This is a genomic window from Flavobacterium sp. NPDC079362 (genome assembly GCF_050267765.1).
GTDB lineage: Bacteria > Bacteroidota > Bacteroidia > Flavobacteriales > Flavobacteriaceae > Flavobacterium > Flavobacterium azizsancarii.
Map to the genome: position 1 here is coordinate 57,672 of NZ_JBNNFM010000019.1, position 46,425 is coordinate 104,096.

Annotated in this window: 34 protein-coding genes (1 of these 34 cut by a window edge); 18 read left to right on the forward strand and 16 right to left on the reverse strand. The window is 34.5% G+C overall.

All coding sequences use genetic code 11. The annotated features are described in order from the left end of the window. On the reverse strand, positions 1–1,673 hold the 5' portion of the coding sequence (gene gldJ / locus ACQKCJ_RS16065) for a gliding motility lipoprotein GldJ (protein ID WP_271337057.1). 13 nt of this gene lie to the left of the window's left edge; only the first 1,673 of its 1,686 coding nucleotides appear in the window; its start codon is at positions 1,671–1,673; its stop codon lies off the left edge, out of view. A 1,468-nt stretch (positions 1,674–3,141) separates the two neighbouring features. Here gldJ and porV point away from each other — a divergent pair. From porV to ACQKCJ_RS16090, 5 genes are all read left to right on the forward strand, one after another. Further along, positions 3,142–4,347 carry a type IX secretion system outer membrane channel protein PorV gene (porV, locus tag ACQKCJ_RS16070; RefSeq protein ID WP_271337052.1) on the forward strand — a complete coding sequence of 402 codons (1,206 nt, stop codon included), beginning with the start codon at positions 3,142–3,144 and terminating at the stop codon, positions 4,345–4,347. Positions 4,348–4,424: 77 nt separating this feature from the next. Then, positions 4,425–4,907 carry a cytidine deaminase gene (gene cdd, locus ACQKCJ_RS16075; protein ID WP_271337053.1) on the forward strand — a complete coding sequence of 161 codons (483 nt, stop codon included), beginning with the start codon at positions 4,425–4,427 and terminating at the stop codon, positions 4,905–4,907. Between the two features lie 158 nt (positions 4,908–5,065). Further along, on the forward strand, positions 5,066–6,064 hold the full coding sequence (gene pdhA / locus ACQKCJ_RS16080; RefSeq protein WP_072954568.1) for a pyruvate dehydrogenase (acetyl-transferring) E1 component subunit alpha: 999 nt from the start codon (positions 5,066–5,068) through the stop codon (positions 6,062–6,064). Between the two features lie 7 nt (positions 6,065–6,071). Further along, complete coding sequence (locus tag ACQKCJ_RS16085; protein ID WP_271337054.1) at positions 6,072–7,733, forward strand: pyruvate dehydrogenase complex dihydrolipoamide acetyltransferase; 1,662 nt, start codon at positions 6,072–6,074, stop codon at positions 7,731–7,733. Positions 7,734–7,859: 126 nt separating this feature from the next. Continuing rightward, positions 7,860–9,707, forward strand: a complete 1,848-nt coding sequence (locus tag ACQKCJ_RS16090; RefSeq protein ID WP_271337055.1) for a hydrolase/aminopeptidase — start codon at positions 7,860–7,862, stop codon at positions 9,705–9,707. A 122-nt stretch (positions 9,708–9,829) separates the two neighbouring features. Here ACQKCJ_RS16090 and ACQKCJ_RS16095 read toward each other — a convergent pair whose 3' ends face one another. Then, on the reverse strand, positions 9,830–11,074 hold the full coding sequence (locus ACQKCJ_RS16095; protein ID WP_271338111.1) for a glycosyltransferase: 1,245 nt from the start codon (positions 11,072–11,074) through the stop codon (positions 9,830–9,832). 114 nt (positions 11,075–11,188) lie between these two features. On the opposite strand from ACQKCJ_RS16095, the gene ACQKCJ_RS16100 reads away from it, so the two are divergent. After that, entirely contained in the window at positions 11,189–11,770 is a 582-nt protein-coding gene (locus ACQKCJ_RS16100) for a tRNA-(ms[2]io[6]A)-hydroxylase (RefSeq protein WP_035685975.1), read from the forward strand. Positions 11,771–11,820: 50 nt separating this feature from the next. Continuing rightward, a complete protein-coding gene (locus ACQKCJ_RS16105) occupies positions 11,821–14,580 on the forward strand; it encodes an AsmA-like C-terminal region-containing protein (protein WP_427402414.1) in 2,760 nt (919 codons plus the stop codon). A 146-nt stretch (positions 14,581–14,726) separates the two neighbouring features. On the opposite strand, the gene ACQKCJ_RS16110 is transcribed toward ACQKCJ_RS16105, so the two are convergent. The 3 genes from ACQKCJ_RS16110 to rplU all read right to left on the reverse strand — a co-directional run bounded on the left by ACQKCJ_RS16110 (position 14,727) and on the right by rplU (position 16,890). Continuing rightward, positions 14,727–16,010 (reverse strand): hypothetical protein, encoded by a 1,284-nt coding sequence (locus tag ACQKCJ_RS16110; RefSeq protein ID WP_271338115.1) that lies wholly within the window; start codon positions 16,008–16,010, stop codon positions 14,727–14,729. 154 nt (positions 16,011–16,164) lie between these two features. Further along, entirely contained in the window at positions 16,165–16,425 is a 261-nt protein-coding gene (rpmA, locus tag ACQKCJ_RS16115) for a 50S ribosomal protein L27 (protein ID WP_035685981.1), read from the reverse strand. Between the two features lie 24 nt (positions 16,426–16,449). Further along, entirely contained in the window at positions 16,450–16,890 is a 441-nt protein-coding gene (gene rplU, locus ACQKCJ_RS16120; protein ID WP_271338116.1) for a 50S ribosomal protein L21, read from the reverse strand. Positions 16,891–17,164: 274 nt separating this feature from the next. Here rplU and ACQKCJ_RS16125 point away from each other — a divergent pair, with 274 nt between their 5' ends. Together ACQKCJ_RS16125 and ACQKCJ_RS16130 are read left to right on the forward strand one after the other, a co-directional pair. Beyond that, complete coding sequence (locus ACQKCJ_RS16125) at positions 17,165–18,487, forward strand: M16 family metallopeptidase (RefSeq protein WP_271338118.1); 1,323 nt, start codon at positions 17,165–17,167, stop codon at positions 18,485–18,487. A 12-nt stretch (positions 18,488–18,499) separates the two neighbouring features. Then, positions 18,500–20,548 (forward strand): M16 family metallopeptidase, encoded by a 2,049-nt coding sequence (locus ACQKCJ_RS16130; protein WP_271338120.1) that lies wholly within the window; start codon positions 18,500–18,502, stop codon positions 20,546–20,548. A 651-nt stretch (positions 20,549–21,199) separates the two neighbouring features. Here ACQKCJ_RS16130 and ACQKCJ_RS16135 read toward each other — a convergent pair. Then, positions 21,200–22,066 carry a DMT family transporter gene (locus tag ACQKCJ_RS16135; RefSeq protein WP_271338122.1) on the reverse strand — a complete coding sequence of 289 codons (867 nt, stop codon included), beginning with the start codon at positions 22,064–22,066 and terminating at the stop codon, positions 21,200–21,202. Positions 22,067–22,170: 104 nt separating this feature from the next. Here ACQKCJ_RS16135 and ACQKCJ_RS16140 point away from each other — a divergent pair, with 104 nt between their 5' ends. Then, on the forward strand, positions 22,171–22,548 hold the full coding sequence (locus ACQKCJ_RS16140) for a heavy-metal-associated domain-containing protein (protein WP_271338124.1): 378 nt from the start codon (positions 22,171–22,173) through the stop codon (positions 22,546–22,548). Positions 22,549–22,729: 181 nt separating this feature from the next. Here the strand turns inward: ACQKCJ_RS16140 and gldD are convergent, their stop codons facing one another. The 3 genes from gldD to ACQKCJ_RS16155 are packed head-to-tail and all read right to left on the reverse strand — an operon-like array spanning position 22,730 to position 25,051. Next, positions 22,730–23,290, reverse strand: coding sequence for a gliding motility lipoprotein GldD (gene gldD, locus ACQKCJ_RS16145; RefSeq protein ID WP_427402415.1), 561 nt, complete (start codon positions 23,288–23,290; stop codon positions 22,730–22,732). 1 nt (position 23,291) lies between these two features. Beyond that, the gene (locus ACQKCJ_RS16150; protein ID WP_427402416.1) at positions 23,292–24,587 is read right to left on the reverse strand and encodes a gliding motility-associated protein GldE; all 1,296 of its coding nucleotides are present in this window, start codon (positions 24,585–24,587) and stop codon (positions 23,292–23,294) included. 23 nt (positions 24,588–24,610) lie between these two features. Further along, a complete protein-coding gene (locus tag ACQKCJ_RS16155) occupies positions 24,611–25,051 on the reverse strand; it encodes a single-stranded DNA-binding protein (RefSeq protein ID WP_271338129.1) in 441 nt (146 codons plus the stop codon). 270 nt (positions 25,052–25,321) lie between these two features. Between ACQKCJ_RS16155 and ACQKCJ_RS16160 the strand changes: the two genes are divergently transcribed. Next, positions 25,322–25,540, forward strand: coding sequence for a hypothetical protein (locus tag ACQKCJ_RS16160; RefSeq protein ID WP_271338130.1), 219 nt, complete (start codon positions 25,322–25,324; stop codon positions 25,538–25,540). A 3-nt stretch (positions 25,541–25,543) separates the two neighbouring features. Here ACQKCJ_RS16160 and mutY read toward each other — a convergent pair whose 3' ends face one another. After that, the gene (gene mutY, locus ACQKCJ_RS16165) at positions 25,544–26,593 is read right to left on the reverse strand and encodes an A/G-specific adenine glycosylase (RefSeq protein WP_271338131.1); all 1,050 of its coding nucleotides are present in this window, start codon (positions 26,591–26,593) and stop codon (positions 25,544–25,546) included. Positions 26,594–26,733: 140 nt separating this feature from the next. Here mutY and ACQKCJ_RS16170 point away from each other — a divergent pair, with 140 nt between their 5' ends. From ACQKCJ_RS16170 to ACQKCJ_RS16180, 3 genes are all read left to right on the forward strand, one after another. Beyond that, on the forward strand, positions 26,734–27,024 hold the full coding sequence (locus ACQKCJ_RS16170; protein ID WP_007805026.1) for an HU family DNA-binding protein: 291 nt from the start codon (positions 26,734–26,736) through the stop codon (positions 27,022–27,024). A 393-nt stretch (positions 27,025–27,417) separates the two neighbouring features. Beyond that, positions 27,418–28,962 (forward strand): ribonuclease E/G, encoded by a 1,545-nt coding sequence (locus tag ACQKCJ_RS16175; RefSeq protein WP_271338132.1) that lies wholly within the window; start codon positions 27,418–27,420, stop codon positions 28,960–28,962. Between the two features lie 165 nt (positions 28,963–29,127). Next, positions 29,128–29,922, forward strand: a complete 795-nt coding sequence (locus tag ACQKCJ_RS16180; RefSeq protein WP_271338133.1) for a hypothetical protein — start codon at positions 29,128–29,130, stop codon at positions 29,920–29,922. A 6-nt stretch (positions 29,923–29,928) separates the two neighbouring features. On the opposite strand, the gene pbpC is transcribed toward ACQKCJ_RS16180, so the two are convergent. The 4 genes from pbpC to ACQKCJ_RS16200 all read right to left on the reverse strand — a co-directional run bounded on the left by pbpC (position 29,929) and on the right by ACQKCJ_RS16200 (position 39,525). After that, positions 29,929–32,304: a penicillin-binding protein 1C gene (gene pbpC, locus ACQKCJ_RS16185; RefSeq protein ID WP_427402417.1), complete on the reverse strand. Its 2,376-nt coding sequence runs from the start codon at positions 32,302–32,304 to the stop codon at positions 29,929–29,931. A 142-nt stretch (positions 32,305–32,446) separates the two neighbouring features. Beyond that, entirely contained in the window at positions 32,447–33,037 is a 591-nt protein-coding gene (locus ACQKCJ_RS16190) for a transposase (protein WP_271338134.1), read from the reverse strand. A 163-nt stretch (positions 33,038–33,200) separates the two neighbouring features. Further along, positions 33,201–38,879: an alpha-2-macroglobulin family protein gene (locus ACQKCJ_RS16195; protein ID WP_427402418.1), complete on the reverse strand. Its 5,679-nt coding sequence runs from the start codon at positions 38,877–38,879 to the stop codon at positions 33,201–33,203. A gap of 202 nt (positions 38,880–39,081) precedes the next feature. Continuing rightward, positions 39,082–39,525, reverse strand: coding sequence for a nucleoside deaminase (locus ACQKCJ_RS16200; protein ID WP_271338136.1), 444 nt, complete (start codon positions 39,523–39,525; stop codon positions 39,082–39,084). A gap of 132 nt (positions 39,526–39,657) precedes the next feature. Here ACQKCJ_RS16200 and ACQKCJ_RS16205 point away from each other — a divergent pair, with 132 nt between their 5' ends. The 3 genes from ACQKCJ_RS16205 (at position 39,658) to ACQKCJ_RS16215 (ending at position 43,384) form a co-directional block, all read left to right on the forward strand. Further along, a complete protein-coding gene (locus ACQKCJ_RS16205; protein WP_271338137.1) occupies positions 39,658–40,494 on the forward strand; it encodes an energy transducer TonB in 837 nt (278 codons plus the stop codon). 66 nt (positions 40,495–40,560) lie between these two features. Then, the gene (locus ACQKCJ_RS16210) at positions 40,561–42,348 is read left to right on the forward strand and encodes a 1-deoxy-D-xylulose-5-phosphate synthase (protein ID WP_271338138.1); all 1,788 of its coding nucleotides are present in this window, start codon (positions 40,561–40,563) and stop codon (positions 42,346–42,348) included. Positions 42,349–42,382: 34 nt separating this feature from the next. Next, complete coding sequence (locus ACQKCJ_RS16215) at positions 42,383–43,384, forward strand: DUF3078 domain-containing protein (protein ID WP_271338140.1); 1,002 nt, start codon at positions 42,383–42,385, stop codon at positions 43,382–43,384. Positions 43,385–43,472: 88 nt separating this feature from the next. Here ACQKCJ_RS16215 and ACQKCJ_RS16220 read toward each other — a convergent pair whose 3' ends face one another. Together ACQKCJ_RS16220 and pflA are read right to left on the reverse strand one after the other, a co-directional pair. Next, on the reverse strand, positions 43,473–44,819 hold the full coding sequence (locus tag ACQKCJ_RS16220; RefSeq protein WP_271338142.1) for a deoxyguanosinetriphosphate triphosphohydrolase: 1,347 nt from the start codon (positions 44,817–44,819) through the stop codon (positions 43,473–43,475). A 158-nt stretch (positions 44,820–44,977) separates the two neighbouring features. Continuing rightward, positions 44,978–45,760 carry a pyruvate formate-lyase-activating protein gene (gene pflA, locus ACQKCJ_RS16225; RefSeq protein WP_427402419.1) on the reverse strand — a complete coding sequence of 261 codons (783 nt, stop codon included), beginning with the start codon at positions 45,758–45,760 and terminating at the stop codon, positions 44,978–44,980. A 265-nt stretch (positions 45,761–46,025) separates the two neighbouring features. Here pflA and ACQKCJ_RS16230 point away from each other — a divergent pair, with 265 nt between their 5' ends. Beyond that, on the forward strand, positions 46,026–46,211 hold the full coding sequence (locus tag ACQKCJ_RS16230; RefSeq protein ID WP_271338146.1) for a hypothetical protein: 186 nt from the start codon (positions 46,026–46,028) through the stop codon (positions 46,209–46,211). The last annotated feature ends 214 nt before the right edge of the window (positions 46,212–46,425 follow it).

Sequence of the window (46,425 nt, forward strand, 5' to 3'; positions counted from 1 at the left end):
GATCTTCTTTTTTCAGTTTTAGCACCTACTCTAGACATCGCACATCTAAATCCGATGTAGTCTGTTGCCATATCCTGAGGGAAATATCTTCTTTGAGCCGGATCTAACCAATATGCTCTGTCTCTCCAAGAACCACCTTTGTAAACTCTTACGTTATCATCGATAAGTGTCGTACGTTTACTAGTGTTGTCATATTTTCTTACCATCTGACCTAAACTGTCTGTTGTTACATTATGCTTAGGAGAGTTATACATTGACTGATCTGCTTTAGCTCCTGCTTCAGCATCTCCAAAATCAAAATATTTAGATGATTGTTTGTCACCATCTCTATAGTTGATATTATCACTTGTACTAAAATTTTGCCTCAAATAAGTTTCATTTTCATCAACTGGTACCTGAGCAATTTCTCCTGGTAAATTTGTTGCAACTTTTTTACCGTTACTTAACGTTTTGTATTGAATATTATCTTTAGTGATAATTTCAATTTTACCGTCTTTACCAATTTTATTTTTAGCGTATTGATTTCCTCTAAAGTAGTTAAAATCATTTGCTTCATTATCAATAATAGGTCTGTAAACATCGGCAACCCATTCGGCTACGTTCCCAGCCATATCGTATAATCCAAAATCATTAGGAGCATAGCTTTTTACTGCATTAGTAATATCTGCACCATCATCAGACCAACCTGCAATTCCACCGTAATCACCGTTTCCTTGTTTAAAGTTAGCCAATTGATCTCCTCTGTTTTTACGTTTAGATGAACGTGTATAATCTCCGGACCAAGGATATTTCTTTTGTCCTTTTATTATATTGTATTCTCTTTGCCCAACATCTGCTGCTGCTGCATATTCCCATTCTGCTTCTGTAGGAAGTCTGTATTCCGGCAAGATAACTCCTGAAGAACGTTGTGCGTAAACATTCTTTTCTTCTGGAACCACACCGTCTTTTCCTGCTTTTGGTCTTTTTCCGTTAGGGTTTTTCTTTAATACCAGTTCTTCATTACCACCATAAGTAGTAGAAGGTGAAGCCAGGTAAGCTTCTGTATTAAAAATACTTTCTGCAGTAACATCTTGTGTTTTTGCACCTTTTTTAAGATAACCATTTTTCTCTAAAACTGCTTCGTTTACACGATCAGTTCTCCATTTACTAAATTCAACAGCCTGAATCCAGTTAACACCTACTACAGGATAGTTAGCATATGAAGGATGTCTTAAATAGTTATTAGTCATCGTTTCATTATATCCTAAACGATTTCTCCATACTAAAGTATCCGGAGATGCTCCTTCATAGATATTTTTATAGTTTTCTTCTGTTGGAGGAAAAACTTTCTTTAACCATTCCAGGTATTCTAAGTACATACCATTGGTAACTTCTGTTTCATCCATATAAAATGACTGAACGTGCTGTTGGGTCGCTGTGTTATTCCAATCATGCATAACATCATCTTGTACTTTACCCATTGTAAATGTACCCCCTTCAACAAAAACCAAACCAGGACCAGCCTGTTGTTTTTTTCCTGCATTTCTGGCAGCAGTTCCATTCTGACTATCTACATCCCAACCAGTAGCTCTGGAAGCACGACTGGAACTCGATTTTTTGCTACAACTAGCCGTGCCTAACATCAATATCATTGACATCATTAATTGCAAGACTACAATTTTGTTTACTTTCATACTCATTCTTAGGTGATAAATTTAGGTGCTGCAATATAATAATTAACGTTTAATTAGCAACATCTGTTCTAATAATTTTATTTAACTGTTTTTTACCAGAAAATAACCTATAATTACGAACGCAAAAATATACTTTTTATTATTTACTATAACATGAAACACTATATTTTTACTTACTAATTTTTTTTTAATCCAAAACCCTCTGATTCACCTCTGAAACAATCCATAATCCTCCTTTTTTTCTTAGCACCACTTATCTAATTTCATCAGATAAACAGTAGCTTCGCACGAGATTAGCAAAATAAAAAAGAACTATTTTTTCGTTACTTAAAAATAATGATCTTTTACTTTTCAAGCAGTAGCTTTTGACGCGATACTACTAAAAAAAACATAACTTTACCGTTTAACCTGAACGAATCAACCTACATAAACGCCAGTTCCGCACAAATAACATCCATTTTACAAGAACCTATTTCAGCTCCTGAGTTAGATGATTTATTACCCGAAAACATCCTTCTAAAACTAAATAACAGATTAAAAACAACTGCTTCAGGAGACACAAGACAATCTTTCCTCTTACCGACACCTATAATAAGGAAGCAAACCGCTCTTTAGAGCCAAACACTTCTGGCGACTATCAATTTCATCAGACCAACAAAATGCACCTTATATATATATATATGTAGCGATTTTGGTTTTAAAAATTATTTTTATCGATCGACGGCAAGAATTTCGTCGACTTTACTCTTCAATAAATTAAAAACAATCTCTGCTCTAACCTAATAATTAGATATAGCCCTGCAATGTCATTTTAAATTCCTAAAAACGAATAAAGACGCAACACTGATTAAACAGGAGAAACGTATAAAAATAAGCCTCAGAACAATATTAGACCAAAAGTTAAGTTATATACTAACGACAAAACTTTTGTACCAGATAGAATGAAAACAAATTCCCCATTTTACTGGCACTTCCTGAAGATAAAACGGAATCAATACAAAAAGCGGAATCGAATAAAACAAGATCTGAAGTTTTACCGGCACATACAACATTAGCTTACAAGTCAGGATATTTACAACAATCCCGTTACAATTAAAACATTTTTTATCTTTACAGAATACAAACCATTTGCTCCCGTTCTTAATTATCTTAATCTATTTTCTACCTAAACTTCGATTCTGACTTTCACACAATCCCTGCAAACCTTTGGTTGTCCAGGCTCTGACCATGATAATTACAGAAAAATAGTCTGGACGAAAATCAAGATCATTACAATACAAAGCTTTTTATTCAGCAAAACAATCTGAGACACAAAAAGGCGATTTTACCCACTAAATCATAAAGAAGTTTATCTTTATAAACTTACGGTCAAATCTAATTTGAGAAATAAAAAGGCAGAAAAGTACGAAAAGCTTGTCATCTTATAATTATATATATATTTGTATCATAAATAAGTTAAGTTCCCTAAATGAAAAAAATATCACTACTTTTAATTTGTTCTTTTATTCTTTTTAAAGCACAGGCTCAGGAAAATCGACCTATTACGACTGGAGTCCCATTTTTGTTAGTTGCAGCAGATGCCAGAGCAGCCGGTTTAGCTGATCAGGGTGTAGCGACATCATCAGATGCTTTCTCTCAGCAATGGAACCCTGCAAAATATGCTTTTGCAGTCGACAAGCAGGGCTTCTCAATTAGCTATACCCCTTACCTAACGGATTTAGCCAATGACATTTCTCTTGGACAGGTCACGTACTACAACAAAATAAATGACAGAAGTGCCTTTGCCGGCAGTCTTCGTTATTTTGGTTTTGGAGATATTGAATTAAGAACAACAGGCGATCCTAATGAAGCCGCAAGAATAGTATCACCAAACGAGTTCGCATTAGACGGATCATATTCTTTGAAGTTAAGCGAAACATTCTCGATGGCAGTTGCCGCAAGATACATTCGTTCCAATTTAAAAATTGCCTCAGAAGATGTTGATGCTTCACCCGCCAGTACTTTTGCAGTAGACATTGCAGGGTTCTATCAATCTGAAGAAATTGCTTACTCAAATTTTAACGGAAGATGGAGAGCAGGTTTCAACATGCAAAATCTGGGTCAAAAAATAAGCTATGACAATGATGATTTAAGCTCAAACTTTTTACCGGCTAATCTTAGACTGGGCGGAGGTTTCGATTTTATTTTCGATGATTCTAATAAGGTAGCACTTAGTGTTGAGTTTACTAAACTTTTAGTGCCAACACCTCCAGGACCGGGAACTCCTGTTGACGCAAATGGAGATGGCGATTATGATGACCCGGGAGACATCTCTCAGGAGAAGGCAAATGCCACAAACTTCAAAAACTATAATGACATCGGTTGGGTTTCAGGGATTTTTAAATCATTTGGAGATGCACCGGGAGGTTTCAGCGAAGAATTAAAAGAAATTACCTACAGTGTAGCAGCAGAATACATGTATCAGGATGCATTTGCATTACGAGCAGGATATTTTCATGAAAGCCCACAAAAAGGAGCAAGACAATTCTTTTCTTTAGGAGCCGGATTTAAATACAATGTTGTTAAAGTCGATGTTTCCTACTTATTTTCGACATCAAAAATAAAAAATCCGTTAGAAAACACACTTCGTTTTTCTTTAACCTTTAACTTTGGTGACAAATACGAAGTTTATTAAACAGAAAAAATAAAAATTCAATAACAATCCAAATTTCTATTTCTTAGAAATTTGGATTTTTTTTCCCATAAAAACAAATGAAAAACATAAGCATTACATCATCATTTATAGTTTACGACACACTGCAAGAACTTTCAGCAGACATTCAGGATTTAATGAATCAGGCTGTCGAAGTTCGCAAAAAAGCATACGCACCCTATTCTCAATTTAGGGTTGGGGCAGCATTATTATTAGATAACGGAAAAATAGTTTTAGGATCAAATCAGGAAAATGCAGCTTATCCTTCCGGACTTTGCGCAGAACGTGTAGCCATTTTCCACGCAGGAGCCATTTACCCTGAAGCCAAAATTTTAAAAATTGCCATAACAGCAGCTTCAGACACCAATCAAACTACAGCACCAATCCCACCTTGCGGTTCATGCCGCCAATCTATTGCAGAATACGAAATCAGGCAAGAGACCCCTATAGAAATCTTTTTTATGGGAGAAATTGGCGAAGTTTACAAATCAGCATCCCTAAAAAATCTGCTCCCTTTTATGTTTGATAAAAAGTTCTTGTAAAAAAAAGCCAAAAAGTGACGTTTAAATTTTACTTCTTAATAGGAATGTCTTATTTTTGCATCCCGACCTTTCGGGCGCAAATTTGTGGGAGGAAACTATTTTGCGTTATAGGCAACAATTGATAACACAAACAAACTTTAGCAAAAGAAAGAATTCAGATGAAAGAAGTTACAAAAGAAGTATATTTAAAGTGGTACGAAGACATGCTACTTTGGAGAAAGTTTGAAGACAAACTTGCAGCATTATACATTCAACAAAAAGTTAGAGGTTTTTTACACCTATATAATGGTCAGGAAGCTGTACTAGCAGGTGCCTTGCACGCTATGGACCTGACTAAAGATAAAATGATTACTGCTTACAGAAATCACGTTCAGCCAATTGGTATGGGTGTTGATCCTAGACGAGTAATGGCTGAGCTTTTAGGAAAAGCAACAGGAACTTCTAAAGGTATGGGAGGTTCTATGCACATTTTCTCTAAAGAACACCGTTTTTACGGAGGACACGGAATCGTAGGTGGACAAATTCCGGTAGGAGCTGGTTTAGCTTTTGCTGATAAATATTTTGAAACTGGCGGAGTTACTATGACCTATTTTGGTGATGGTGCAGCAAGACAAGGTTCACTACACGAAGCTTTCAACATGGCTATGCTATGGAAATTGCCAGTTGTTTTTATCGTTGAAAACAACGGTTATGCAATGGGAACTTCTGTAGAAAGAACTGCAAACCATACTGATATCTGGAAACTTGGTTTAGGATATGAAATGCCTTGCGGACCTGTTGACGGAATGAATCCTGTAAAAGTTGCTGAAGCTATGACTGAAGCAATTGACAGAGCACGTCGCGGAGACGGACCAACTTTCCTTGAAATGAAAACGTACCGTTACAGAGGACACTCAATGTCTGATGCACAATTATACCGCTCTAAAGAAGAGGTTGAAGAGTACAAAAAAATTGACCCAATTACTCAGGTTTTAGATGTAATTAAGGATCAAAAATATGCTACAGAAGAGGAAATCGAAGCAATTGACCAAAGAGTTAAAGATTTGGTTGAAGAATGTGTGAAATTCGCTGAAGAATCTCCATATCCTGAATTACAGCAATTGTATGATGTAGTTTACGCACAAGAAGACTATCCATTTACACCTCATAAACTATAACAATATTATGGCGATAAAAGTAACAATGCCTCGTTTGAGCGATACTATGACGGAAGGAACGGTAGCGACTTGGTTAAAAAAAGTAGGCGACAAAATTAGCGAAGGTGATATCCTTGCTGAAATTGAAACAGATAAAGCAACAATGGAATTTGAGTCTTTCAACGAAGGAACTCTTTTACATATTGGAATTCAAGAAGGGCAAACTGCTCCGGTTGATTCATTATTAGCGATCATTGGTAAAGAAGGAGAAGATATTTCTGCTCTTTTAGCTGGTGGTGAAGCTCCTGCTGCCAGTTCCGAAGCTTCGGAACCAAAAGCTGACGCTGCTCCTGCTGCAGAAACAAAATCAGAAACTCCTGCTCCAGCTGCAAAAGCTGCAACTGAACTTCCTAAAGGTGTTGTAGTTGTAACTATGCCACGTTTGAGTGATACAATGACAGAAGGAACAGTAGCAACCTGGTTGAAAAAAGTAGGCGACGCTGTTGCAGAAGGTGATATTTTAGCCGAAATTGAAACTGACAAAGCAACTATGGAGTTTGAGTCTTTCAATGAAGGAACATTATTATACATAGGAATTCAAGAAGGAAACAGCGCCCCTGTTGATAGTTTACTAGCTATTATCGGGCCTGCAGGAACTGACATTTCAGGAATTGCTGATAATTATACTGCCGGAGGTACTGCAACTGCAAGTGCTCCTGCTGCTGAAGAAACAAAATCTGCTCCCGCTGCTGAAAAAGCAACTGAAGCTGCTGCTGAAACTTCAAACGGAGGAAGAATTTTAGCTTCGCCATTAGCGAAGAAAATCGCTTCTGACAAAGGAATCCAATTAAATCAGGTTAAAGGTTCCGGAGAAAACGGACGTATCGTAAAAAGCGATATCGAAAACTTCTCTCCAGCTGCGCAAGCACCAGCTGCAACAGCAACCGCTGCTGCACCAAAAGCTGACGCCGCTCCTGCTGCACCAAAAGTATTTGTTCCTGCCGGAGAAGTTTTCACAGAAGAGATCAAAAACTCTCAGATGCGAAAAATTATCGCAAAACGTCTTGCAGAATCATTGTTTACAGCTCCTCACTACAATTTAGTGATCGAAGTAACCATGGATGATGCAATGGCCGCAAGAGCAACAATCAATAGTGTTCCGGATACAAAAGTATCTTTTAACGATATGGTAATTAAAGCTTGTGCTTTGGCCTTGAAAAAACATCCAAAAATTAACTCTCAGTGGAAAGAAGATGTTATCATCATCAACCACCATGTTAATATTGGTGTTGCCGTAGCTGTTGAAGACGGATTAGTAGTTCCTGTATTGAAATTTACAGATGCTATGAGTTTATCTCAAATTGGAGCTTCGGTAAGAGATCTTGCAGGAAGAGCTAAAAACAAAAAACTTGGACCACAAGAAATGGAAGGAAGTACTTTTACAGTATCTAACCTTGGAATGTTTGGTATCACTGAATTCAATTCAATTATCAACCAACCAAACTCTGCAATTCTTTCTGTAGGTGCAATTGTTGAGAAACCAGTAGTTAAAAACGGTCAGATTGTAGTAGGAAACACAATGATGTTATCATTAGCGTGTGACCACAGAACAATTGACGGTGCAACAGGCGCTCAATTTTTACAAACATTAAAACAATATATCGAAAGCCCGGTTACAATGTTGGCATAATTTTTTCATGTCAACCCGAGCATCCCGAAGCTTCGGGAGAAGGTTATTTATAATAAAATCCCGTTTTGTTTATTCAAAACGGGATTTTTTGTTTAATTTTCATCCTCAAATTCAATACTTCGTAAAATGAAAAAACTAATCCTTGCCACTTTATTCCTGACCATAATTGCCTGTCAGAAAAAGGACCAAACAGAAAAGACAACTGCCGTTACAGATGAACACAGTTATTCTAAACCAGAACTTGCCGTTGTAAAACATCTTGATCTTGACATAAAAGTCGATTTTGATACACAAACTATTTCCGGAAAAGCTTCCTGGTTAATTGACAACATCAGTAAAGGAAATGAAATTATATTCGACGAAAACACACTTAATATTACCAAAGTAACTTTAGGCGACGACGAAAAAGAAACCAAATTTGAATTAGGAAAGGATGTAGAATTCCACGGAAAACCACTTCATATTACAATCGAACCTAATACTACGAAGGTCAACATTTACTACAGCACCACAAAAGAGGCTATTGCCTTGCAATGGTTAACACCAGAACAAACAGCAGATAAAAAGAAACCTTTCCTTTTCTCTCAAGGAGAAAGTGTATGGTCACGCACCTGGATTCCTTGCCAGGATTCGCCGGGAATCCGTTTTACTTACAATGCAAAAGTTACCGTTCCTAAAGATTTATTAGCTGTAATGAGTGCCGTAAATCCACAGAAGAAAAACGACACCGGAGTTTATACCTTCAAACAAGACAAAGCAATTCCGTCGTACTTAATGGCAATTGCCGTAGGAGATCTCGAATTTCAATCTATAGACAACAGAACCGGAGTCTATGCAGAACCATCATTAATCAAAAAAGCTGCCTGGGAATTTGCCGAACTTGGAAAAATGGTTGTGGCTGCCGAAAAATTGTACGGTCCTTATCGTTGGGGACGTTATGACGTATTAGTTCTACCTCCAAGTTTTCCTTATGGCGGAATGGAGAACCCTAATCTAACTTTCCTAACTCCGGGAGTTATTGCAGAAGATCGTTCTTTAACCAGTTTACTGGCACACGAATTAGGACACAGCTGGAGTGGAAACTTAGTAACCAATGCAACATGGGACGACATTTGGTTAAACGAAGGCTTCACTACTTATGTAGAACACAGAATTGGAGAAGCTATCTTTGGGGAAAAAGAATTTGAAATGCAAAATGTTATTGTTCGCAAAGAATTAGTTGACAATATCGCTGAGCTAGGAAATACAAATCCCGACACAAGACTGAAAGTATCTTTGACAGGAAGAAATCCTGACGACGGAATAAGCATGATTCCATATGTAAAAGGTTACGCATTTTTAAGAGTAATTGAAAATGCAGTTGGACGCGAAAAATTTGATGTTTTCATTAAAAATTATTTCGACGCACACGCTTTTCAGTCCATCACCACAGAAGATTTCATTAAATACTACAATGAAAACCTTATAAAAGGAGACAAAGCACTTGCAGATAAAATAAAAGCAGAAGACTGGATTTACAAACCGGGAATTCCATCTAATATTACTCCGGTAAATTCAGTAGATTTTGATGCTATTGACAAACTTCAAAAAAGCTGGAGAGAAACAGGCGTTAAAGGATTAAGTCAAAAAATAACTACCACTACAGAAAAACAGTATTTTATAGATCACCTTCCAACAGATATTACACCAAAAGAGATGGAAGCAATAGATACTGAATTTAACTTTACAAAAGGCGGTAATTTCATCATCAAACGTCAATGGTTTATTCCATCTATTCGTTATAAATATGCAGCAGCATATCCTGCAATTGAACAATTCTTAATTGCAACGAGCAGAACAGGATCAGTTATGATGCTTTATAAAGAAATGGCAAAAACACCGGAAGGAAAAGCCTGGGCGAAAAAGATTTTTGACAAAGCAAAATCTGGTTATCACGCTACAACTGTTCAGGCTGTTGAAGGCATTTTGAAATAGCTGTGTTCATTCTCCGTTTACAGCTTCAGCATTCAGTGGAGCGCAAGCCGAAAACTGAGACTGAAACTGAGACTGAAAAAAAAATCCCCGATTACAAGCTGTAATCGGGGATTTTTTTATGCTTAATTTTTATTTTTAGCTTCTATCCACTTTGCCATGTATTTGGTACTTTTTAGAGTATGATGTTGCAACAAACTCCCCATGAAATTATGCAGACGATGATTCTCAGAATCATTCAAAAGCGAATTAATTTTTGTCACCAAAGCCGTTGAATACTTACTCAATTGATAACATTCATTCACAATTGCAACTCCATTTTTTTGAGATTGTTTCCACAAGTTTTCATCATGATATAACTCAACTGCTTTTTTTGCAAACAGTTCGACATCATCCGTAATAAAACCATTCCACGGTAAATTTGCATGCATTGCTTCAGAACCAATAGCCGAAGTTATGCTTGGCGTTCCACATTGCATTGCTTCTAATAGCTTACCTTTTAAACCGGCACCAAACCGAATTGGCGCAAGAACAATACGTGATTTCTTAACAATCTCATTTGCATTTTCAGCTCTTCCCATGATAAAAAAACCGTTTTTAGGCTGATGCAATTGCAATACTTTTTGCGAAGGATAAGCACCAAAAACCTCCAAAATAGCTTCCGGAAATTGCTTTTTGATCAATGGCCAAATCGTTTCTTTCAAATACTGAACCGTATTCCAATTGGGCTCATGAAGGAAATTACCAATGAATACAAAATTTTTACGCTCCTCAAACAAAGGCAATTTCAGAAGATCCAATTCAGACATTTCATATACCAGAAATGGCAAGTAGTAAAGCAAATCAGAATTAATTTTAAAAACCTCATTTAAAATTTTCATTTCAAATTCAGAAATAATAAAAGACAGATCGCATCTTAAAATACTGGCAACTTCACGTTTAGCAACTTCCTCAGACAACAAATCCAGAAGTTCGAAAGCCCTGTTTTCCTTAAAAGCTTTTTGTCTTGCCGTTCTTAAACAATGTAAATCTTCGGTATCCAATAACCGAATTGCTTTTGGACAATTTTCAGAAACCCGCCATCCAAATTGTTCTTCGATCATAAAACGATCAAACAAAACAACATCCGGATTCAATTCGATAATGAAATCATCAAAACTGGAATTATTGAGTTCTATGGATACTTTCTTTACTCCAAATTCAGATAAATCGACCATAAAATCACTGTCTAAAGCAGGGCTCGCAAATGTAATCTCAAATCCGTTTTGTTTAAAAATAGAAATCAATTGCATCATTCTTCGGCCCGCTGCAGACGAATTGGGTTCAGGCCACACAAAGCCAATGATTAAAAGTTTTTTTATCTGATTCATTTTAAAATATTTCAAGCTACAAAATAATGCTTTTTTGAGCGTAATCATACAATATTTCCTGATTTTTAGTAATAAAAAACACTAATTTTGCAAGAACTAAAATGCCGGGAAATTATGTTAGGATTAAAATTAGCCACAGACCCTCGTTGGGTAAATATAGTAGAATCGAATATCGAAGAAATTTTGACAGACCATGCGTGGTGTGAACAAAAAGCAGCTTCGAATGCAATAAGTTTAGTTACTTACAATTCTGAATTAGAAGAATTAGTAACCGAAATGCTCGTGATTGCCAGAGAAGAATTAGAGCATTTGCAAATGGTTCATGACATTATTAAAAAAAGAGGCTTGACATTAGGGCGCGAAAGAAAGGATCATTATGTAAATGAACTTTTTAAATTCATGAAAAAAGATGGCAGCCGAAAAGATGCACTTTGCGATCGTTTATTATTTTCAGCAATGATCGAAGCCAGAAGCTGCGAGCGTTTTAAAGTACTTTCGGAAAATATAAAAGATGAAGAATTAGCTAAATTCTATCGCGATTTAATGATTTCTGAAGCCGGTCATTATACTACTTTTCTAGGATTTGCAAGAAAATATACAGACAACATAGATATTGATAAACGCTGGAAAGAATGGATTGAATATGAAGGTTCAATTATTACTAATTACGGAAAAAGCGAAACCGTACACGGATAATAATCTTCAACATTCGATTTTAATCTTACCTATAAATACCATAATTTGTTATGTCAACAAATAAAACGAAGTCTATTTTATTAAAAACGGCTAAATACCTGGGAATTACTTTTGTGGTAATTATAGGTTTGTTATTCTTAACCCCTATTATTTTTGCTGACAAAATCAAAGAGCAGATTAAAAAAACAGCTAACGAAAAATTGACTGCAGAATTGAATTATTCTGACGTTTCTGTTTCCTTTTTTCAGCATTTCCCTTCCCTAACCCTAACTTTAAGCGATTTAAGCCTTAACGGATCAGCGCCTTATACAAGCGAAAAATTCATCACAGCAAAAGAGGTTTCTTTTGGAATTGACGTAGCCAGCCTTGTATTTAGCAAAGAAGTAAAAATTGATCAGATTTATTTATCCGACTCATTTATTAATGTAAAAGTAAATGCAAAAGGAGAAGCAAACTACAATGTTTACAAATCATCTGCGAATGCAACCGATCCTAAAGACAGCACTGACGCCGATGCATCACTAAAACTCGAAAAAATTGAAATTCTAAACAGTAAAATAATTTACGACGACTTGTCAACTAAAATTCATTTTGATGCTTTTGGATTTAATTATTTAGGAAAAGGGGATTTAACCAAAGCTGTTTTCGATTTATACTCAAAAGCCAAAATCGAAAAACTAAATATCGTTTATGAAGGCGAACCTTATTTAATGAACAAAAAGATTGATGCCGATTTAATTACTAAAGTAAATGTAAACTCGTTATCTTTCTATTTTCAACAAAACAACCTTAAAATCAACCAGCTTTTGGTAGATTTCAAAGGGAAATTTGATTTCCTGAAAGACGGCTACAACATGGATTTTGTCATTAAATCAGATAATAGTAAGCTGTATGACGTTTTTACAGCTTTTCCTCCCAAATACATTACCTGGCTTTCTAAGACCGAATTAAAAGGGAATACCAATCTACTTTTAACTTTAAAAGGAAACTATATTGCATCACAAAATATCGCTCCTGATCTTGATCTGGACGTAAAAATAGACAGCGGATTTGTAAATTATAACAAAAGTGCATTTCCGGTTTCTAATCTTAATTTAGAGGTAAAAACCAAAGTGCCGTCCTTAAATCCGGATCTTGTTATCGTTGACGCTAAAAACTTATCTTTAAACATCAACAAGGATTATTTAAAATCGAAATTCTATGTTGAAGGTATAAATACCCCAAATATCAATGCTGATTTTAAAGCTAAGATAGATCTGGAAAAACTAACCAAAGCATTAGGAATTCCTGCCATAGTTCTAAAAGGAAACCTTGAAGGAGACGCAAAAGCAAATGGAAAGTTTGATCTGAAAAACAAACTTTTCCCGGTTACAAACGGAACTATTAATTTGGAAAATGGATATCTAAAAACACCATACTACCCAAATCCTATTACAAATATTATTATCAAATCTACAATCAACAATCAAAAAGGAACTTTTGATGATTTGAAAGTAAGCCTAAAACCAACTCAATTTACATTTGAAGGCAAACCTGTTTTTGTAGAAGCTGACCTGAGCAACTTTAATGATTTAACGTACGATATTAAAGCGAAAGGCGAACTTGACATTAATAAAATATATAAAGTTTTCTCTCAAAAAGGACTTGATCTGGATGGTTTCGTAAAAGCTGATTTAGTTTTGAAAGGAAAACAAAGCGATGCAGAAAAAGGGAGATACAGCAAACTTTACAACAAGGGAACTCTCGAACTTAGAAATATTGGCATTACATCAGAATATTTACCAAAAAAATTCATCATCAAAGAAGGAATTTTCAAAATCAATCAGGACAAAATGTCGTTCAATAACTTTTTGGCTGCTTATGGCGAATCAGATTTTAAAATGAATGGATACCTGCAAAACGTTTTCAATTATGTAACCACAAATACAGGCGTTTTAAGAGGCTCTTTTAAGGCCACATCCCGATACATCAACGTTGATGAATTTATGTCAAATACTCCGGCAAATACTTCTGTAACACAAACCAAAACTGAAACTCCGGCGCCACAAACCGCAGCAAAAACGGGAGTAATTATAATTCCGACTAATTTAAATTTACAATTTACAGCAAATGCGCAAAAAGTAAATTTCGACAAGTTAAACCTTCTTAATGCAGTTGGAAACTTAAACATGAACAAAGGCAAGCTAAGCATGCAAAATACCGGTTTTAACTTAATTGGCTGCAATGTTGGTATGAATGCCAATTATCAGGCAATAACTCCACAAAAAGCAAATTTTGATTTTAGCATTAAAGCAGAAGATTTTGACATTAAGAAAGCCTACAACGAAATTGAAGTATTTAGAAAAATGGCCAGTGCTGCTGAAAAAGCACAAGGAATTGTTTCTGTAGATTATCAGTTAAAAGGAAGACTAAACGGGAACATGGATCCGGTTTATCCATCGCTTACGGGTGGAGGAACACTTTCTGTAAAAGATGTAAAAGTAAGAGGATTAAAAATGTTTAATGCCGTAAGCAAAGCAACAAACTCTGAATCTATGCAAAATCCCGACCTTTCTAAAGTTGATATTAAAACTACAATCAAGAACAATATCATGACTGTAGAGCGCTTTAAATTTAAGTTTTCCGGCTTTAGACCAAGAATTGAAGGAACAACAAGCCTGGACGGAAAACTAAACTTAAAAATGCGCTTAGGCCTACCTCCTCTTGGCATATTCGGAATTCCCCTAACCGTTACCGGAACACAGGATAACCCGAAAATAAAGCTAGGAAGAAAAGGTGAAGACCTTGAAGAAACTAAAGATTCTGAGTAAAAACTAAATTCCAATTTTGGAAATTCCAATTTAACAATATCGGCCTTTGTCAAATTTTAAAACTTTGACAAAGGTTTTTTTTTGCAATCTTGCCATTTCGACCGAAATTAATACAGGGGTCACTTTGTATTAGCTCAACCTACAGCTTAAACATACAACATTGCGGAAACATACAAAATGCCCTTCGCCAATAACCACAACAAAACTGCCATTCCTAAAAATCCCCAAGTAGAATTTCTATCTCTTCTCCAGCTTATAAAAAAGGTTGGAATCTCCCAATATTTGATGACAATATAAATACTTGCCCCAATTAAAGAAGCCCAAATCATCTCGCCGGAATGAATATAAAAACTATAAAACAAAACTGACGAAAGAAAAAGAATTGTAACAAATTGCAAATAATAATAATTCTTATAATTATACCTAAAATTTTCTTTGAGCGATAAAAGCAAAAAGGAAACAATCAACAAACCAGTCAAAGCAGTTATAAAATACGAAAAAAGCGGATCAAATTTCTCTATAAGAATACCAGCAATAACTAAAGCCAACACAACACAAGCGGCGAGCGAATAAATACTTCTTTCGACAGCGTTATCCTTAAAAGGAATTAAGATTGGAGAAATGTATTTTTCTAAATTACGCCAAAATGGTAAAGCACAAATAAACGCCATACCAGAAACAACAATTTCATAATTATACAATGTATCTTCCGGAACTTTACTCAATACATAAAAAAGAGCCGCAGTAACAATAAGCGCAGGAAGACAGATCGTTTTTACTACTTCCCATCGACTAGCTTCCCAAAAATTATTTTTTACCACATAAACATACCTCTTGACTAAATATTGCTGCGTAAAAATAGCCGTTGACTGACTCCATAACAAAAACAAACCTATATGAATCACTACCGTTCGCAATGTCATTTCTTCTATGTAGCATCCAAAGAAAATACAAGCTGCACCAATTAATAACAATTCATATGTCAATAAAATCTGAGAAAACAAAACTTTGAACAAAGGCGCAAACTGCCTTATAAGCAGACCAATAATCAGACCCCAGTAATTGCGCATTAAACCTATAACTGCGCATACGCCAATAAATGCAGCAAGATATAACATCCAATTAGTCAGTGATTGCGTCTGCATCCATAACTGGACCGCAGAATTTTTTACCGGAGTATATAAAATACGCGAGTTGGCGTAAACTTCGCTTGCCAGTTGATTTCTTACCGTATCATTTATTATTGAAAACTGGTTTTTATGTTGCTGCCAATAAGCATTAGCATCATAACCACTTTTTTGTAAAACGGCAAATTCATACAAAATCTTTTTTTGATTATCGTTTAACGACACGATTTGCTCAGTAGAATCAATTTCTTTTGCAAATAGGCTTGTACAGAAAAGAAATAAAAGAAAAACTATTTTTTTCAAAATTCAAGTAGATTAATTCCTCCAAAAATACAAATAATATAACTCAATGTACACCTCAATAAATTAGTATCCTGTCAAAATAAGACATACGATTGGCACAAAAACAAAAAACCCGCTCTTTTCAGAACGGGTTTTGTAATAAGTAATCTAATGATTATGCTTCGAATGGAAGGATAGATACATAAGATTTGTTATCTCTTTTCTTTTGGAACTTAACAACTCCAGCTACTCTTGCGTGTAGTGTGTGATCTTTACTGATGTAAACATTTTCACCTGGATTATGTTTTGAACCTCTTTGTCTAACGATGATGTTTCCAGCAATAGCAGCTTGACCTCCAAAAATCTTAACGCCTAAACGTTTTGATTCTGATTCTCTACCATTCTTCGAACTACCGACACCTTTCTTGTGAGCCATGACGTATGAGTTTAAATATTGTTATTATTCTTTAGTAGCTTCTTTTTTTGCTTTTGGAGCTGCTGCTTTCTTTACTTTAGGAGCTTCAACTTCCTCAGTAGCTGCATCTTCTGCCACAACTGCTTTTTTAGCTGCTGCTTTTTTAGTTCCGCCTGCTGCAGTAATACCTTCAATTACAATTTGAGTAAGATATTGTCTGTGACCATTTCTCTTTTTGTATCCTTTTCTTCTTTTCTTTTTGAAAACGATAACTTTATCTCCTTTTAAGTGTTGTAACACTTTAGCTTCTACTGAAGCACCTTCTATAGCTGGGGCGCCTAAAGTTACGTTACCATTATCGTCTAATAAAAGAACTTTGTCAAAAGAAACTTTTGAACCTTCTTCATTAGTCAAACGGTTAACATAAACCTTTAAGTCTTTGCTTACTTTGAATTGTTGCCCTGCTATCTCTACGATTGCATACATACCAAATTGATTTATTGATTTTTAAGGTTGCAAATATACAATTAATAATTTAGTATGCAATCTCTTATTCTAAAAATAATTATTTTGCATAAAATACTGTTTTTAAAGACATTTCACGTCTTAAAACAAAACATTTAGCGGTAAAATACTGTTAAATTATCGTCAAAACAGAGCCAAACCCTTAATTGATAATTAAAAAAAGTTATTTTTGGCGTAACGATAATCAACTCTTGGCTACCTATAAGTTATAGGCAAATAAAAATTATTAATCTTTATGAAAAAATCAATAATGATGTTAAGTGCAGCACTAATGCTCGGCGGAGTGGCTCATGCTCAAAAGGTAGCTTTTGAAGAATATAATTTAGATAACGGAATGCATGTTATTTTGCACAACGACCCATCGGCTCCCGTTGTAATTACCTCAGTAATGTACCATGTAGGATCAAAAGATGAGCGTCCTGACCGAACCGGTTTTGCACATTTCTTTGAACATTTATTATTTGAAGGAACACAAAATATAAAACGTGGCGAATGGATGAAGATCGTCACTGCAAATGGCGGGGTAAACAACGCCAACACTTCTGACGACAGAACTTATTACTACGAAGTTTTCCCGTCAAACAGTTTAGAACTTGGTTTGTGGATGGAATCTGAAAGATTAATGCATCCTATTATTAATAAAATTGGTGTTGCCACGCAAAACGAAGTTGTAAAAGAAGAAAAAAGAATGCGTTACGACAATCAGCCTTACGGAAACATACTTCCTGAGGTTAAGAAAAACATGTTCAAAAATCATCCGTACCGCTGGACAACTATCGGTTCTATGAAAGATTTGGATGCAGCAACGCTGGAAGAGTTTCAGGCATTTAATAAAAAATTCTACACCCCAAACAATGCTGTTTTAGTGGTGGCAGGAGATTTTGACAAAGCTAAAACCAAAGAATGGATTCAGAAATATTTTGGTCCAATTCCGCGTGGAGAAGAAGTAAAAAAACAAACTTTTGTCGAAGAGCCAATTACTCAAACGATAAAAGCAACTTATGAAGATCCCAATATTCAGATTCCAATGATTGTTGCTTCTTACAGAACACCTTCGATGAAAACCAGAGATGCAAGGGTTTTAGATTTGATCTCTTCTTATTTAAGTGATGGAAAAAGCTCTAAACTGTATAAAAAAATAGTTGACGACAAAAAAATGGCTCTTCAGATTGGTGCTGTAGGTTTTAGTCAGGAAGATTACGGAATGTACATTTTATACGGCTTACCAATGGCTCCTTATACAACAGCCGATATCTTGAAAGAAATGGATGAAGAAATTGTAAAAATCCAAACTGACTTGATTTCTGAAAAAGACTATGAAAAACTACAAAATAAATTCGATAACAATTTTGTGAACGCCAATGCAAGCGTAGAAGGAATTGCTGAAAACCTTGCTTCTTATTATTTGCTTTACGGCGATGTAAATCTTATTAACACTGAGATCGACCTTTACCACTCTATTACAAGAGAAGAAATTAGAGAAGTGGCTAAGAAGTACTTAAATCCTAATCAGCGTTTAATTTTAGATTACATTCCTTCAACTAAAGTTCAAAACTAAGTCTATCGAATCATGAAAAAAATACATACATTTTTAATCCTTTTATTCCTGACTGGAATTATGCAAGCACAAGATCGCCCACAACCAAAACCAGGCCCATCGCCAGTAGTCAACATCAAAAAACCACAAACTTTTGTTTTGGCAAACGGTATGAAAGTTTTGGTGGTTGAAAATCATAAATTACCAAGAGTAAGTTTTAACCTAACCCTGGACAACGCTCCTTTTACCGAAGGAAACAAAAAAGGTGTAGATGAATTAACGAGCAGCTTAATTGGCAACGGAAGCAAAAAAACAACCAAAGAAGCTTTTAACGAAGAAATTGACTTTTACGGAGCTAGCCTTAATTTTACATCATCAGGCGCTTATGCAAGTTCTCTTTCTAAATATTCAGGACGCGTTTTAGAACTTCTGGCCGAAGGTGCGCTACAACCTAATTTTACTCAAGCTGAATTTGATAAAGAAAAAGCAAAACTAATTGAAGGACTTAAAGCCGATGAAAAAAGCGTTCCTGCAATTGCCAGCAGAGTTGTTGATGTTTTGGCTTATGGAAAAAATCATCCTTCGGGAGAATACATTTCAGAAGAAACAGTAAAAAACGTAACTCTGGAAGATGTTCAGAAAAACTACGCTACTTATTTTGTTCCTGAAAATGCTTATTTAGTAATTATTGGAGACATTAAATTCAAAGAAACAAAGGCAGCCGTAGACAAACTTTTTGGCGGATGGAAAAAACAAGCTGCACCAAAAAACACTTATCCAAATCCTGAAAACGTTTCTAAACTTCAAATTGATTTTGTAGATGTTCCAAATGCGGTTCAATCTGAAATTTCGTTAGTTAATACTGTAACTTTAAAAATGAGCGATCCTGATTTTTTCCCTGCAGTAATTGCAAATCAAATTCTGGGAGGAGATTTTAACAGTTACCTGAACATGAATTTACGCGAGCAGCATGCCTGGACATATGGCGCAAGCTCAAATATTGGAGCTGGGAAATATGTAACTAAATTCAAGGCTTCATCAGCCGTTAGAAATGCTGTTACTGATAGTGCAGTAGTTCAGTTTATTAAAGAAATAAAAAGAATCAGAACAGAGAAAGTTTCTTCAGATGTTTTAAAAAATGTAAAAGCAGGATATATTGGACGATTTGTAATGCAGGTCGAAAAACCACAAGCTGTTGCCAGATACGCCCTGAATATTGAAACAGAAAAACTTCCTGCTGATTTCTACGAAAAATACATTCAGACCATCAATAATGTTACCGCAGACGACATTTATCGTGTTGCCAACAAATACTTCCTGCTAGACAATATGCGAATTGTAATTGCAGGAAAAGGCTCGGATGTTCTGACTGGTTTAGAAAAATTGCAAATTCCGATTTTCTATTTTGACAGATACGGAAATCCTGTTGAAAAACCGGCAACCAAAAAAGATGCCCCGGCTGGAATTACTGCAAAAACAGTTTTCGAGAATTACCTTAATGCAATTGGCGGAGAAAAAGCGGTTTCTTCAGTAAAAACATTGGCAATGACAGGAACTACAACCGTTCCGCAAGCACCAGGACCTTTGACTTTTACATCTAAACTGGATTCGAAAGGAAAAATGATGGTTTCTCTTGCTATGGGAAATATGAACTTAATGAAACAAGTAGTAAACGAAAAAGGTGCTTATATCGAACAACAAGGACAACGCAAAAACCTTGAAGGTGCAGATCTTGCCGACATGAAAGCTAGCGCTGCTCCTTTTGAAGAATTGCAACTTGTAAAAAGAACAGACCTAAAAGTAGAAGGAATTGAACCTATAAACGGCAGCGATGCTTATGTAATAAAAGATAGTAAAACAACGTATTACTACGATGTAAAATCAGGCTTAAAAACAGCAAAAGGCAAAGTTCGCGAACAAGACGGAAAATCATCTGCTCAAATAACAAACTTTAACGATTACAGAGAAGTAAAAGGCATCAAAGTTCCTTTTAATTTGATTCAGAATGTTGGTTTTGAATTGGATATTAAAATATCTGAAATTAAGATTAATGAAGGGGTTTCTGAGAAAGATTTTTTATAAAGGTTCTGAGGTACTAAGTTGCTAAGGTTCTAAGATTTTAGAAGCTTTGTCAAAGTTTAAGAACTTTGACAAAGCTTTTTTTATGCGCTCTTATTTGTCTGGCTGAACGGAGTAGAAGCCTGACCCTATTAGATCGCGCAGTATAATCCCTACGGGATAAAACACTTGGTGGTTTAATGATATTTCTACCAATATGCAATCTCTCCGAGATAGAAAAGCAGGAATTAAATATTTGATAGAATAAAAAATGTCAATTTATAATCTCTTTTTTGAAATAAAGAATAAACATTGAATGTTTAGAAATCAAAACCTTACTCCATTAGGAGTTTAATGTTGGTAGAAAAATGAACATGAAAAATAAAAAAATGTCCCGTAGGGACTAAATTACATGGCTATAACACAATTTTGTCATTTCGACAAAGGAGAACGGACGAAGTAAATCACATGAGAAACTCCACCCCTAAAATCTCCAATCCTTGCAGAATATCTGATGTAATTTCTGCTTCGTCAGAAATGACAAAAAATACGCATACAATAATTGTGGTTACTTTGTGAAATATTTTTAAGTTCTAATTTTCAAAAGCCTTTGAACCTTTGAACCCTTACATCTCTGAACCTTCTTTCACAACAAAGATATTCAATTCAAAGCTTTTATTTCTTCGCAGACAAATAAACCCCAATCAAAATAATAAATGCTCCAAAAAACTGAATTGACGTTAGCATTTCATTATCTAATAATCCCCAGAAAAATGCCACTATCGGAATCAAATACGTTACCGATGTTGCAAATACCGGCGACGACATTTGTATTAATTTAAAGAACAAAACATTCGCGATTCCGGTTCCTAAAACTCCCAGAACCATTACAAAATAAATCGAATGCTGCGTGATATCTATATTTATTCTTTGCGAAATATCAGTTGTACTTAAAATGATTAATGCAGGCAAAAGCAAAACAGCAAAATTTCCTGTTGTAATACTAACCGAATTCAAATCAGACAAGTATTTCTTGATTAAATTGACATTTATAGCATAACAAAGTGTCGCAATGACAACGAGAATCACATAATAGTAGTTTTGCCCCGAATGAGCTGACGCGCCACTAAAAACCAACAATAAACAACCTACTAAACCAACAAAAACCCCAAGAACCTGTCGTTTTTGAAACTGAATTCCAAAAATAATTATTCCTAAAACGAGTGTATTCAAAGGTGTCAGCGAATTTAAAATCGCCACAATCGAACTATCAACCTGAGTTTCTGCAATAGCAAAAAGAAAAGCTGGCATAAAAGTGCCAAAAACAGAAGTTATGGCAACAAATTTCCATTGACGGCGCGAAATTTTCTTTAGACTCTTAAAGCCTACAATTAATAAAAACAAAGCAGCAAAAATAATTCGGAACGAACCCACCTGAACAGCTGTCAAACCAACCAGACCTCTCTTTATTAAAATAAAAGAACTTCCCCAAATAAGAGAAAGAATAAGTAAGTAAGCCCACTTTAATTGCTTTGCATCCATAAATACGATTTTGATGCAAATTTGTAATAATTTTATGAACTGACCTCCTCCTTTTTATTAATTTTGCAAAGAACACAACTTTATCTAATTAAAAATCATATATAATGAAATTTACAAAAATCGTTGCCACTTTCGCAATCGCAAGTTTAGTATTAGTAAGCTGCAAAAAAGAAGAAGACAAAAACCTAGCAAATATAAAATCTGAAACTACAGTGGTAAAAGAACACAAAGCAATTGCTGCCGAAAATGTTCAGACTGCAAGTTTTGAAATCGAAGGAATGACTTGTGCAATGGGATGTGCAAAAACTATCGAAAAAGAATTGGCTGATTTAGATGGTGTAGAAAAAGCTACGGTTGATTTTGACAAAAAAACGGCTACTGTTGTTTTTGACAAAACGGTTCAAAATCAAGAAAAATTAACTAAAGTGGTTCAGGCAACCGGAGACGGAAAAACATACAAAGTTTTGAATACTAAATCTTAAAAAAAATCTAATATTTTTTTTTAAAAATCCCAATATTTTTAAATTCCAAATCCCAACAACAATTGTGATTTAGAATTTTTGTTGGGTTATTTTCTTAAATTGACATTGGATATTTTTCTTAATTTTAAGACATAAAAAAGGGCGATCAAATTTTTGAACGCCCTTTTTATGTCTTAGTTTTCTACTTCCATTTCAAAGTTTCCATTAGCCTTTGCATATCATTTTTTATATAACTTGCCGCTGGCATAATAGAATCAAAATTAGGCTTGGCATAAAAATAAACTGATCCTGTTATAAAATGCTTTGTACTATCTGTAACGTAAAACTGAGAGTTTGTAGCCGCATTCCCGTCAACTTGATAAAACATACCATAAACCTTTTTTTGAGGGTTTAAATACGGTTGTTCTAATATATCATCTGCCTTAATAACATGTTCATACGTTAATTTTTGGGCATCTTTAAGCAATTTATTGATATCACCATTTACTGGTTTGTATGTCAGGTAAATAGTGGCCTTCATTTTAGGATATGTAATTGCAAATCCACAATCTTTTTCTCCTTTAATTATAGCTGCTTCATTCATCTCAAAAGAAAACGGACAATTATTTTCAAAACCAACGTATTTTGCTTCAGGATAATCTAAACGAAGATAACCCGCCGGCTTGGGCACGACATCATCTTTACAACTTAAAACAGTCAATGCCAGTAAAATTGTTGCTATTGAAATCGTCTTTTTAAACATTCTAATCTATTGTTACTTTTATTTGTTTTACACGCTTTTTATCAACTGTTTCTATTGTAAAAACACAGTTTTCGAAAGCTACTTTTTGATCTTTTTTAGGAAAATTACCCAAAATTTCAAGAATAAATCCTGCCAATGTTTCGGCTTCTCCTTTACGCGATTCAAAAACGTCTTCATTAACATCAACGATTCTATAAAAATCTTTCATGTTTATTTTTCCTTCAAACAGAAAATTCTTTTCATCTATCTGCGAGAAATTCAAATTTTCATCATCAAACTCATCACTAATATCTCCTACTATTTCTTCTATAACATCTTCCAGAGATACTAATCCTGAAGTTCCTCCATATTCGTCGACCACAATCGCCAAATGGCTTTTAAGGCTTTGAAAATCCTTTAATAAATTATCGAGTTTCTTATTTTCAGGAACAAAAAAAGCTTCTCTTACTAAAGAGGTCCACTCAAACTCTTCCTTATCTATATGAGGCAATAAATCCTTTACAAATAAAATGCCTTCGATCTGGTCGATATTATCTCGGTAAACCGGAATTCTCGAAAATCCTTTCTCAATTATTTTAGGGCAAATGGCAATAAATGACTCAGATACTTCTAATGCAAAAATATCAATCCTGGGACTCATTACCTGCTTGGTATCTGTGTTTCCAAACGAAACAATTCCTTCCAGTATTTTTTGTTCTTCGCTTGATGTTCCTTCAGAATCTGTTAATTCCAGCGCCTGAGAAAGCTGATTGATCGAAAAACTATTCTTTTGCTTTCCTAATTTATTATGCAAATATAGCGTAACACTGCGCATTGGTAAACTTATTGGCGAGAGTAATTTGTCTAAAATAGCAATTGGATATGCAATTTGTTTTGCGAATTTTATATTATTTCTACTTGCGTAAACTTTAGGCAAGACTTCTCCAAACAATAAAATAAAAAAAGTAACTACAACAATCTCAAGAATAAATTTTAACGCAGGAGAACTAACATTTGCAAAAACATTCTGTCCTACAAAAGAGAATAAAATAACGACTCCAATGTTAAAGAAATTATTGGCTACAAGCAGGGTTGCCAGAAGTTTTTTGGGTTTGTCTAAAAGATTAGAAATAATTTTTCCTTTAGTCTGGCTTTCCTGTACAGTCTCGTCGATATCTTTTTGAGACAAAGAAAAAAGCGCTATTTCAGCACCTGATACAATTGCTGATAAAAACAGCAAAACAAATATTCCGACAAAACCAATTATTAAATTGATGTCTAAAGTGGTATTAAAAAATAAACTGGGCTCCGGGTCCAAATTAAAAAAGATTAGTTAAACAATCAAAAAGGCAGGTCGTTTATAGGCAGGCCTTCACTCGTCGCATCAAAGTTAGTATTTTTTACTGGTTCTGAATCGTGGTTTGGCTTCTGATTTCCAGTTTCTTTTTTGGTAGTCAAGAAAGTAAACTCAGTTACCTGAATTTCTGTTGTATATTTTGTAGTACCATCTTCGGCTTGCCATTGGCGCGATTTTATGCGTCCTTCGACATATATTTTATCTCCTTTAGAAAGATATTTTTCGCAAATTTCAGCTGCTTTATTACGTACAACTAAATTATGCCACTCCGTCGAAGTTATTTTTTCGTTGGTAGTTTTATTAATATAAACCTCATTTGTAGCTAATTGAAAACGTCCAATGCAATTTCCTCCATCAAAATAATGCATTTTTACATCATCTCCTAAATGACCAATTAGCATAACCTTATTTAATGTTCCGTTCATAATTTATTCGTGGTATTTATCCCAAAGATACATTTTTTTAGCAATTTATTTCTTGCTTTTCAATAAAATTACAAATTACAATTGGAAAACAAAAATTTTTTAAATCACTGGTATTCAATCTATTTTAAATTATTTATCGGATCTTATCTTTCCGTAACTGAATTTAAAGTCACTGTATTAAAAATATACAAATTGATTGTAAAACCATAAAAACAATATACTTTCGTAATAAATTACTTACTCATTAATCTCGCTTTTAAAACCACTCCTATGTTTGAAAACAAATCAGGATACAGTCAAACCTCAAATAAAGATCTGCATTTTATTTTAAAGATATTTTCGCTTTGTTTACCAATACTAGGGTTTCTTATTTATGCCAAAAAGAAAAACTCAGAACCCAAAGCTGCTACTTCCGCTTGTGAAATGGCAATCGCCGGGATTTTCATTGGAATTTCTATCAAACTTTTCCTGTATGCTTATCAACGATAATACTTAAACTTCTAATTCAAATTTCTTTTCAATAAAATTATAAATTACAATTGGAAAGGGAAAAGTTTTCAATTCACTGGTATTCAATCCGCTTTCTATTACTTCTGCAATCTTGACTTTCCAAAACTGAATATGAAGATGCTGGTGCGAAAGTTTATGAATAACAGTTGTTTCTATACACTCCTCTATACTTAATATACTATAGGACGGAAAAACATCATTTTGAACTGCTTTTGAAACAACATCAAAGCCAACAATTTCTGTCGTTTCTAAAAGAGGAAACTCATACAGGTTATGCCAAATTCCTTTTGCTGTTCTTTTTTGAATTGAAGTATTTCCTAAAACATCTTCTAAAATTAAATAATTAAAGAAACGATTTGTGACTTTTAATTTTTTCGACTTTACCGGCAAAACAGCAACTTTCTTTTTTTGAAGTGCCGCACAACTATCATTAAAAACACAAACCGGGCAATCCGGACTTTTAGGAACACATTGCAAAGCGCCAAACTCCATAATTGCCTGATTAAAAATCGCAGGATTATCTTTTGGCATTAATTCGTGTGCTAACTCTGTAAACTCTTTTTTAGTGGCTGGCAGAGAAATATCAGATTCAACATCAAAATAACGGGAAAGTACTCTAAACACATTCCCATCAACTACAGGAACGGCTTCATTATAAGAGAAAGAAGCTATTGCTGCTGCCGTGTATTCGCCAACACCTTTTAATTTCAATAACTCTTTATAAGCATCAGGAAAAACTCCTTTGAGATCATTTGCGACATATTGCGCTGTTTTATGCAAATTTCTGGCGCGTGAATAATAGCCTAATCCCTGCCAGAGTTTCAAAACCTGCTCTTCAGAGGCATTTGCCAAATCAAATACGGTAGGAAATTCCTCGGTAAAAGCGAAAAAATAGGGCGTTCCCTGCGCAACTCTTGTCTGCTGCAACATAATTTCTGATAGCCAAATATGGTACGGATTGGTGGTTTTTCGCCATGGCAAATCACGTTTGTTTTGTAAATACCATTTTATCAATATGTTAGAAAAATTCATTGCAAAATACTTAGAATACAAAAGTAAATGTTTATGTAATTAAAATTTAACGAATTAGCTTGATTAATTATTTTTTTAATTCCTATATTTGCAAACTCAAAAAAATAGTACACCATTTATAAAATAAAATAGGAAAGAAAATGACGAAAGCAGATATCGTAGCGAAAATTTCAGAGAAACTAGGTCTTGAAAAAGGAGATGTTCAAGCAACAGTAGAAACTTTTATGGAAGAAGTTAAAACTTCATTAGAAACTGGAGACAATGTTTACCTAAGAGGTTTTGGAAGTTTTATTGTAAAAACAAGAGCTGAAAAAACAGGTAGAAACATTTCTAAAAACACCACTATCAAAATTCCAGCACACAACATTCCTGCATTCAAACCTGCAAAAGTTTTTGTAGAAGGAGTAAAAACGAATAACGAAGCAAAATAATACTATTAATTAATCATAAAATCGACACGATATGCCAAGTGGTAAAAAAAGAAAGAGACATAAGGTAGCTACGCACAAAAGAAAGAAAAGAGCGAGAGCTAACCGTCACAAAAAGAAAAAGTAGTTTTAAACTACTTTTTTCTTTTTAAACGTTCATTGAAATTGAAAAAAAAGATGAAAGAGAAAAGAATTATAGAATATAGACGTAAAAATCTATGTTCTTTACTCTATTCTCTATTAATCTTCTTTTCCCCGGGTTCAATACCTGTTAAAAAAATATTGTTTAATCCATCCTTGTAGAAGTTGATGGTTTTTGGTTTTTGGTTTTTGGTTATTTTACCAACAACTATCAACAAACAACCGACAACCAATTCACGGATAAAAATTTACAGTGTGAATAAAGAATTAATCATTAGATCTAGTTCTGAAGCCGTAGATTTTGCCTTATTAAAAGATGGAAAACTAATTGAATTACACAAGGAAGAAGAGAAAAGCAACTTTCAGGTTGGTGATATTTTTATTGCCAAAATACGAAAACCCGTTGCCGGACTTAATGCTGCTTTTGTAAATGTAGGCTTCGAAAAAGATGCCTTTTTACATTATCATGATTTAGGACCTAACTTAGCTTCTCAACTGAAATTCATAAAACTTGTAAGCGCAGGTAAAATAAAAGATTTCTCCCTAAAAACCTTTCAGTTTGAAAAAGAGATTGACAAAGATGGCATCATTACTGATATTTTAAGTGCCAATCAATCTGTTTTAGTCCAAGTTGTAAAAGAACCTATATCTACCAAAGGTCCAAGAATAAGCGCTGAGCTTTCATTGGCAGGAAGATTTATTGTTCTCGTTCCGTTTTCTGACCGCGTTTCTATTTCACAAAAGATAGAAGACAAAAAGGAAAAGGATCGTCTAAAAAAACTTGTATTATCTATCAAACCAAAAGGATTTGGTGTTATTGTTCGCACAGTAGCCGAAGGCAAAAACGTAGCCGAATTAGAAAAAGATTTGCAGAACCTGCTTGGCAGATGGACTGCAATGTGTAAAAAATTACCAACTGCTCATCATCCATCAAAAGTATTAGGAGAGCTCAACAGGGCTTCTTCGATATTAAGAGATGTATTCAATGATACCTTTAGTGGTATTCAGATAGATGACGAAGAGTTGTACCATCAAACGAAGGAATATCTGCAAGAAATTGCACCTTCAAAACAATCGATTGTTAAGTTTTATCAATCAAATGACACTCCAATTTTCGAGAAATACAATATAGAGAGACAAATCAAAACTTCATTTGGAAGAACGGTTTCTATGAGCAAAGGCGCTTATCTTATCATCGAACACACTGAAGCTCTTCACGTTATAGACGTAAACAGCGGAAATCGTTCGAATAAGGCGACGAATCAAGAAGATACCGCCATGGAAGTAAATATGATTGCTGCCGCTGAAATTGCCAGACAACTTCGTTTGCGTGATATGGGCGGAATAATTGTAGTAGATTTTATCGATATGTCTAATCCTGAAAACAGGAAGGTTCTGTTCGACTTCTTGCGAGAAGAAATGAGCGACGATAAAGCAAAGCATAAAATCTTACCGCCTAGTAAATTTGGCTTAGTTCAGATTACCAGACAACGCGTAAGACCAGAAGTTAATATTAAGACCAGAGAAGAAGATCCTAACAATGAACATGGCGAAATTGAAGCGCCAATTTTAATCATTGACAGAATCAAATCTGATCTGGACAGAATTTTAAAAACCCACAAAAATGTTGTGCTTAATGTACATCCGTTTGTGGCTGCATACCTCAGTCAAGGTTTTCCATCATTACGTTCAAAATGGTTTTTTGAACATAAGAAATGGGTGAAAATCATACCTCGTGACGCTTACACGTACTTAGAATATCATTTCTATGATAAAAAAGGAAATGTCATTTCAGAATAAAAACAGAAACCGCCTCTCGAAAGATTGGCGGTTTTTTTATGCCTTAAAGTTTTTCATTTATACGCCTTATGGCTTTTAACATTACAAAGAAAACTTATAATGGTCATTACAATACAACTTTAAAAGTACCTTGCCTAATATTTTCTTAAAGCTAAAAGACACAAAATGCAAACAAATAAAATCAATAACCTACGCAGAAATATCACTATTAATTTTCTGCTTATCACTATACTTTTAATCTCATCAAAAATATCTGCTCAGAATGACACTATTTTCTTTGATCAGAATTGGAAAAAAACCAACAAAGAAACTGCGCTTTATTATCGAATTAAACCACTGCAAAACAAAGACAAACCCGGCTGCTGGCTGCAAAGTAAAAAATACCGTTCTCTTTATATAATTAAGGATTATTACCTAAAAGACAACACACTACAATTTGAAGGATATTCAAAAGATCCCGAAGGAGAGCACTTAATAGGAAATGCTAAATGGTTTAGCGAAGATGGCAATCTTATTGAATCCAGAGATTTCACTTACAAGCAAAATGGAGACAGTCCTGGTTTTAAAATTCCAGAATGGCCAATTCTATTTGTAGATTATAAAATTGCCGTAAAAAGTCAATTTACCGGCGGGCTTGAATTTTGTTTAGATTGTGAAAACAAAAATAAATTGTTTTTAGGAGTAGGATTCGGAGTAACTTCTTATAACCATACTTACTATGGCTTACCTGATTTCCATTTATCCTATAACAGGGAGATTCTATTTGTCAAGAGCGGCCTTTCAGACAAACATGCCTATGCCCTGGCCGGAGTAACGCTGCTAAATATTATAGATTTAGGCTTTGGTTATTCACAGCCATTTAATAACGATAAGATTCCGGTAATCAAAGGCTTTACTTTTGGGACTACTTTCAGATTTTCAAGAAATCAAAAAGCATACACGCAAATCAGAGTCATGTAATAAAATCTATTCTCTAAGAATTTCTATTTTTCTTCTTATTTCATTACCAAAAGCATCCACCACCGTAATATGATGTATTCCTGATGTTGGTGTAATTGGCAGTTCGTGAAACGTTTTTGTTGTTGCTTTGTAAACATTATCAACATACCAAAATAATTCTTTATCCCTCTCTGAATAGGCTACTTTAAGAATTACAGGCTGAACTTCGCTATTAAAATTCTTCGTTAAATAAATTTTGCTATTCGACTTTGGGTAAATAAAATCCATCGTTGTCGTTTGTGTTCCCTGACAATCTTCTTTAAAAGGAGGCAAAGGCAAATACTCAATATGCTGGCTTTTGTAATACCAAGCCATAACGGGCGGTAAAACAAACCAATTTTTAGTTACTATATTATCGATACTTTCACAACTGCTGTTAACCTGAAATTTCTCTGTTTTGTCTAAATGAACTGTTTTATGATATGGACAAACTGCTGTAGATTTTCCTTTTTTGGGAACCCATTGCTTGATTTTAGGACATTCCTCTTTTACCAGATAACCACTCAGGCGACAAACCTCTACTTCATCTAAATCTTTATAAGGTGTTTCGAACCATCTTTGTCTTGGCAATAAATTAAAAATATCAAATAAAACAGGCGCTGCACTAGTTACACCGGTCAAGGTTGGCCTTCCCTCGCCTGTTGCATTTCCCACCCAAATTCCCACTACATATTTCGAATTTGTTCCAATTGCCCAGGCATCTCTGTTCCCGAAACTGGTTCCTGTTTTCCAGGCAATTTTCAGGGAACTGTCATAAAACTTCCAGGCTTCATCTCCTTCAGGTCGGTTCACTTCTTCCATTGCATTATATGTCAACCAAATTGATCCGGCGCCTATTATATTCTTCTGGTCTGTTTCTGATCCAAAATCAGGCTCAAAATCATTTCTGTAATTGAGCTCTGTAAATTCTTTGGTTCTGTATTTTGCTTGATTTTTAGTATAATAATTAACCGTTGAAGACAAACTTGCATACGTTCTGCACAAATCCCATAAATTACTTTCGGCACCACCTAAAATAAGAGATAATCCATAATGATCAGGCGTTTTATTGATATCTCTTAATTTGAATTTCTGTAATTCTTCATAGAATTTATTCACGCCAAAATCCTGCAGCATCAAAACAGCCGGAATATTCAATGATCGTGACAAAGCACGATGCGCAGGCACAGCACCATCAAAAGTCAGATTAAAATTTTGAGGTGTATATCCTGCAATCTGCGTTGGAATATCTGCTACCAAAGTATTGGGCAACAACTCGCCATCGTCTAACATCGCAGCATATAAAAGAGGTTTCAGGATACTTCCGGTACTACGTGGCGCATCAATAATATCAACATCTTTTTGGTGGTCTTTATCTGTTGGGGCATTTCCCACATAACTCATGACGCTTCTATTTGAAACATCGATCACCAAAATTGCTAAATTATTGACTTCATTTTGCTTGTATTGATTGTAGTAATATTTTGCAATTTGATTTACTCTATTCTGTAATGAATAATCAATAGTTGTTTTTACACGTGTTCCTTCTTCTCCTTTTGCAACTCTTTGCAATAAATGTGGTGCAATTTGCGGAAGATCATACGGTTTTTGAGGTAATGGTTCTTCAACAGCCAATTCGTACGTTTGTTTATCAATTATTCCTTCCTTATGTAGTTTTAGTAAAAGTCGGTTTCGTTTGTCTAATAACTTAATCTGATTTTTACCCGGATAAATTAAACTTGGAGCATTTGGCAAAACGGCCAAAGTTGCATTTTCTGCCCAGGACAATTGATTGGATTGCACACCAAAATAACGCCATGCAGCCATTTCAAGTCCAACAACATTTCCTCCAAAGGGCGCATGAGCAGCATACAACTCAAGAATTTCATTTTTAGAATATCCTAATTCTAATCGTGTTGCGAGAATAATTTCGATAAATTTTTCAAAATAAGTTCTTCCTTTACCTTTTCGGGACAATCGGATAACTTGCTGCGTTAATGTACTTCCTCCTCTGACTACTTTTCCGGCTTTTCGGTTTTGCTTGATAGCATTTACCACCGCCACAGGATTAAACCCCAGATGTTTATAAAAGTATTCGTCTTCAAAATAAACAATACATTTCTTGAATTTATCGGGAACGCTGTCTTGGGCAGGAAAACGCCATTGTCCGTCTCTTGCTATTTTAGCTCCTAATAATTCGCCTTCTTTACTCTCGATTACCGTAGAATAAGGCTCCTGAAATAAAGTTCGGGGTAATGAGAAATAATAAATCAGCAAGAGCAAAAATGCAATTACTGATTTTATCCTATTTTTTTTAATCCAATTTATAATGCGTTGTGAGAACGCTATTAATTTATTTTTCAAAATAATATTATCATTTTCATATCCTAACAGGTTTCCAAAATCTGTTAGGCATCTATTTTCAATCCCCAAAAAAAATATCCTTTTCTATAACATACTTAACAGGTTTTGGAAACCTGCTAGAATAAATAACCTTAAGGATTTTCTATTCGTCCATTAAATAAATATCATTCATTAATCCTTCGTACATAATTCTCCTTTCATCATGACAGAATTCAAAATTTTCTAATCCTCCAAATAAATTCAAAATAAAATCTCTATCAATACTCGTCCTTCTTTCAGACAAATAAGAACGATATGATGAATGTAAATAACTTGCAAAATGTTCCGTAAATTTATGTTTAACAGGATTTAAATGAACATATACAATTAATTGCCTTAAATAATTTTCATCTTCTATTCTGTTTCTTTGTAAATGCTCCTGAAATAAACTTCCGGTTCTATTGTAAGCTTCATTAATACTTTTTGAATAGGCATTAAACAAATTCGAAAATGGCAGATGAATTTTCTCTTTTAATTTTTCAGAAATGTCCACTTTATCTTTTATCCTTAACACGATATGAAAATGATTCTTAAGCAAGCAATACGCATAAATATCTGCGATGGGTAAAATGTATTTCTTTACTTTTTCCAGAAAATAATTATAGTTCTTTTCTTCAATAAAAATATTCTCTTTGTTATTTCCTCTGTTATAAATATGATAATATTGTCCCGCTTCAAAAATATCCTTCTTCACCTTCAATGAACTTTTAAATTATTTCTTTAACTTTTTATTATCCTAACAGGTTTTTAAAACCTATTAGGTATCTTTTTTTTTAACTTTATTTTTATTCTTAGAATTCATATAAATACCTAACAGGTTTTAAAAACCTGTTAGGATACGTAATCCTATGTGAATTTTATTTCACCACCTCAACCCAGAATCCTTTTGTTCTGGCAAGGAATGTATTATCATACATGGCTTCACATTGTAATCCAGGTAAGTAATAATTCCCTAAGTAAGATGCATTCAGCAAAATGCGGAATACTTTTGTTTCTCTGGATTTCATTCCAAAATAGAAATTAGTTCTGTCGTCACGAATATCTATATAATCGGCAATATTATTTGTTGCATCACCATAATCAGTAAAACGAGTATTTACAATTTCGAATCCTGAAGGCAGAATTTGGGTTAAAGCTACATTTTCAATGCTTTCATTTCTTTGGTTTTTAACCGTTACCTCAGCAATAAATTCGGTTCCCTGATTAATTTTAGAAACGTTGATTACACTGCCTTTTCTATTTTTGAAAACAATAGCAGCAGCAACATCACTCTGAACTACATTTTCTTGTCCAATTGGCAATATTCCCGTGTTTAAAACACGAACATAAATCGTATTGTTTTTATTGTTTTTGAGTGTAATGCTATTAGATCCTGTTTGAACTACTAAACTTCTGTCGGCAATTGTTTTTTGTGTATTTATAGTTTCGCTTTTACCGCTTTTGCTAAACTGAATATTGATTCCTTTAGGACCATTACTTGCTGCAAATTTCGACATCGCATACAAACAATAAGCTGTTGTTTGCGTGCTCATCCATTGATTATTAGACATTTCTTTGGCTAATTTTGAGGCCATAGTAAATGCTTTTTGTTTTTGGTCTAAAAGCAACATCGTTTCTAAAGCCATTGCTCTGTTTCTTTCGCTTGAACCGTAATAGTAATAATTGTAATCACTTGATTCATTATCAACACTTGTACGCAATAACAGATTTTGTCCCGCCGCCTTTTGACCGGCTAAAACATAAGTTGCAGCCAAACGAAGCTTACTTTCGTTCGAAATACCTTTTGTTTCACGCAATCTGTTCATTGATGATAAATCGGCATTTCCGGCTAAGGCTAATGTATATAACCTGTAAGCCTGCGCCATATCATTACCATACTTTGGTTCAAAACGCCATTGTTTCGCCTCTTTTTGTTGATACGAAATCCATTTTGATTTAAAGTTTATTGGTAAAACATATCCCTTTTTCTCTGCTTCTATCAGGAAATGTCCGGCGTATGAAGTTCCCCAATCGTCTGCAATTGTATTGCCCTGCCAGTAAAGCAATCCTCCGTTTGATAACTGAAAACTTCCCAATCTGGCAATTCCTGCAGTAATATTCTTTTGGATTAGTCCTTTTCTGGTTGCGTCTAAATCGACTACATCATTTAAAAACAATTGTGGAAAAACAGACGAGGTTGTTTGCTCTACACATCCATGCGGATACTGAATAAGAAATTGCAATCTCCCGTTCAGATTAATAGTTGGCATTGATGAAACTTCTAGTCTCGCTTTATTACTTCCGGATACACCAAAGGTTTGCCATGCAATAGTTTTTGTACTGTTTGGCGGCAAAATCACATCAGTATAAGTGCTTGTAACCGGATTAGGATTTGTCATATCAATCTCGACATCATAAACTGATTTTTCGCTTCCTGAAGTCGCAATAACCTGAACTTTCGCAATTCCTGTTGCAGCCCCCACCACTAAGTTAAAATATGCCATTTTTTCGTCAGGTTGTGCAAAAGTCAATCTTTGAACTGCACTTCCCATTACTTTTAGTCCGGCACTTGTTTTTATCTGAATGGAAACATTTTTAATTTTACTTTCGGTTGCAAAAACTGTAACAGGAATTGTTACTTTCTCCGATGGTGAAATTTTTCTTGGCAATGAAGCCAATACCATTAAAGGACTGCGAACAGGAGTTGCTTTCTCTACACTTCCATAAGCACTTGTATTTGCATCACCGGCAACCACCATTGTTCGAACAGAGCCAATATATTTAGGTAATTTCAGTTCATGTGATTTGGTTTGCCCTTTTTCTAATTTAAATGGACCATAATACAATACAACAGGTTTGAACCGGTTGGCTTTTTTGGCTTTTCCTCCGCCTAAATCCTGATCTCCACCAATACTGAAAATCTGATTTATTTTTCCGCCATATGCTCCAATAACATCATCATAAATATCCCAGGTTTTCACGCCTAAAGCTTCACGAACATAAAAACTATCCCATGCATTTGGCGTTTTAAAACGAGTTAAATCCAGTAAACCTTCATCTACAACAGCAATAGTATAAGTCATTTCTTTGTCTGTTTTCTCTCCCACTTTTACTGTAAACGTCTGCTCTGGTTTTAATACATCCGGCATTGAAAGTGTTGGAGCCAAAATGGTATTTTTGTCGACAACTTCTATTGGAACAATTCCGTACATACGAATAGGCGAATCGTTTTTGGTCGAAGCATGCGGTTGTAAAAGTGTAATATTAAAATACACATTTGGAGCCATTGCCGCCGTAATTGGAATCTCGACTTTGGTTTCTCCTTGTTTTGTTTTTGCCCAAAGTGTATGCACTACTCTTGATCCGTTTTCGATCGAAATTAAAGCACGTCCGCCTTCGCTTGAAGGAAAAGAGATTTGGGCTTTTTCGCCCACTGCATAATTCTTTTTATCTGTTGAGAATACCAACATATTTGCTGTTGAAGCATCTCTGTTACGTGTTTTTCCGGACCAAATTGGCCAGTCAATATTTACTGTCAATGCAGTTGCATGTCCGTTGTCCTGATCTGAAACCCGAATCATATAACGTCCCCATTCTTCATCTGTCAAAGTAAATTGAAAACTTCCTTTTCCGTTAGAATCTGTATCAATTATGGTCGTTTTATAAGCTGTTGTTGAGTTCGATGAGTTATAATTAGATAAATTATCGCTTGAAGAATCCCACCACCATCTCCAGTCTACCTTATAAATTCTGACTTCAAGATTTCGAACTGCTTTTGGCCTTCCGTTTTCATCAACAGTAACCACCTCAAAGCGATTATTTGCTCTTGTTTCAAGCATATTGTATTTGTTAAGCTCAGGTGCTTTTACTCCTACATATGTTTTATAGGGAGAATAAGTAGTCGAGATAACATCTGTACTAAAATCTCCTCCTTCTTCATATACTTTTGTAATGAATGACGCACGAAGCATTCCCGGCGCCTGACCTTGCAATTTAGGCTCTATATTTACTGTAGCTTTTCCGTTTTCGTTTAATTTTCCTGAAAAAACATTGATTTCCTCTGTACTAAATTTGCGTACCAAATCATCAAAAGTAAATTTATCATATCCTTTAAACGTTGTCGTTTGCTGCGAAAATTTAGCCTGCATTTCTACATTCAGATTTTTCGCAATTGCACCATGAAGCCACGTAACTTCAAGATTACTAGTATTTGGATAAGAGGACGAAAGTGTTTTTCTTGAAAAATTATTCTTTATTTTTAATCGGTTTGGTTTAATTGTCTCAATTTTAATGCTTTTATAGAACTTAGCACCACCAACGCTTATCATCGCTTCCCAATTTCCTGTTGGCGCTTCTGCACTGGTAGGAACTACAAATGAATAATGGTTTAATTCATTTGTTTTCTGAATTGTCTGATAGGTAGTTTTTCCGTTTGGATCATTCAGTCTAAACTTTATTGGATGTGATTTTGGCAGTTTATTCGACTCATCATTTAAGATAAACGATAAATATAAATTATCTCCCGGACGCCAAACGCCACGCTCTCCATAAATGTATCCTTTTAGCCCTTTTTGCAAAGTTTCTCCAGCAACATCAAAATTACTTACAGACAAAGAAAGTCCGTCGTCCAGTTTGACATAGGTCGATTGATCGCCTAAAGTAACGATGGCAAAATAAGCGAATTTATCTAATTGAAATGAAGCAATCCCTTCACTGCTTGTTGCAGCAGTAGCTATTTTTTGCTGCTGATAGGTATACAAATCAACTCTTGCATTTGATACTGGCTCTGTTGTTACTATATTATTTACGGCAAATAAGTATGATTTATTTTCTCCTCTTTTGGCAATAACCCCCAAATCAGTTGCTAAAATATTAGTTCCTATTTTGGCGTTGTAATAATACGAGCCTGTACAAGGATCTTCACTTTCTCTCCAGTCATAACTCTCATAATCATAGTCATAATCATCGTAGGAGTTGCCACTGTAGTTTACATCATTTTCATCAACTTCATCTTCGTCTTCATCATTTTGGTCTGGCTCAGAGGTTTCACATTTATATAGAGAATATTTCTTTTTATAAACAAATTCTACTCTATAAATTGCTCCCGGTTCCGGTGTAATTATTTTAGATAAATCTAAGGCAAACGTATTCCATCTACTTGGGTTTATTAATCCGTTTTCATTTAATTTTAGTGTTGTTTTTGCAATTGGCTGCGCTACTTTTTTAAGATTCTGACTTCCGTTTAATTGGTTATACTGAAGAAATTGAAGAATATTGTTTTTATAAATCTTATATACTTTTACATCAACTGCACTTAAATTTACAGCTTCAAAATTTAACTTTAAATTATTTGAACTTGGCAGAATTGTTCCGTTTTTAATAAAACGAACACTTGGTTTTATTTGTCCAAAAGTTATTTTCTCGGTATAATTCGAGTCCATTTTTTTACCATACTGGCTTTCGATTCCCTCAAAAACTTCTAATAATAATTCTCCTGTTATAACCGTTTCGGGCTGCTCATCAGGAACAACCTCCACAACTTCAGAAACAGTGTCTACTGCAACTGCTGCAGAATCGACCGCTACTGAGGCAGAATCGACAGTAACATATGCCGGCTCTTGTACCGCAACCGGAGCGGGAACTTCTTTTTTGGCTGCAGCTTCATTACTAAAATAAACTTTCAGCACGTTTCCTTGTGTCGAAAATTTTAAATTATTAGTGTTCTGAATTGAGACCAATCCTTTAAAATCCTGTCCTTTTTCTAATGGTTCCGAAAAATTGATTAAAAGGGATTGATTGCTTCCTTCCGGAATATCAACTTTTACGATTTTAAATTCATTTATACTTGTAATCGCGTAATCTAATTGTCCTTTCTTGTCAATATCAAAATCACTTCCGTCATATTTAATCTCAAGATTTGTAGCCTCATCATAACGCTGAATACTATCAATTACAAAATGGAATTCTTTAGCAGAACCTGATTTTTTTTCAAATTTAATCTTTAGATTATTTCCTTTTTGATTGGCCGAAACTAGCTTTACAGCAGTTTCAAGATCAATATTATCTGCTGTTTTTAAGACACAGTTTAAATACTGATATTGTTTGCTATACGACTGAAGATCTGCCGTATTTATCGTAAAATCCTGTTTGATTGTTTTTACCGTGAAGTTGAATTTCGAAAGTGCCGCCTCTTTTTCTTTCGGAATTGCGGTTAGTTTATCTAAGTTTAAAGTAACCTGATATTCTGTTCCGGGTTTTAATTTTTTTTCAGGAATAAAGGCAAGTGTGTTGGTGGAAAGTGCTACTACTTTTCCGTCGACACTTGGTGAAATATCTAACAAATCACTGTCTAAAACCTGATTGACTTTCCAGTCTTTTTTATCAAAGGCTAAAACTACCCGAATATCAGATTCCGAGGAGACGATTCCTCCCGTAAAACTGACGATATACTCTTTAAATAGTGAAAAATCGGAATTAAAATCAGCAGCTGATTTTCTACCGCAAGATTGAAAAATAAAGAACACACAAAACACGAGAACTAATCCTTTTGCTTTCACTTTTATTTAGAATTATAAGGTTACAAATTTAAAATTGACAGAACATTTTAAATTTTTCGAATCAAATGCATAACTGCTGTACTGTCAATTATATTGTAGTAAATATAGATTATTTTTCTAAATAATTTAAGAGGAAAATTCTCCGAAGATAATTATTTAAATTCTTAAAGAGAAAATAAGGAGTTTATTAGATTTCATAATGTTATTTTCGTCTTTCTAAAAAGAAACGTTTCATTAAATCAGCAGCTTCATTCGCCATAATTCCAGCAACTACGGTAGTTTTAGGATGTAGTTTAGTACCCATGGTTATAAAACCACGTTGTTCGTCCCGGGCTCCAAAAACAATTTTCGAAATCTGACTCCAGTACAAAGCACCGGCACACATTTGACAAGGTTCGAGCGTAACGTAAAGTGTACAATCTTTAAGATATTTCCCGCCTAGAAAATTAGCTGCTGCTGTTATGGATTGCATTTCAGCATGCGCCGTAACATCATTGAGTAATTCAGTTAAATTATGACTGCTTGCAATTACTCTGTCTGCCACAACAATAATGGCTCCAACAGGAATTTCGCCTTTCTCAAAAGCTACCTCAGCTTCCTGCAAAGCCTTTTTCATAAAATATTCGTCGGTGAAGGGATTTATCATAGTTGCAAAAATAGGGATTTTTGAAATAAAACATCAACTACAACTTTGGGGCAATTTAAAAAAGCAATTGCCTCAAAAAAATGATTTATTTCATACTTATTTTTTATTATATTTAAATGCTGATATTCAAATATGGAAAGAAATTTTAAAATATCGATTCCCGAACCTTGTCAAGAAGACTGGAATAAAATGGAGCCAAAAGATAATGGTCGTTTTTGTTTAAGTTGTTCTAAAACTGTTGTGGACTTTACTTCAATATTGCCAAATGAAATTCAGCATTTTTTTATTCAAAATCAAAATAAGAAAATCTGCGGAAGATTTAAAAATGAACAATTAGAAACTATAATTATTCAAATACCAAGTCAGGTTTTATATACACAAACGAAGTATCATAAAATATTTTTACTGGCTTTATTTATTGCTATGGGAACTACTTTATTTAGCTGTGCGGATAAAGATGGGAACAAAAATAAGATTGATAAAATCGAAATTATTGACAATACCAAGCAAAATCAGGATGAAAGCGAGGCTCATTCTTCATGTTATGGACATGAGATCGAATCTAAAAAAGAAAAAACAAAAAAAAATAGAAGTGGGATTACAATAGGCGTTTTGCTTCCTGCTAATGCTATTGAAACAGGAAGTTTTAAGTATAATATTATATACAATTCAACTGATTTAGATGTTTTACCAGTTCCAGAAAATGGAATGAAAAAATTCTATGATTTTTTTAGCAAAAATTATATTGCTCCAAACAAACCAGAAAAATTTCAGGAAAAATTAAATATCTTATTTGTAGTCGAAGAAGATGGCAGTTTGAGTAATTTTAATATCCCCAAAAATACCCCAATAAAAATAGGAGAAGAAGCTATTAGAGTTTTGAGAAAAGCTCCAAACTGGATTCCCGGAAAACTAAAAAATAAAGTCGTTCGATCAACTTATGTTTTACCGATTACAGTTAAAAATTAAAATAGTACTAATTGAACCCTACGTACAAATTAAATTTAAAACCGTAAATTTGCTTTTTACCTTACAATGAAAAGCAATTTACTTTCAGACATACACAATCCCGCTGATTTACGCTTACTTTCTGAAGCGCAACTTCCTGAGGTAGCTCAGGAATTACGTGATTTTATTATCGATGTCGTTTCTGTAAAAGAAGGACATTTAGGCTCCAGTTTAGGTGTAATCGAATTGACAATCGCGTTGCATTATGTTTTTAACACTCCTGAAGATTTATTGGTTTGGGATGTTGGACATCAGGCGTACGGACATAAAATTTTGACTGAAAGAAGAGAAATTTTTCATACCAACAGACAAATTGATGGTATTTCTGGTTTTCCTAAAAGAAGCGAAAGTATTTACGATACTTTTGGCGTTGGGCATTCTTCTACTTCTATTTCGGCAGCACTGGGAATGGCAATTGCATCTCAATTAAAAGGTGATTTCGACAAGCAGCATATTGCAGTTATTGGCGATGCTTCTATTGCATCAGGAATGGCATTTGAAGGTTTGAATCATGCCGGTGTTACTGATGCTAACTTATTGGTGATCTTAAATGATAATGCTATTGGAATTGACCCAAGTGTTGGTGCACTTAAAAAATATCTTACTGCTGTAAAACAAGGAAAAAACCCGAGACAGAATAACATGATTAAGTCTCTGAATTTTGACTATTCAGGACCTATTGACGGTCATGATCTTCCAACTTTAATCAAAGAATTAAACCGTTTAAAAAAGATAAAAGGCCCTAAATTTCTTCATATTGTAACCACAAAAGGAAAAGGCCTTCAACAAGCTGAAGAAAATCAGGTAAAATACCATGCTCCAGGAAAATTCGATGCTTCGACCGGGGAAATTCATTTAAAATCTGAGGCCAATCTTCCTCCTAAATATCAGGATGTTTTTGGTTTGACTATTTTAGATCTGGCCAGAAAGAACAAAAAAATTATAGGAATTACTCCGGCTATGCCATCTGGTAGTTCTCTAAAGTTTATGATGGACGAAATTCCGGAACGTGCTTTTGATGTTGGGATTGCAGAGCAACACGCTGTAACGCTTGCTGCCGGAATGGCGACGCAAGGTATGATTGTGTATTGTACTATTTATTCGACTTTCCTGCAACGCGCCTACGATCAGGTGATTCATGATGTGGCACTACAAAATTTGCCGGTTATTTTTTGTTTAGACAGAGCTGGTTTGGTTGGTGAAGATGGCGCAACACACCACGGTGTTTTTGATATTGCTTATTTACGAGCGATTCCCAATATGATTATCTACGCACCAATTAACGAAATTGCGTTACAAAACATTTTATACACCGCTCAATTGGGCTTAAATCATCCCATCGCAATTCGATATCCAAGAGGTCGGGGAGTTTTACCAAATTGGGAAGTAGAAAATTTCGGACATTATCAAAAAATTATTATAGGACAGGCTAGCCAACTAAAATCCGGAACTAAAACGGCTGTTTTATCTACTGGAACCATTGGAAATAACGTGACTTTAGCACTTAGCGAATGTAACAATTCTGAAACAATTGCGCACTATGACTTTCCATTCATAAAACCCATAGATACCAACGTATTAACAACTATTTTTTCTAGTTTTGAGAACATAATTACGATCGAAGACGGCACAGTAAATGGTGGGTTTGGAAGTGCGATTCTGGAGTTTGCAGCCTCGCATAATTTTAAGAATAAAGTGACCATTTTGGGCATTCCTGATACATTTATTGAACATGGTACTGTAAACCAATTACAACAATTATGCAAAATAGACGTTAAAAGTTTGATAAATCTTTTTTCTAACGGCACAAAATAATTATTTTGCACTACCAAAAAAAACTGAAATCATAATGAAATTATTGCGTTCTACCCTTTTGCTTTTATTGCTTTTGTGTACCTCACATAACTTTGCTCAAATCATACAAACGACTTTAGCTCCTAATGAAACACCTCCACCGCCTTCTAATTGGACTAAAAAAAATCAATTGGGATTTGACATTTCAGAAATTGCCTTTGTGAATTGGAGTGCAGGGGGAACAAGTTCGATTTCCGGTTTATTCAAAGGTGAATTTAACAGAACTTATGTAATAGGAAATCACAAATGGGTGAATGAACTTATTGTGAAATATGGTTTGAATAAACAGGACGGTACTGAACTTAGAAAAACAGATGACGCTCTTATGCTGAATTCTACTTATGGATTCAGAAAAGACACAGCTTCAAATTGGTATTATTCGGCTAAATTCAACTTCAATACGCAATTTACAAATGGGTACAACTACCCTAACAGAGACATTGCGATTTCGAAACCTTTTGCACCAGCGTATGTATTTTTAGGAGCAGGGGCAGAAAACTCAAATAAAAAGAAGAACAGAGTATTTTATTTCTCTCCTATTACTTTAAAGACTACTTTGGTATTAGATCAGGACTTAGCTAATCAGGGATCTTTTGGTGTTAAAAAAGCCATTTACGCTCCTGATCCGATGGATCCTAACAGCCAGATTTTAATTGAAAACGGACAGAAAATAAAAGCTGAATTTGGTATTTTATTGACCGGATATATGAAAAATGAAATTTATAAAAACATTTTTTATGAGAACAGACTGAGTTTATACACTGATTATCTTAACAAATTCGGGAATGTCGATATTGATTATGATACTCGTTTAGATCTTGTAGTTAATGCCTATGTAAAAGCAAACATTGGTATTCATTTGGTTTATGATGACGATATCAAAACTAAAAAAGATGTTATTGATCCAACAACGGGATCTACTTCTCAGGTAAATAACGGACCAAGAGCACAGCTAAGACAAGTTCTCGGTGTTGGTCTTGTATATGCTTTTCAATAATAAAAATAGCACTCTATACTAAACAAAAAAATAACACATAGAAACATCGTTTTTATGTGTTATTTTTTTTAGATCAAACAAAGTCGTTTTAATTCTTTTTTCGTCCGTTTATTGTTTCGAATAATTCTAGTGCATTTCCATCTGTTAGTAATGAAACATAATGGCAGATATGCAATAAACGTTCGTATAAATTATCTTTGTCTAACTGATGTTTTTCCGGCAACATTTTCAAAATCAGTTTATCGTAATTTGAAGCTGTTCCTTCGTATTTATTATTAAAAGCAGTTATAAATTTATCCAATAAAGTCTGGATGATTTGATAACCCACAATTTCTTTCTCGATAACCTCGCGGCTTTGATAGATTTTATCTACGCTTAAATTGATAATATCATTCATCTGAGCTTTGTATTTACTTTTATCTGTTAAGGCAAAAGGGAATTTTCCGGCAAGAATGGCTTCTTCGTTCTCAATAAATACATTTACAGCATCATTGATCAGAGTTCCTATTGCCAGAGCACGCAAATAACTGATTCTGTCTTCTTTTGTTGTTAAAGTTTTGTATTTCGCAACACCAATATTGTCTTTTACTAATTTGATTAAATATTCTAAAGCATAATCTTCAGATACCAAGCCTAGATTTATTCCGTCTTCAAAGTCGATAATTGTGTAGCAAATATCATCTGCAGCTTCTACTAAATAAGCTAAAGGATGTCTTTCAAAACCAATATCCTCTCCTGATTTATTGGTGATCATTCCCATATCTTTGGCTACTTCGCCAAAAAATGCCTTATCAGTCTGAAAGAAACCGTATTTTTTATCTGCAATTGCATTTGTTGGCTTTTTAGGCAAACTCTCTTTAGGATATTTCATAAAAGCACCTAAAGTGGCGTATGAAATTCGAAGCCCTCCTTCGATTCCTGGACGACTTGCTGTAAGAACCGAAAAACCGTTTGCGTTTCCTTCAAAATCAATTAAATCCTGCCATTCTTTGGCCGTTAACTGATCCTTGTATTTTAGTCCGTTTCCTATTGAGAAATATTCTCCAATTGCCTTTTCGCCAGAATGTCCAAAAGGCGGATTTCCAATATCGTGTGCCAAAGAAGCCGCAGCAACAATGGCCCCAAAATCATTCATATGATAACCGTGAACTTCTTTTAGATGCGGATATTTTTCTATTATTTTTTTTCCAACCAAACGTCCTAACGAACGTCCAACAACCGAAACTTCTAAACTATGGGTAAGTCTTGTATGTACAAAATCTGTTTTAGAAAGCGGAATAACCTGTGTTTTATCCTGTAGTGATCGAAATGCTGCCGAAAAGATAATTCTGTCATAATCTACCTCAAAACCCAGTCGGGTATCATCTTGTTCGACACGTAATCTCTTGCTCGTATCGCCTTGGCGTTTGAGTGATAAAAGTTGTTCCCAGTTCATTGTAATTTTAGATTGTAGATTAACTATTTTAGATTGATGATCTAAAACGTCAAAAATACATTTTATTTTAGGATTTTATCCAAACAAAATAGACTATCCCTGCATAATTAAAAGATAAATTTTTGAACATTCCTATTATTATTTTAAAACACAATGCTTTATTTGAGGATTACATTTTTAAAATATTTACCAAAAATAGTAAATGCTTCTGTTTTACTTTCTGCTGTTGGCGGTGCAGTATCTTTTAGTAAATACGGCATATTTAGTAATTCCCATTTTTGTGATCCTAATTGATGAAAAGGAATAATTTCAACACGTTCAACAGTTTTATAATGGATAAAATGTTGTCCCCATTCTTCCAGATATTCAGGTTGATCTGTCCAGCCGGGAACTAAAACATATCTTAACCACATTGGTTTTCCGGTAGATTCTCTATAGGCAGCAACTTCTAAGGTATTTTTATTGGTTAAACCGGTTAATTTGTGATGTATCTCGTCATTAATATGCTTTACATCCAACAATAAAAGATCTGTATTATCAAAAAGTTCCTGTGCTTGATGATTATTTAGTCTTCCGTTGGTGTCCAGACATGTATTAATGCCTTGTTCCTGCAGTAATTTAAAAAAATGAAGTAGTTTGTTTCTTTGAAGCAAAGGTTCTCCGCCGGAAACTGTAACTCCTCCGGTTTTACCAAAATAACTTTTCTGAAGAACAGCTCTTTTTACCAATTCTTCTATTTCGACCAAAGAACCTCCTTTGACATCTAGTGTATCTGGATTCTGACAATACAAACACCTAAACTGACATCCTTGTACAAATACTACCATCCTGATTCCTGGCCCGTCATGAGTACCAAATGTTTCAAGAGAATGTATTCTTAAATGATCGGGATCATCAATATTCAATTTTGCGGCTTCAATATCTTGTAATTGAAAATACATAGTTTCTTAAATGAAATTTAAATAATAATAACACGCTTGGTATAATTGTTTTTAACACATAGAAACATAGCTTTTTGTTTGCTTAAAAAAGGCGTTTCACTTATTTGAAACACACATAAGCTATCTATGTAAAAGAAATGAGGTAATTAACGCATGATACTAAGAAAGGAAATGTAGAAAACTTTAAAGGACATCCATTAATATAGAAACGTATCAAAATCAAATAATAAACAAAAGGCGACTTAAAGAAGATGTCAAGCAATATTTGAAAGTTGGAGACACCGTAAAATATCACTATTTAGTAGCCAATGTACCTTATGCTAAACGTAATTTTAAAATTGAAAATACAGATGCCGATAACACAAAAGTTAAACGAACATTAAAAAAAACATCTCAGATAGGTATCGATGTAAAAGAAGTATTAATCAAAAGTGGAATTAACACGATATAAGCAGTTGTTAATTATGAATTTAATGACAAAGAAAAAACCTCTATTACTTATACAGAAATTTTTGAGGTTAATGTGAATTAAACAAGAATCAAATTAAAGCGCTTTTCATAAGAGCCATAAAATCGGATAGGAGCCTAGGGATTAATTCCCTAGGCGACCTTCCACACCACCCGGCATACGGATCCGTACCAAGGCGGTTCTTAATTTACGATAC

Coding starts and splice junctions, on each gene's coding strand:
- porV (WP_271337052.1), top strand. CDS start 3,142: ATGAAAAAAATATCACTACTTTTAATTTGTTCTTTTATTCTTTTTAAA.
- cdd (WP_271337053.1), top strand. CDS start 4,425: ATGAAAAACATAAGCATTACATCATCATTTATAGTTTACGACACACTG.
- pdhA (WP_072954568.1), top strand. CDS start 5,066: ATGAAAGAAGTTACAAAAGAAGTATATTTAAAGTGGTACGAAGACATG.
- ACQKCJ_RS16085 (WP_271337054.1), top strand. CDS start 6,072: ATGGCGATAAAAGTAACAATGCCTCGTTTGAGCGATACTATGACGGAA.
- ACQKCJ_RS16090 (WP_271337055.1), top strand. CDS start 7,860: ATGAAAAAACTAATCCTTGCCACTTTATTCCTGACCATAATTGCCTGT.
- ACQKCJ_RS16095 (WP_271338111.1), bottom strand. CDS start 11,074: ATGAATCAGATAAAAAAACTTTTAATCATTGGCTTTGTGTGGCCTGAA.
- ACQKCJ_RS16100 (WP_035685975.1), top strand. CDS start 11,189: ATGTTAGGATTAAAATTAGCCACAGACCCTCGTTGGGTAAATATAGTA.
- ACQKCJ_RS16105 (WP_427402414.1), top strand. CDS start 11,821: ATGTCAACAAATAAAACGAAGTCTATTTTATTAAAAACGGCTAAATAC.
- rpmA (WP_035685981.1), bottom strand. CDS start 16,425: ATGGCTCACAAGAAAGGTGTCGGTAGTTCGAAGAATGGTAGAGAATCA.
- rplU (WP_271338116.1), bottom strand. CDS start 16,890: ATGTATGCAATCGTAGAGATAGCAGGGCAACAATTCAAAGTAAGCAAA.
- ACQKCJ_RS16125 (WP_271338118.1), top strand. CDS start 17,165: ATGAAAAAATCAATAATGATGTTAAGTGCAGCACTAATGCTCGGCGGA.
- ACQKCJ_RS16130 (WP_271338120.1), top strand. CDS start 18,500: ATGAAAAAAATACATACATTTTTAATCCTTTTATTCCTGACTGGAATT.
- ACQKCJ_RS16135 (WP_271338122.1), bottom strand. CDS start 22,066: ATGGATGCAAAGCAATTAAAGTGGGCTTACTTACTTATTCTTTCTCTT.
- ACQKCJ_RS16140 (WP_271338124.1), top strand. CDS start 22,171: ATGAAATTTACAAAAATCGTTGCCACTTTCGCAATCGCAAGTTTAGTA.
- gldD (WP_427402415.1), bottom strand. CDS start 23,290: ATGTTTAAAAAGACGATTTCAATAGCAACAATTTTACTGGCATTGACT.
- ACQKCJ_RS16155 (WP_271338129.1), bottom strand. CDS start 25,051: ATGAACGGAACATTAAATAAGGTTATGCTAATTGGTCATTTAGGAGAT.
- ACQKCJ_RS16160 (WP_271338130.1), top strand. CDS start 25,322: ATGTTTGAAAACAAATCAGGATACAGTCAAACCTCAAATAAAGATCTG.
- mutY (WP_271338131.1), bottom strand. CDS start 26,593: ATGAATTTTTCTAACATATTGATAAAATGGTATTTACAAAACAAACGT.
- ACQKCJ_RS16170 (WP_007805026.1), top strand. CDS start 26,734: ATGACGAAAGCAGATATCGTAGCGAAAATTTCAGAGAAACTAGGTCTT.
- ACQKCJ_RS16180 (WP_271338133.1), top strand. CDS start 29,128: ATGCAAACAAATAAAATCAATAACCTACGCAGAAATATCACTATTAAT.
- ACQKCJ_RS16200 (WP_271338136.1), bottom strand. CDS start 39,525: ATGATAAATCCCTTCACCGACGAATATTTTATGAAAAAGGCTTTGCAG.
- ACQKCJ_RS16205 (WP_271338137.1), top strand. CDS start 39,658: ATGGAAAGAAATTTTAAAATATCGATTCCCGAACCTTGTCAAGAAGAC.
- ACQKCJ_RS16210 (WP_271338138.1), top strand. CDS start 40,561: ATGAAAAGCAATTTACTTTCAGACATACACAATCCCGCTGATTTACGC.
- ACQKCJ_RS16215 (WP_271338140.1), top strand. CDS start 42,383: ATGAAATTATTGCGTTCTACCCTTTTGCTTTTATTGCTTTTGTGTACC.
- ACQKCJ_RS16220 (WP_271338142.1), bottom strand. CDS start 44,819: ATGAACTGGGAACAACTTTTATCACTCAAACGCCAAGGCGATACGAGC.
- pflA (WP_427402419.1), bottom strand. CDS start 45,760: ATGTATTTTCAATTACAAGATATTGAAGCCGCAAAATTGAATATTGAT.